This is a genomic window from Streptomyces sp. Isolate_45 (assembly GCF_024721315.2).
Taxonomy (GTDB): Bacteria; Actinomycetota; Actinomycetes; order Streptomycetales; family Streptomycetaceae; genus Streptomyces.
Genome location: NZ_JANFAK020000034.1, coordinates 1 through 54,267 on the forward strand (window position 1 = coordinate 1; position 54,267 = coordinate 54,267).

The 54,267-nt window shown below is 73.3% G+C and carries 56 protein-coding genes (1 of these 56 only partly in view); 29 read left to right on the plus strand and 27 right to left on the minus strand.

Annotation, left to right across the window (positions count from 1 at the left end):
• The first annotated feature begins 220 nt into the window (after positions 1-220).
• Positions 221-2,116, plus strand: coding sequence for an NAD(P)-binding protein (locus NOD94_RS13720; protein ID WP_281206231.1), 1,896 nt, complete (start codon positions 221-223; stop codon positions 2,114-2,116).
• A gap of 33 nt (positions 2,117-2,149) precedes the next feature.
• Here NOD94_RS13720 and NOD94_RS13725 read toward each other — a convergent pair whose 3' ends face one another.
• Together NOD94_RS13725 and NOD94_RS13730 are read right to left on the minus strand one after the other, a co-directional pair.
• Positions 2,150-3,457 carry a serine hydrolase domain-containing protein gene (locus NOD94_RS13725; RefSeq protein ID WP_281206167.1) on the minus strand — a complete coding sequence of 436 codons (1,308 nt, stop codon included), beginning with the start codon at positions 3,455-3,457 and terminating at the stop codon, positions 2,150-2,152.
• 169 nt (positions 3,458-3,626) lie between these two features.
• A complete protein-coding gene (locus NOD94_RS13730) occupies positions 3,627-3,908 on the minus strand; it encodes a hypothetical protein (RefSeq protein WP_281206168.1) in 282 nt (93 codons plus the stop codon).
• A gap of 257 nt (positions 3,909-4,165) precedes the next feature.
• Here NOD94_RS13730 and NOD94_RS13735 point away from each other — a divergent pair, with 257 nt between their 5' ends.
• Genes NOD94_RS13735 through NOD94_RS13745 form a run of 3 tightly spaced genes read left to right on the plus strand, consistent with a single transcriptional unit; the run spans position 4,166 to position 5,095 of the window.
• A complete protein-coding gene (locus NOD94_RS13735; RefSeq protein WP_281206169.1) occupies positions 4,166-4,414 on the plus strand; it encodes a hypothetical protein in 249 nt (82 codons plus the stop codon).
• Entirely contained in the window at positions 4,372-4,623 is a 252-nt protein-coding gene (locus NOD94_RS13740; protein ID WP_281206170.1) for a hypothetical protein, read from the plus strand. The genes NOD94_RS13735 and NOD94_RS13740 overlap by 43 nt, the downstream gene beginning before the upstream one ends.
• Before the next feature lie 46 nt (positions 4,624-4,669).
• Positions 4,670-5,095: a hypothetical protein gene (locus NOD94_RS13745; RefSeq protein WP_281206171.1), complete on the plus strand. Its 426-nt coding sequence runs from the start codon at positions 4,670-4,672 to the stop codon at positions 5,093-5,095.
• Positions 5,096-5,215: 120 nt separating this feature from the next.
• Here NOD94_RS13745 and NOD94_RS13750 read toward each other — a convergent pair whose 3' ends face one another.
• Positions 5,216-5,986: a DUF4328 domain-containing protein gene (locus NOD94_RS13750; protein ID WP_281206172.1), complete on the minus strand. Its 771-nt coding sequence runs from the start codon at positions 5,984-5,986 to the stop codon at positions 5,216-5,218.
• A gap of 183 nt (positions 5,987-6,169) precedes the next feature.
• Between NOD94_RS13750 and NOD94_RS13755 the strand changes: the two genes are divergently transcribed.
• Entirely contained in the window at positions 6,170-6,778 is a 609-nt protein-coding gene (locus NOD94_RS13755; protein WP_281206173.1) for a YbaK/EbsC family protein, read from the plus strand.
• A gap of 6 nt (positions 6,779-6,784) precedes the next feature.
• Here NOD94_RS13755 and NOD94_RS13760 read toward each other — a convergent pair whose 3' ends face one another.
• The 4 genes from NOD94_RS13760 to NOD94_RS13775 all read right to left on the minus strand — a co-directional run bounded on the left by NOD94_RS13760 (position 6,785) and on the right by NOD94_RS13775 (position 9,871).
• The gene (locus NOD94_RS13760; protein WP_281206235.1) at positions 6,785-6,949 is read right to left on the minus strand and encodes a hypothetical protein; all 165 of its coding nucleotides are present in this window, start codon (positions 6,947-6,949) and stop codon (positions 6,785-6,787) included.
• A 177-nt stretch (positions 6,950-7,126) separates the two neighbouring features.
• Complete coding sequence (locus NOD94_RS13765; RefSeq protein WP_281206174.1) at positions 7,127-7,711, minus strand: DUF4352 domain-containing protein; 585 nt, start codon at positions 7,709-7,711, stop codon at positions 7,127-7,129.
• Positions 7,712-7,848: 137 nt separating this feature from the next.
• On the minus strand, positions 7,849-8,619 hold the full coding sequence (locus NOD94_RS13770; protein WP_281206175.1) for a hypothetical protein: 771 nt from the start codon (positions 8,617-8,619) through the stop codon (positions 7,849-7,851).
• A 355-nt stretch (positions 8,620-8,974) separates the two neighbouring features.
• Positions 8,975-9,871, minus strand: a complete 897-nt coding sequence (locus NOD94_RS13775; protein WP_281206176.1) for a hypothetical protein — start codon at positions 9,869-9,871, stop codon at positions 8,975-8,977.
• A 249-nt stretch (positions 9,872-10,120) separates the two neighbouring features.
• Between NOD94_RS13775 and NOD94_RS13780 the strand changes: the two genes are divergently transcribed.
• On the plus strand, positions 10,121-10,381 hold the full coding sequence (locus NOD94_RS13780) for a hypothetical protein (protein WP_281206177.1): 261 nt from the start codon (positions 10,121-10,123) through the stop codon (positions 10,379-10,381).
• A 97-nt stretch (positions 10,382-10,478) separates the two neighbouring features.
• On the opposite strand, the gene NOD94_RS13785 is transcribed toward NOD94_RS13780, so the two are convergent.
• The 3 genes from NOD94_RS13785 to NOD94_RS13795 all read right to left on the minus strand — a co-directional run bounded on the left by NOD94_RS13785 (position 10,479) and on the right by NOD94_RS13795 (position 12,213).
• Positions 10,479-10,661, minus strand: a complete 183-nt coding sequence (locus NOD94_RS13785) for a hypothetical protein (protein WP_281206178.1) — start codon at positions 10,659-10,661, stop codon at positions 10,479-10,481.
• Between the two features lie 115 nt (positions 10,662-10,776).
• Complete coding sequence (locus NOD94_RS13790) at positions 10,777-11,646, minus strand: D-hexose-6-phosphate mutarotase (protein ID WP_281206179.1); 870 nt, start codon at positions 11,644-11,646, stop codon at positions 10,777-10,779.
• Positions 11,647-11,787: 141 nt separating this feature from the next.
• The gene (locus NOD94_RS13795; RefSeq protein ID WP_281206180.1) at positions 11,788-12,213 is read right to left on the minus strand and encodes a hypothetical protein; all 426 of its coding nucleotides are present in this window, start codon (positions 12,211-12,213) and stop codon (positions 11,788-11,790) included.
• Positions 12,214-12,479: 266 nt separating this feature from the next.
• On the opposite strand from NOD94_RS13795, the gene NOD94_RS13800 reads away from it, so the two are divergent.
• On the plus strand, positions 12,480-12,647 hold the full coding sequence (locus tag NOD94_RS13800) for a hypothetical protein (protein WP_281206181.1): 168 nt from the start codon (positions 12,480-12,482) through the stop codon (positions 12,645-12,647).
• Between the two features lie 144 nt (positions 12,648-12,791).
• Here NOD94_RS13800 and NOD94_RS13805 read toward each other — a convergent pair whose 3' ends face one another.
• Positions 12,792-13,772 (minus strand): hypothetical protein, encoded by a 981-nt coding sequence (locus NOD94_RS13805; protein ID WP_281206182.1) that lies wholly within the window; start codon positions 13,770-13,772, stop codon positions 12,792-12,794.
• Between the two features lie 400 nt (positions 13,773-14,172).
• Here NOD94_RS13805 and NOD94_RS13810 point away from each other — a divergent pair, with 400 nt between their 5' ends.
• The 3 genes from NOD94_RS13810 to NOD94_RS13820 all read left to right on the plus strand — a co-directional run bounded on the left by NOD94_RS13810 (position 14,173) and on the right by NOD94_RS13820 (position 16,294).
• Positions 14,173-14,433, plus strand: a complete 261-nt coding sequence (locus NOD94_RS13810; RefSeq protein WP_281206183.1) for a DUF6225 family protein — start codon at positions 14,173-14,175, stop codon at positions 14,431-14,433.
• 177 nt (positions 14,434-14,610) lie between these two features.
• On the plus strand, positions 14,611-15,255 hold the full coding sequence (locus tag NOD94_RS13815; protein ID WP_281206184.1) for a nucleoside/nucleotide kinase family protein: 645 nt from the start codon (positions 14,611-14,613) through the stop codon (positions 15,253-15,255).
• Between the two features lie 73 nt (positions 15,256-15,328).
• Positions 15,329-16,294 (plus strand): hypothetical protein, encoded by a 966-nt coding sequence (locus NOD94_RS13820; protein ID WP_281206185.1) that lies wholly within the window; start codon positions 15,329-15,331, stop codon positions 16,292-16,294.
• Here the strand turns inward: NOD94_RS13820 and NOD94_RS13825 are convergent.
• Positions 16,291-17,031 (minus strand): family 16 glycosylhydrolase, encoded by a 741-nt coding sequence (locus NOD94_RS13825; RefSeq protein WP_281206186.1) that lies wholly within the window; start codon positions 17,029-17,031, stop codon positions 16,291-16,293. The two genes, NOD94_RS13820 and NOD94_RS13825, sit on opposite strands and share 4 nt — an antisense overlap.
• 163 nt (positions 17,032-17,194) lie before the next feature.
• On the opposite strand from NOD94_RS13825, the gene NOD94_RS13830 reads away from it, so the two are divergent.
• The 5 genes from NOD94_RS13830 to NOD94_RS13850 all read left to right on the plus strand — a co-directional run bounded on the left by NOD94_RS13830 (position 17,195) and on the right by NOD94_RS13850 (position 22,093).
• The gene (locus tag NOD94_RS13830; protein ID WP_319188744.1) at positions 17,195-17,581 is read left to right on the plus strand and encodes a DUF4440 domain-containing protein; all 387 of its coding nucleotides are present in this window, start codon (positions 17,195-17,197) and stop codon (positions 17,579-17,581) included.
• Between the two features lie 218 nt (positions 17,582-17,799).
• Positions 17,800-19,329 carry an MFS transporter gene (locus NOD94_RS13835; protein ID WP_281206188.1) on the plus strand — a complete coding sequence of 510 codons (1,530 nt, stop codon included), beginning with the start codon at positions 17,800-17,802 and terminating at the stop codon, positions 19,327-19,329.
• A 62-nt stretch (positions 19,330-19,391) separates the two neighbouring features.
• A complete protein-coding gene (locus NOD94_RS13840; protein ID WP_281206189.1) occupies positions 19,392-19,835 on the plus strand; it encodes an SRPBCC family protein in 444 nt (147 codons plus the stop codon).
• Between the two features lie 95 nt (positions 19,836-19,930).
• On the plus strand, positions 19,931-21,292 hold the full coding sequence (locus tag NOD94_RS13845; RefSeq protein WP_281206232.1) for a carotenoid oxygenase family protein: 1,362 nt from the start codon (positions 19,931-19,933) through the stop codon (positions 21,290-21,292).
• 144 nt (positions 21,293-21,436) lie between these two features.
• Positions 21,437-22,093 (plus strand): ABC transporter permease, encoded by a 657-nt coding sequence (locus tag NOD94_RS13850; RefSeq protein WP_281206190.1) that lies wholly within the window; start codon positions 21,437-21,439, stop codon positions 22,091-22,093.
• A 13-nt stretch (positions 22,094-22,106) separates the two neighbouring features.
• Here NOD94_RS13850 and NOD94_RS13855 read toward each other — a convergent pair whose 3' ends face one another.
• On the minus strand, positions 22,107-22,712 hold the full coding sequence (locus tag NOD94_RS13855; RefSeq protein ID WP_281206191.1) for a hypothetical protein: 606 nt from the start codon (positions 22,710-22,712) through the stop codon (positions 22,107-22,109).
• A gap of 201 nt (positions 22,713-22,913) precedes the next feature.
• Complete coding sequence (locus NOD94_RS13860) at positions 22,914-23,342, minus strand: DUF2690 domain-containing protein (RefSeq protein ID WP_281206192.1); 429 nt, start codon at positions 23,340-23,342, stop codon at positions 22,914-22,916.
• 204 nt (positions 23,343-23,546) lie between these two features.
• Between NOD94_RS13860 and NOD94_RS13865 the strand changes: the two genes are divergently transcribed.
• Positions 23,547-24,791 (plus strand): sensor histidine kinase, encoded by a 1,245-nt coding sequence (locus NOD94_RS13865; RefSeq protein ID WP_281206193.1) that lies wholly within the window; start codon positions 23,547-23,549, stop codon positions 24,789-24,791.
• Positions 24,788-25,453 carry a response regulator transcription factor gene (locus NOD94_RS13870; RefSeq protein ID WP_281206194.1) on the plus strand — a complete coding sequence of 222 codons (666 nt, stop codon included), beginning with the start codon at positions 24,788-24,790 and terminating at the stop codon, positions 25,451-25,453. Before NOD94_RS13865 ends, NOD94_RS13870 begins: the two co-directional genes overlap by 4 nt.
• A 14-nt stretch (positions 25,454-25,467) precedes the next feature.
• Here the strand turns inward: NOD94_RS13870 and NOD94_RS13875 are convergent, their stop codons facing one another.
• Positions 25,468-25,833 (minus strand): hypothetical protein, encoded by a 366-nt coding sequence (locus NOD94_RS13875; protein ID WP_281206233.1) that lies wholly within the window; start codon positions 25,831-25,833, stop codon positions 25,468-25,470.
• 303 nt (positions 25,834-26,136) lie between these two features.
• Here NOD94_RS13875 and NOD94_RS13880 point away from each other — a divergent pair, with 303 nt between their 5' ends.
• The 3 genes from NOD94_RS13880 to NOD94_RS13890 all read left to right on the plus strand — a co-directional run bounded on the left by NOD94_RS13880 (position 26,137) and on the right by NOD94_RS13890 (position 29,252).
• Positions 26,137-26,727, plus strand: coding sequence for a hypothetical protein (locus NOD94_RS13880; RefSeq protein WP_281206195.1), 591 nt, complete (start codon positions 26,137-26,139; stop codon positions 26,725-26,727).
• A gap of 160 nt (positions 26,728-26,887) precedes the next feature.
• Entirely contained in the window at positions 26,888-27,445 is a 558-nt protein-coding gene (locus NOD94_RS13885; RefSeq protein WP_281206196.1) for a PadR family transcriptional regulator, read from the plus strand.
• 82 nt (positions 27,446-27,527) lie between these two features.
• Positions 27,528-29,252 (plus strand): acyl-CoA dehydrogenase family protein, encoded by a 1,725-nt coding sequence (locus tag NOD94_RS13890; protein ID WP_281206197.1) that lies wholly within the window; start codon positions 27,528-27,530, stop codon positions 29,250-29,252.
• Between the two features lie 80 nt (positions 29,253-29,332).
• Here NOD94_RS13890 and NOD94_RS13895 read toward each other — a convergent pair whose 3' ends face one another.
• From NOD94_RS13895 to NOD94_RS13905, 3 genes are all read right to left on the minus strand, one after another.
• Positions 29,333-30,688, minus strand: coding sequence for a radical SAM protein (locus NOD94_RS13895; RefSeq protein WP_281206198.1), 1,356 nt, complete (start codon positions 30,686-30,688; stop codon positions 29,333-29,335).
• A gap of 71 nt (positions 30,689-30,759) precedes the next feature.
• On the minus strand, positions 30,760-31,362 hold the full coding sequence (locus NOD94_RS13900; protein WP_281206234.1) for a TetR family transcriptional regulator: 603 nt from the start codon (positions 31,360-31,362) through the stop codon (positions 30,760-30,762).
• A 208-nt stretch (positions 31,363-31,570) separates the two neighbouring features.
• On the minus strand, positions 31,571-32,311 hold the full coding sequence (locus NOD94_RS13905; RefSeq protein WP_281206199.1) for a VanZ family protein: 741 nt from the start codon (positions 32,309-32,311) through the stop codon (positions 31,571-31,573).
• A 129-nt stretch (positions 32,312-32,440) separates the two neighbouring features.
• Between NOD94_RS13905 and NOD94_RS13910 the strand changes: the two genes are divergently transcribed.
• Positions 32,441-33,127, plus strand: coding sequence for a DUF4230 domain-containing protein (locus tag NOD94_RS13910; RefSeq protein ID WP_281206200.1), 687 nt, complete (start codon positions 32,441-32,443; stop codon positions 33,125-33,127).
• Here the strand turns inward: NOD94_RS13910 and NOD94_RS13915 are convergent.
• Complete coding sequence (locus NOD94_RS13915) at positions 33,118-34,587, minus strand: amidase (protein ID WP_281206201.1); 1,470 nt, start codon at positions 34,585-34,587, stop codon at positions 33,118-33,120. The two genes, NOD94_RS13910 and NOD94_RS13915, sit on opposite strands and share 10 nt — an antisense overlap.
• A 248-nt stretch (positions 34,588-34,835) precedes the next feature.
• Here NOD94_RS13915 and NOD94_RS13920 point away from each other — a divergent pair, with 248 nt between their 5' ends.
• The 3 genes from NOD94_RS13920 (at position 34,836) to NOD94_RS13930 (ending at position 38,791) form a co-directional block, all read left to right on the plus strand.
• Positions 34,836-36,674, plus strand: coding sequence for a glycoside hydrolase family 15 protein (locus tag NOD94_RS13920; protein WP_281206202.1), 1,839 nt, complete (start codon positions 34,836-34,838; stop codon positions 36,672-36,674).
• Positions 36,675-37,005: 331 nt separating this feature from the next.
• Positions 37,006-37,599, plus strand: a complete 594-nt coding sequence (locus tag NOD94_RS13925) for a toxin-antitoxin system, toxin component (RefSeq protein ID WP_281206203.1) — start codon at positions 37,006-37,008, stop codon at positions 37,597-37,599.
• A 1-nt stretch (position 37,600) separates the two neighbouring features.
• The gene (locus tag NOD94_RS13930; protein ID WP_281206204.1) at positions 37,601-38,791 is read left to right on the plus strand and encodes a DUF6545 domain-containing protein; all 1,191 of its coding nucleotides are present in this window, start codon (positions 37,601-37,603) and stop codon (positions 38,789-38,791) included.
• 72 nt (positions 38,792-38,863) lie between these two features.
• On the opposite strand, the gene NOD94_RS13935 is transcribed toward NOD94_RS13930, so the two are convergent.
• From NOD94_RS13935 to NOD94_RS13945, 3 genes are all read right to left on the minus strand, one after another.
• Positions 38,864-39,700, minus strand: a complete 837-nt coding sequence (locus NOD94_RS13935; protein ID WP_281206205.1) for a class I SAM-dependent methyltransferase — start codon at positions 39,698-39,700, stop codon at positions 38,864-38,866.
• Positions 39,701-39,895: 195 nt separating this feature from the next.
• The gene (locus NOD94_RS13940) at positions 39,896-41,536 is read right to left on the minus strand and encodes a D-alanyl-D-alanine carboxypeptidase (RefSeq protein WP_281206206.1); all 1,641 of its coding nucleotides are present in this window, start codon (positions 41,534-41,536) and stop codon (positions 39,896-39,898) included.
• A gap of 148 nt (positions 41,537-41,684) precedes the next feature.
• Positions 41,685-42,725: a helix-turn-helix domain-containing protein gene (locus NOD94_RS13945; protein WP_281206207.1), complete on the minus strand. Its 1,041-nt coding sequence runs from the start codon at positions 42,723-42,725 to the stop codon at positions 41,685-41,687.
• A 135-nt stretch (positions 42,726-42,860) separates the two neighbouring features.
• Here NOD94_RS13945 and NOD94_RS13950 point away from each other — a divergent pair, with 135 nt between their 5' ends.
• On the plus strand, positions 42,861-44,141 hold the full coding sequence (locus NOD94_RS13950; RefSeq protein ID WP_281206208.1) for an MFS transporter: 1,281 nt from the start codon (positions 42,861-42,863) through the stop codon (positions 44,139-44,141).
• Positions 44,142-44,252: 111 nt separating this feature from the next.
• Here NOD94_RS13950 and NOD94_RS13955 read toward each other — a convergent pair whose 3' ends face one another.
• Positions 44,253-44,468 (minus strand): hypothetical protein, encoded by a 216-nt coding sequence (locus NOD94_RS13955; RefSeq protein WP_281206209.1) that lies wholly within the window; start codon positions 44,466-44,468, stop codon positions 44,253-44,255.
• Positions 44,469-44,661: 193 nt separating this feature from the next.
• Between NOD94_RS13955 and NOD94_RS13960 the strand changes: the two genes are divergently transcribed.
• The gene (locus tag NOD94_RS13960) at positions 44,662-45,321 is read left to right on the plus strand and encodes a lysophospholipid acyltransferase family protein (RefSeq protein WP_281206210.1); all 660 of its coding nucleotides are present in this window, start codon (positions 44,662-44,664) and stop codon (positions 45,319-45,321) included.
• Positions 45,322-45,436: 115 nt separating this feature from the next.
• Here the strand turns inward: NOD94_RS13960 and NOD94_RS13965 are convergent, their stop codons facing one another.
• Complete coding sequence (locus NOD94_RS13965; protein WP_281206211.1) at positions 45,437-45,670, minus strand: hypothetical protein; 234 nt, start codon at positions 45,668-45,670, stop codon at positions 45,437-45,439.
• A gap of 554 nt (positions 45,671-46,224) precedes the next feature.
• On the opposite strand from NOD94_RS13965, the gene NOD94_RS13970 reads away from it, so the two are divergent.
• Positions 46,225-47,196 carry a zinc-binding dehydrogenase gene (locus NOD94_RS13970; RefSeq protein WP_281206212.1) on the plus strand — a complete coding sequence of 324 codons (972 nt, stop codon included), beginning with the start codon at positions 46,225-46,227 and terminating at the stop codon, positions 47,194-47,196.
• Positions 47,197-47,355: 159 nt separating this feature from the next.
• Here the strand turns inward: NOD94_RS13970 and NOD94_RS13975 are convergent, their stop codons facing one another.
• Together NOD94_RS13975 and NOD94_RS13980 are read right to left on the minus strand one after the other, a co-directional pair.
• On the minus strand, positions 47,356-49,566 hold the full coding sequence (locus NOD94_RS13975) for an FUSC family protein (protein WP_281206213.1): 2,211 nt from the start codon (positions 49,564-49,566) through the stop codon (positions 47,356-47,358).
• Positions 49,567-49,848: 282 nt separating this feature from the next.
• Entirely contained in the window at positions 49,849-50,682 is an 834-nt protein-coding gene (locus NOD94_RS13980) for a class I SAM-dependent methyltransferase (RefSeq protein ID WP_281206214.1), read from the minus strand.
• A 244-nt stretch (positions 50,683-50,926) separates the two neighbouring features.
• Here NOD94_RS13980 and NOD94_RS13985 point away from each other — a divergent pair, with 244 nt between their 5' ends.
• A complete protein-coding gene (locus NOD94_RS13985; protein WP_281206215.1) occupies positions 50,927-51,877 on the plus strand; it encodes an EamA family transporter in 951 nt (316 codons plus the stop codon).
• Here NOD94_RS13985 and NOD94_RS13990 read toward each other — a convergent pair.
• Entirely contained in the window at positions 51,874-53,271 is a 1,398-nt protein-coding gene (locus NOD94_RS13990) for an STM4012 family radical SAM protein (protein WP_281206216.1), read from the minus strand. The two genes, NOD94_RS13985 and NOD94_RS13990, sit on opposite strands and share 4 nt — an antisense overlap.
• Positions 53,272-53,502: 231 nt before the next feature.
• Between NOD94_RS13990 and NOD94_RS13995 the strand changes: the two genes are divergently transcribed.
• Positions 53,503-54,267 carry the 5' portion of a DUF1152 domain-containing protein gene (locus tag NOD94_RS13995; protein WP_281206217.1) on the plus strand. It continues 408 nt past the right edge of the window, so 765 of the gene's 1,173 nt are visible here — the first part of the coding sequence; it begins with the start codon at positions 53,503-53,505; the stop codon falls past the right edge of the window.

Consider the following 54,267-nt stretch of genomic DNA (forward strand, 5'->3'; position numbering starts at 1 on the left):
CCGCGCCTCGCCCCGGGAGACAACCCGGGCCGGCCGGGGGGGGCGTGGGCGGGGGCGCGCGGGGGGGCCGGGGGGCGGGCGGGGGGGGGGGGGCGCCCGGTCCGCGCGGACCGGCGCGACCGGCACAGGGCATCCTGTGCTGATGCAGACCCCGCCGCAGCAGACCCCGCCGCAGCAGATTCCGCCGCAGCAGACCCAAGTCCCGCACACCACGGGCCGGATGGTGGTGTGCGGTGACGACGGCCTGGCCCGCAGGCTCGCCGCGGAGCTGGGAGAGGTGTACGCGGAACAGGTGACGCTCGTCGTCCCGCCCACCGCCGAACGCCCCCTCGCGGTGGGTCGCCCGCCGTGGTGGGGGCTCTTCGGGCGCGTCCCGCCCGCCCGGCCCTTCCGCACACCCGCCGGGGAACGGACCCCGGACGGACCGCGGATCGTGGAGGCGGCCGAACCGGACGAGGCAGTCCTGGCCGCCGTGGGGACGGCCGAGGCCTCCGCGCTGGCGCTCGTCTACGAGGACGACGACCGCAACGTCCGGGCCGCCCTCGTGGCCCGGCGCCTCAACCCCAGGCTGCGACTGGTCATCCGGCTGTACAACCGCAAGCTCGGCCAACACCTGGAAGAGCTCCTCGACCAGGCCGCGATCGTCGCCGGGCCCGCCGCCGGACCCCGCGATCCCGACTCCGCGACGACCGTCCTGTCCGACGCGGACACCGCCGCCCCCGCCCTGGCCGCCAGCGCCGTCGCGGGGACCAGCAAGGTGATCCAGGCGGACGGGCTGCTGCTGCGCGCGGTGGAACGCACACCCCCGGGACGGGGCGAGGTGGCCGACCCCGGGCTGTGCACACTGGCCCTGCTGTCCGCGACCACCACCGACCCGGCGGGCAGCGAAAGCTCCGTACTCGGCGGCGAACGCGGACTCCAACTCCTGCCCGACGACCGAGCCGTGGCCGCCGCCACCGGCCGCGGCACCGTCGCACTGGAAGCCGTTTCCCACACCGGTCCCATCCGTCCGGCACGCCGGCTGAGCACCGCCGCGCTCCCGGTCGGCTCCCTCTTCTCCCGCAGGCTGCGCTGGTCCCTCGCCGGCATCACGGCGGCGGTGGCGGCCCTCGCCGTCGGCTCCTGGATCACCACCGGGGACCACCCGCTGCACGCCGCCTACATCACCCTGCTCGACATCTTCGCGATCAACGACCCTGCGGTGGGCGCTCCGACCGTCCGTCAGGTCCTTCAGATCCTCTCCGGGTTCGTCGGCCTGCTCCTGCTCCCCGTCCTGGTCGCCGCCGCCATCGAGGCCCTCGGCGCGTTCCGTACGGCCACCGCCCTACGACGGCCCCCGCGCGGGCTGTCCGGGCACGTGGTGCTCCTCGGACTGGGCAAGATCGGCACCCGGGTGCTGGCCCGGCTGCGGGAACTGGGGATCCCCGTGGTGTGCGTCGAGTCCGACCCGCAGGCCCGCGGGCTGGCCCTGGCCCGCCGGCTGCGCGTACCGGTCGTCCTCGGCGACGTCACCGACGAGGGCGTCCTGGAGGCCGCCCGCATCCACCGGGCCCACGCCCTGCTGGCCCTGACCAGCTCCGACACCACCAACCTGGAAGCCGCCCTCCACGCCCGCGGCGTCAAACCCGACCTGCGGGCCGTGCTGCGCCTGTACGAGGACGACTTCGCCACCGCCGTCTACCGCACCTTGCGCGCCGCGCACCCGGACGCCCTGACCCGCAGCCGCAGCGTCACCCACCTCGCCGCACCCGCCTTCGCGGGGGCGATGATGGGCCGTCAAATCCTCGGCGCGATACCGGTCGAGCGCCGGGTACTGCTCTTCGCCGCCGTGGACGTGGCCGGCACCCCGCAGCTCGAAGGCCTGACGGTCGCCGAGTCCTTCCGCCCCGGCGCCTGGCGGGTGATCGCCCTCGACACCGCCTCCCCGCACGAACGCCGCCCCGACCTGGGCTCCACCCCGCGCGAGGGCTCCGTCGCCGGTCCGGGACTGGTGTGGGACCTGCACCCCGGCTACGTCCTGCGGCCCGAGGACCGCGTGGTCCTGGCGGCGACCCGACGAGGGCTGGCCGAACTCCTCGGCCGCGTCGGCGCTCCCGGGCCGACGGGGCCGCCGTGACCGTGACGCGCACGGCCACGACGGCCCCCGGGATCAGCGGGCGTTGCGCTCCGGCAGGTCCACCTCGGCCGGCGCGGACGTCACGGCCGAGCGGGCCGGGGCGAACGAGTCGTTCTGCGCGGAGGAGAAGCCGCGCGCGGTGGCCTTCACCGGCTTCTTGCCGCAGAACGCCGCTTCGAGCGTTCCGCCGAGCGCCGTGTTCGCGACGCCGCGGTTCGAGGTGTTGGCCATCGCGGTGAGGCTGCGCTTGCCGTCGCGCGTGGCGAAGGCGTACGTGTAGAAGCCCTGCACGGTACCGGTGTGCCCGTACACGGAGGTGCCGCAGGAGAGGTCGTAGCGGCGCAGCCCGAGCCCGTAGAAGCGGGTGTTCGTCGTGTCGGTGGGGGTCACGGTGAGCATCGCGTCCAGCGTCCGGGGAGACAGGAGCTTGCCGGTCATCAGCGCGGACATGAAGGTGCTGAGGTCGGCGGGGTTCGAGATCATCGCGCCGGCCGACTGCGCCCAGGAAGCGGTCTGTTCGGTCGAGTCGACCAGCGGCGCGCCGGCCTCGTCAGGGGTGAGGTAACCGCGGGTGTGCAGGCCCTTGATCTCCGCGCGCGGGTGCACGTACGAGGTGTCGCGGAGCTTCAGCGGCTTGATGATCCGGCGCTCGTACTCCTTCGCGACCGGGCGTCCCGTGGCCTTCTCGATCAGCATGCCGACGACCACGAAGTTGGCGTTCGAGTACTTGTACGACACGCCGGGCTCGGTGGTGCGCGGCTCGCTCAGCGAGAGCGTCACCAGGTCCTGGTAGCTGAACTGCTTGTTCCGGACGGCTTCGAAGCCGGGGACGGTCTTCTCGAACATGGCGTTCGTGTAGTCCGCCAGCCCACTGCGGTGCGTCAGCAGATGACGCACCGTGATCCGGTCGTCCGGCAGCAGCCCGGGCAGGTAGTGGTTGACCGCCGTGTCCAGGTCGATCTTCCTCTCGTCGACCAGTTGGAGCAGCACGACGCTGGAGAAGGTCTTGGTGACGCTGCCGATCCGGAACCGGGCCCGGGTGTCCATGGCCGCGCCCGAGCTCGTGTCGCGCACGCCGACCGTCTTGCTCTGCACGCCGTCGACCCCGCCGATGCGGGCCAGCGCACCCGGCGCGCCCTGGGCGGTCGTGTTCTGCAGCGCCTGGAGCAGGCCCTCCAGATCGGGCGCGGGGAGCCCGGACCCGGAGGTCTGCGTGACCTCGCCGGCCGAAGCCGGGACCGGGGCCGGGGCGGCCTGGGCGGCGGTGGCCGGGGCGACACCGGCCACCACGGCGAGTAGGGCGGCGCTGACGGCCAGACGTCGGTTCCTGGGCAGGTGCACGTTGTTCCTCGACTCGGTCGAAATCTGTGGGGAGGTCCCGGGGCCGCCGGACCGCGTGCCGGAAGGCTCGATCGGCGGACGGGCCGATCATGAGCTTACGGAAGATCACCGGCGCGGGGGAACGGCGGCCCCGGGGGACCGGATCGGGCCGAGTCACCCGACGCCGGCGCTACTTGGGGTTGGTGACCTCCACCCAGGACTCCCACTTCCCGCTGACGGTGTGGTGCACCACGTACGGGCCACCGGAGACGGCCGTGGACTTGTGCAACTCGGCGAGCACGTGCACGTCGAAGGACACCCCGTTGATGTGGTCGATGTCGTTCGCGAGCACCTTCCGCACGTACCCCTCGGGGTCGGCGCGCATCTCCGCCAGCCCCGCCTCGTCCGTGACGAGTTCGAAGACTTCGATCTCACGCTTCTCGATGTCGACGATGCGTCGCACGTTTGCCATGGGACAGGTCCTTTCGTGGGTTGCCCCAGCTTGCAGCGGTGGAACCCCCCGCCGGCCCAACCCGGTCGGCCGCCCGGCCGAGGAGCCCTCGTTCGGCGCACAACCACCCCTCACGCTGCGGGCCCTTCGAACCGGGCGGCTCGGCAAACCGCGCAAGGTCCGCGACCGCTCAAGGTCCGCGACCGTTCGACGCCCGCAACCGTTCCAGGTCGGCGAACCGTTCGACGCCGGCGTGGGCCGCGACCCAGCCTCGGGCCGTGCACCAACTCACCCTCGTCAAGGTCTCCTTGATCGTCCTCCTGATCCCCTGTGCGGGGATCGGGTTGCTGTGGGTGGGGCGCCGACTGGCCAACCGCAGGGCGTACGCACGCTTCGCCGCCGCCGACTTCGATCCGTACTGGGCCCACAGCTCCTGGTGGGCTCCGGCTTGTACCGGACGTACGAGGAAACGCTTCCTCGCGGGGTGTCGCGGCGGGAACGGGGTCGGGAGCCGGCGTCCTGCCTGACCGCGCTGCCCAGGACCTGGCGGGCGATCCGTCCGCGGCCCGACCGCACCGACAGGCTCCGCGCGTACTGCCGTTCGTCGACGCCGCACCCCGAGCTCGCCGCGCTGGACGAGCGGCGCACCGAACTCCTGGACCGCGGCCTCGCCGACCGGGAGCACCCCGGTCCCGAGGACGCGCCCCGGGTCGTCCAGTGGCCCGCGGCGTACTGACTGCCGGCAGTCCCCCGGAGCCCGCGCCGACCGGTACCCTGACGCGATGGTGAACGACGAGGACCGGATATTCGCGGACGCGCTGGGCGCGGCAGGCGCCGTCGGCGGCGGATCCGGCGGGCGGTTCGGGGCCAGGCTCGCGGCACGGTACCTGCGCAAGGACGTCCACGAAACGGTTCTGACCCTGGAGTTGCCCGCTGACCGGGCGGCGAGCCACGTGGCCGCGACGCTGGCCCGTGTCGGCCGCCTCCTGGACGCCCCCGGCCCGGACGACTCCTGCGGGTCCGTGGTCAGGGCGCTCGTGGGGGGCGGGTTCGGGGGGATGAACCCGGTGGTGGTCACCGTGACCCTGACCCCCGCCGACCCCGGCACCACCACGGCGTCCGTCCGCGGCGCGGCGAAGGAGGGCCTGATCAAGCAGCACGCGGGCCTCAAGACCACGCGCCTGGTCACCGACCTGTTGACCTCCTAGGGGCTGTCGTCGAACTCCCGTCGTCGCCCGGACGCCGCGAGGCGGACGTGAGTCTGACGACACGCCCCAGGGAACCCGCTGACCGACCCCGGTCCCCGGCGCGGCCTCGCGAGAGGGGCGTCAGACGTGGGCGACCGGTCCCTGCGTGGCCTTGGCGTGCTGCATCGCGGTGAGCTTGCGGACGAAGAGGAGGGCCAGCACGGCGGCCACCACCGTGGTCAGGTCGCTCACCGCACCGACGGCGGAGACGGCGCGGAGCTCCTCGGGCGTTTCGGCCTTCAGGTACTGCGCCGCGAAGACGTGGTCGATGAGCAGGCTGGCGAGGAACACGATCCACCACGCCGTGACCGGGGCGTTGGAGGTGTTCCGGTAGGTTCCGTCGGGCGCCGACCGGGTGCTGGCCTCCCACGTCTCCCGCGCCGTCCGGTACGGGAAGTAGAGGTTCGCGAGCGGGACGAACCAGCCGCCGATGGCCCAACCGGTGGACTGGGTGAAACCGTCGGGGCGGAAGACCTGGCCGTTGCAGCGGACCCGGTGGAACCAGACGAGGAAGACGACGACCGTGGCCAGGCGCAGGGTGAACTGCGCCAGTCCGGCGAGCCCGGTGAGCGTGTCGGCCAGGTCGAGGCTGTCGTCGTCCACGGACAGGGGGTCGCCGATGAGGTCCTTCATCAGCTTCCAGGTGTACATGTTGACGCCCGACGAGAACACGTCGACCGCGGCTCCCACCGACAGCAGCGCGGTCAGGGCCGTCGCCAACCCCTGCGGCGACCGCAGCACACCGGCGGCGGGCGGCAGCGGGGCCGGAGCCGGATGCGGACCCACCGGCGGGGGCCCGAAGCCGGGCTGCGGAGAGGCCGACGGAGCCGGATCGGGCGTGCTGAAGGACATGACGGAGTACCCCCACGGGACGGTGCGACGCGTGACATGGAAAGGGGCCACCTGACAGGCGGCCCGAGTCGACCGAAGGTATGTCATGCCCCTGCCGCCAGTCCACCGGGTTCGGATGCGGGACCGGGTTCATGACGGCGTTCGGGATCAGGACCCCCGCGGGCCCGCTGTTAACGTACGGGCATGCGCGCTCCGATCGGCCCCTTCGACCATGCCCGGCCCGCCCCCGACTGCCTCGACGAGCTCACGTTCCCCGTCGCCGAAGCCGTGCGCGGCCGTGCCGGGGACCTGCCGGTCGAGGAGATCGTCTACGTCGACACCGACCCGACCGTCGCCGACACCGCGGCCTTCGTCGCCCACTACGGGCAGGAACTGCTCGACACGTCGGCGAACTGCGTCGTCGTCGCGGCCAAGCGGGGAGGCGGGACGACCCTGGCCGCCTGCCTGGTGCCCTCCGGCAGCCGCCTGGACGTCAACGGCGCGGTCCGGCGCCATTTGGGGGCCCGCAAGGTGTCCTTCGCCGCCATGGCGACCGCCGTGGAGCGGACCGGCATGGAACACGGCGGGATCACCCCGCTGGGCCTGCCGGCGGACTGGCCGATCCTGGTGGATCCGGCCGTCGCCGAACTTCCGTACGTGCTCGTCGGCAGCGGCAGCCGCCGCGGCAAGCTCATCGTCCCGGGACGGTTCTTCGCACGGCTGCCCGGCGCCGAACTGGTCGACGGTCTCGCCGTCGCCATCGCCACGGGTCCCGACGGCCCGGAAGCCCGCCCGGGGCCCGACGCCCGGTGACGTGACCTAGGACGTCCGCCAGGTCGGCATGCCCGCCGGAGGGCGCCGGTTCATCACCTGGGCGAGGGCCCGGTGGATCTCCTCGGCCTCCCGCCGGACTTGGCCCGGTACATCGCCCCGCTCCCGTATGAGCTGGTCGTAGATCGGCGCGTCGCTGCTGATGCTGCTCACTTCGGACTTCGCTCCCCTGAAGCCGGCGCCTTCGGCCGGGCGGCACAAGTGTAGGGGTGCGTCCTCCCGGCGGCGGAACGAAAACCACCTCAGGTGGACCCCGAAGTGCTTCCGGCCGGCCGGACGGGCGACCTCACGGCCGTGCAACGGCGCCGTCGGGGGGTCGATCTCCCCGGTTCAGGGCACCCTCCACTGACCGGTGTTCGGCGAGAAGCCGCTGTTCATCGCGAACTGGACCATGGTGACGCGCGACGCCTTCGGCACCTCGAAGGTGATGAACCCCAGCCCGGTGTCGCCGGGCGCGACCGTGATGCTGCCCGGGAAGCCGGGACCGGCCGTGGTGTCCTGGTACGCGGAGCCGAACTGTTGGCCCTGTTCGTCCACCACCTTCGCCCCGTTGGAGGGGGAATCCTGGTAGACGGCGGTGCCGGTGTTCTTCAGCCGGAACTGCACCGCCACGAGCCGGGAGCCCGCGTCAGGAGCGGAGTACGGGTTCCCCGTGCGGGCCGGGTCGACGACCTTCACCAGGGTGACCGCGAGCCCCTCCCCGTCGGTGAGGCCCCTGATGTCGAGGGTGGCGCCCACCGCGGCGGACGCGACGGGCGACGGCTTGACGGAGCGGGGGGCCGCGACGGCGGGCGTCGCGGCCCCCAGGGCCGGCAAGCCACCGGTCGCTGCGGTGGTGACCGTCGCCTCCCCGCTGCAGGCCACCGCGGCGGAGGCGAGCAGTCCGGAGAGGACCAGGGCGAGCACTCGGCGCATCGAACCTCCCGGGAACCGCAGGAACCGGCCCGACCGCCCGAACCGGTGGGACCGGGGGAACACGCGATCGGAAAGGCTGGCTCCACCATCGCCCCGGCTCCCCGATCCCGCACGCGGAAGCCGTACCGGCCCCGCCCTCAGGGCCGCAGGGCGCGGCGCAGGGACAGGCCGTGGTGGCGGCGCAGGCGGTACGCCTCCCAGACGGACAGGGCCGTCACCGTCACCGGCGCGCCCAGGACGAAGACCAGGCGGGCGGCGGGGGGTACCTGGTCGTAGGTGCCGTTGATCAGGTCCAGGACCGCCATCTCCCACACGAGCAGGGTGGCGAGGACCGGCGGCACCAACTCGTGGATGTCCGCGGTGCGGAAGACGTGGACGAGCGAGAGCCCCGTGCCGTAGAGGGCGAAGCCGAGCGCCCACAGGAACATCAGCCCCATGGCGATCTTGCCCGGGAGGCCGACCGCGTCGCGCAGCCCCTGCGAACCCGGTGCCGCCACGAGGGCGAAGCTGCCCATGGCGGCCATCAGCGCCAGCACGGCCCCGAGCGAGCGCAGGGCGCGCCGCAGGTAGAGGCGGCGTACGGGGCCCCGGGCGGCGGCCGCGAAGGAGCCGACCACGACAGGGAAGGTGCAGGCCAGCACGAGCACGCTGTCCCAGCTCTGCCCGAAGCGGTCACTGGCGACGGCCCCGACGTCCTCGGCACTGCTGATCGCGGTGTACGTGTACGTGAGCGCGAGCCACGCCGCGGCGCCGAGCAAGGTCCGCCACAACTGGAGCTTGCGCACCAGGGGGTCCGAGACGAGGCCGGGGCGGGAGGGCCGGAACACGCGTTGGGCGGCGTACAGCGGATTGAAGACGAACCGGACCACCTTCTGGCGCCGCGTCAGCACCACCGGGGACGGCGGCACGGGAGCGTACGGGTACCCCGGGTACGGGCCACCCGCGTACGGGTATCCCGGCGGTGGGGCCGGCGGGTACGGGTATCCCGGCGGTGGGACCGGCGGGTACGGGTATCCCTGTGGCGGCACCGCCGCGACGGCGGGTGCCGGGGTGTACCCGGGCCACGGGGGCGGGCCCCCGCCCCGGCCCTCCGGGGGACCGTGGTGTCCGCCGCCCGTGTACATGCTCATGTTCTGTTCTCCACCCCTGGCGTACCGTCCTGTCGAGCATCCGCATGCTACTCGCGGGCGTGCCCGCCCCCCGGACCGAAAACCGGCCGGAAGGCGGGCACACGCGGGCGGTACTGCCCGAACGGGTCGGGAACTACCAGTAGATGACGACGTAGCCGCCGCCGCCGGGCTGACCCGGCGTGCCGGTGACCCCGACGGTTCCGGCCGCTCCGCCGGGTCCACCGTCCCCGCCCACCGCGGCACCCGGGGGAAGCTCGACGATGCCGTCGGCGGTACCGCCACCGGTGCCGTCGGCGTTGCCGGAGCCGCCGAGCCGGTTCACGCCGCCCGTGGAGCACGAGCCGTTGCCGCCCGTTCCGGGCGTGCCGGCTGCGCCGGCGACGGTCGTACCGCCGCCACCGCCGCCGCCACCGCCGCCGCCCGTGGAGTTGAGCAGCACGGTGTTGTCGGCGGACCGGGTCAGCGTCGAGGCCGATCCGTCGCCGCCGTCCGTACCGGTCGAACCGGGGCCGCCCATGGTTCCGCCGGCGCCGCCGGCACCACTGGTACCGGCCTCGCCGACGTCCACGCCGTAGTCGGCCAGCGGCTTGACCTGGACGACGCACCAGGTGAAGCCGCCACCCCCGCCGCCGCCACCGGTCCCGCCGACGCCGGCGTTGCGCGGCGTGCTGCCGCCACCGCCGCCACCGCCGCCGCCACCGCCGGCACCCCACGCCTGGACGAACACCGAGGTGACGCCGGCCGGCGGGGTGAAGGTGTTGTCGGAGGTGAACTGCCGCAGGCCGTGGAGGGCCTTGGCCGGCTTCTTGTCCTTCCCCTGGTCCTTCTCCTTGCTGGTGGGCGGGTCCTGCTTGTCCGGTGCGGACGGCGCCGTGTTCTGGCCCGTCGGACCGGGCCCGTCGGCCGAAGCGACCGGGGCGAACGCGACGAGCTGGCCGGTGAGCGCCGCTGCCGCGGCCAGGGAGGCGAGCAGGACCCGGGAGCGCACTCGGGGCCGCTCCGTCGTCGCCTTCAGATGGTTCAGGTTCATGACTTCCTTCCCCGCGGCGGCCTTGGGCCGTTGCGGGTGTGTGAGGGACGGGTGCGTGGGGACGTGCCCTGGAAACGGGTACGCCCCACGCGCCGCTCATCGGACCGCCCCGCACACCGCCCTCGGCGGCGGCGCGGCCGAAGCGCTGGACCGGTCAGGTGAGAAGTTCGACTGACCGGCTCATCCGGAAAGGGTGGAATGCCGTGACGGGCCGGGATCATGAGCCGTTGTCTCTCCATGGACGATTTCATGGTGAAGATCCCGGCCGATTGGCTCTCCCGGGTGTTCCTCTCGCTGCGCCGCGGTACCTCGGACGACGCCCAGGCGCTGGCGGCCGAGCTCCAGCCGTTCACCGAGAAGCCCGGACAACGCGTGCCGGTGCCCCGGAGCACGGTGCTGCGTACCGAACTGGCACTCCAGGGGGAACTGCGGCTGGTGGCGGAGGACGCGCGGCGGAAGGAGCTGTCCGAGCAGGCCCGGTACCTGGTCAACACCCGCCTCAACCCGTAGCGGGCACCCGCCGGGCGGCGGGCCGGCGGAGTGGAGCGCCGGGACGGACGGAGGGACCGGCCCCCGGGGGCCGGTCCCTCCGTCTTTCCGTCCGACCTCAGGCCAGACGGGACACCAGGCGGGAGCGCATCTCTCCCGCCGCTCTGCGGACCTCCTCGGTCTGCCGGTCGTCCTCCAGCACGCAGAGGAGCACCATCAGGGCCCGGGCCTCGTCCCCGCTGATCAGTTTCAGGCGCGGCTCGGTCACACCGTCGAGCAGCACGTCCAGCAATTCGTCCATGCCCCGAACAACGGCGCACGGCCCTCACACGTCACACCGGACCCGGACCACCCGGACCCCGCCGAGCGGACAGCACCTGGGTGATCCTGGGACGTGTCCGATCCGGCCACAGCCCCTAGCGTGCCCGCGCCCGCAGGGTGACCGCCAGCCGGGCCGGGTCGTCGGGAGTGCTGATCAGGGGGCGGGACAGGCGGGCCGTCTCCACGCAGACGAACTGCCGGTAGCCGTCGTCGGTGAGGTCCGCCATCGTGTGCGAGAGCTCGGGGCCGGGGTTCCAGACCACGACGTCGCTCTGGTGCCGGTGGTGCACCTCGATCGTGCGGCCCAGTCCCTCGTCGTGGACCAGGGAGAGGTCGACCGGCTCCGTGTACACCCGCTCGACGCGGCCGACGGGCCGCAGCTCCTTCTCCGCCTCGCCCCGCGCGTCGAGGAGGTTGTCGGTGTACCGCTCGCCCAGGTCGGTGAGGGTCACCGCGTCGATGTCACCGATCCGGAGGTAGGTGTGCAGGGCGGCGGTGGTCTCGTAGTCGCCGTGAGCCTCCAGTTCGATGTCACAGGTCGCGCCGAGCGCGATGCGGGCGACCAGAGTGAACGGGTGCGGCCACAGTGCGCGGGTCTCCTCGGAGTCCCGGAGGGTGAGGGTCAGCCGCACGCCCTCGGTGGACTCCTCGTGCGCGCCGAGTTCCCACGTGGTGATCCGCGCGAACCCGTGCGAGGGGCTGCCGGCCGGTCCGAACCACGGCCAGCAGAGCGGAACCCCACCCCGGACCGCCCGCCCCGCGGACCACTGCGTCTTCTCGCTGAGCCACAGCCCCGGCTCCGCCCCGGTGGGCTGCCAGCCGACGACCTGCGCACCCTGGAGGGTGACGGCGGCGCGCACCCCGGGGTGGTCGACGACGACCAGGGGCAGCTCTCCGATCCGGCGCAGGCTGACGGACGGGGAGAGCTGTTCGGCCACGGGGAGGGAGAGGAGGTTCTCGTTCATACGGTGACTCTTCAGAACGGACGCCCACCCGGTCAAACCGCCGCCCCGCACGGCCCGGCGCCGGCTGTGCCCGCCCTTGACGAGCGCGGATTCCGCCCATGCGGACGGTCCCGGCACGCGGGGCCGGGACCGTCGACCCCGCTACGCGCTGCCGCGCGGACGCTTCAACGACTCCAGGGCCTCACGGAAACCGAGCCCGAGGGACCTCATCTCGGCGTCCAGGACTTCGAGTTCCGCGTCCCGGCCCATCAGGGCCAACTGCTCGCGGTGGCCGGCGAGCGCCGCGGCGAGGAGTTCCTCCCATCCCGCTTCCAGGGCGCACATCCGGCGTGCGGCGGACAGGCCCTCCGCGCGGAGGGCGAGGGCTATCGCGGGTCGGTCCGAGAACTCCTGACGGCTGTAGACGTACAACGCCTCCACCAGCCGGGGCAGGTACGCGAGCGGGCTCACCTGGACGAGCACGCGATAGGCGGCGACCTGTCGGCGTACCGGCAGGGTCCCCGATTCGAGGAGGGCCACCCGGGCCCGGAGGACTGCGTCGTGATTGATCTGCACCGTGTGATCCATAACGGTGATTTTGAAAGCCGCACAGGCACCCAAACAAGGGCAATCACCTGTGCCGTTCGTCCTACGAAAATGCCGTCTGACCTGTCATGATGGAAACGTCTTCACCCCTGTGGCCCCTCGATGGCCCGTCAGGCCCCCCCGATCGGCCTCGAATCGCGATGTGACGAGATGTCATTGGGGGCGTTCGGGTGGAAGGGAGCCCCTTGCGCAACCGCGCGCGGAGAGTGATGAGTCATGACATTCAGTGACGATCCTCGGGAGGTTCGATGACCACCGCACCGACGTACGCACTCTCGTCCCGAACGCCGAAGTGGGCGCTCGACCCCTACCGTTTCCCCGGCCTGCAGGGCTTGGACGCGGACGACGACTCCGGCCGCCCCGACGACCGACCGGCCCCGGCCCGCACCGACGAACCGCGCGGGTCGGCGCGCTGAGGGAACCCCTCGGCGATCCGCACACCGCCGAGAACCTCGCACGCCCGAAAAACCGACCGCCCGCCCGTGCGGCCGTCGGAGCGGCGGGCACGGTGCGGGCGGTCGGGGTGGTGCGGTTGGTGCGGTGTGGTGATCGTCGGGCGATCAGGCCTCGGATGCCACCGTCGTCGCCGCGGTTGCGGCGGCGGGCTTCGCCTCGGCCGGCGCCACGGGCGTCGGACCGTCCACCGCGGGCCGGGGAGCGGTGTACATCACCGAACCCTGCTTGTTGTCCTTCTCGATGAGCCCCTTCTTGGCGAGGCCCTCCAGGGTGTTGCGCACCACCTGGGTGGAGGTGGACCGGCTGGGGTGGGCGGCCGTCAGCTCGGTGGACACCTCACTGACCATGCGGGGCTCCGCCGCACCGGCCAGCAGGGCCAGGACGAGCTCGCGCAGCGGCGGCTCGGCGACCTTGCCGGGCGTCACCGACGGCGCCTTCCTCGCGGCCGGGGTGGACTTCTCGGCCTTGACGGGGGTGACCTCCTCCGCCTTGGCGGAGGAGGTCTTCACGGCCTTGACGGCCTTGACCGGGGCGGTCTTCGCGGGCGCGGCAGGGGCGGCCGCCTCCGTGGCGGCCTTCGCGGGGGTGGCCTTGGTGGAGGCCGCTGCCGCGTCAGCGGTCGCCTTCGCCGGTGCGGCCTCGACCGGTGCGGCCTTCGCCGTCGTTGCCGGCGCCGCCTTGGTCCTGGTCGCCGTGGCGGTCCGGGTCTTGGTGGCGGTGGCGCCGCCCGGGGACTTCCTGGTCGGGGCGGCCTTCCTGGCGCGGGGCGCGGTTCCCGACGCCTTCTTCGCCTGCCGGGGCTTGGGAACGGCCCGGGACGACGGGGACGGCGCCTCCTCGGTGGCGGGGAGCGGGGCCGGCGCGAGCGCCCCCGGGGAACCTCCCACGAGGACCCCCGCCGGAGGGACCGCACCCTGCACGCCGCAGAGCCAGTCCTCGTCCGCCTTCAGTTGCTTCAGCCGCGCGTCGAGCTCCGTGATCCGCGAGGAAAGATCCTCCTGCTCCTTGCGGTTGGTCTCCAGATCGGCGGCGAAACGCTCCGCGTACAGGCTGTGGATGGGCGTGGTGTCCAGCTCGTCTGCCATGTCGGCTCGCTCTCCTGTGAGACCTGGTGTGTTGCTGCCGGATGGTACTCACCTCAGGGCGGCTGTAGTTGGCTCCCGGCGAGATCCGCACCGATCGGGGTGCAGGAAAGCGACATCCCGGCAACGCGCGGCGCTGAAACGCTCCTTCCGCACCGGCCTCAACACGGACGAAGGCCATGGGAGAGATGGTGCTCCCATGGCCTTCGTCCGTCGCACACGCCGCGGGGGGTTTGCGGGGCATACACCTGGCGCGACATGAAGAGAAACGATCCGGCGGAGTGGAGGTCACGGGGGCGCCGCAACCGGTTTCCGGCAGGGTGTGCGCCGGGTGGGGCCCGGGCCCCCGGACCACGGCGCGGCGTACCGGCAACACGGGGGCAGGTGGTTCTAACCTCGGCGCATGGCTGAGACGTTCGATCACACTCCGCAGGTATGGACCGCAGGACGCCTGCGTGACGCCCTCGCGAACCTGCCCGACGAGACCCCGATCCACATCGGCGTCGCGGACGGGCCCGGAGATTTCGAAGGATACGGCGAGTACGTCCTGGTGGACGCCGAGCCGGTCGAGATGGACGCCGACGGCACGGAGGGGGCACCACCGGTGCAGTTCACCCTCTTCGCCGACGCGCGGGCAGGCGCGTACTACCTGGACGTCGACTGAACACACCGACCACCGACCACGGACCACCGACCGCCAACCACGGACCGCCGACCGCCGACCACCGTCCGCCGACCACCGGCCGCCGGACCCACTCCGTCAACCGACCCCACGTAAACCCACCCCGCGACCCACCCGTTCGGGTCCGTCCGCCGGGCCGGATCCGGCAGGATGCGGCGTGTGGACACGACGGAGTCGCGCGAACCGACGGAACGGGCCGAGCTGACGGAACGGGCCCGGGCGCTGGCCGCCCGGGGCGGCCGGCGGATCCTCGGGATCGCCGGTCCTCCGGGCGCCGGCAAGTCGACCCTGGCGGAGCGGTTGGCCGCCGACCTCGGGCCGTCCCTCGCGGTGGTCGTGCCGATGGACGGCTTCCACCTCGCCGGCGCCGAACTGGTCCGGCTGGGGCGGGCCGACCGCAAGGGGGCGCCGGACACCTTCGACGCCGCCGGGTACGCCGCCCTGCTGAGCCGCCTGCGCGAAGCCGACGGCAGTACGGTCTACGCCCCGGCCTTCGACCGCACGATCGAGGAACCCGTCGCCGGGAGCATTCCCGTCGCCCCGGCCGTGCCGCTGGTGATCACCGAGGGGAACTACCTGTTGCACGACGAGGGGGAGTGGGCTCGGGTCCGGCCCCTCCTCGACGAGGTGTGGTACCTCGCACCCGATGACGTGCGGCGCGTCGCCCGCCTGGTCGACCGGCACGTGCGCCACGGCAAGGACCCCTCGCACGCCAGGGCCTGGGTCGCCCGCTCGGACGAGGCCAACGCGCGGCTCGTCGCCGGCGGCCGCGAGCGCGCCGACCTGGTGCTCGACATCGGCTGAGTCCCCGCGCGACCGTGGATGCGATCATGGACACGATCCCCTCGGACGACGAAGGAACGGGACGGCCGACACCGTGGACAGCAACGCCGAAACCGTGCGCGACAACGCCGGCACCGCCGACGACGCACAGGCCCGCCCCCTGCCCGCGGCCGCCCCACGGGTCGGGCCGCGGGTCGCCCTGGCCACCGACGCGTCGGGCATCGCGCACGACGGCGAACTGCCGTTGCTGGTCGCCGCCCTGCGCGCGCGGGGCGTCGACGCGACGACGGCGCGCTGGGACGACGCCGACTTCGACTGGGCCGCCCAGGACCTCGTGGTCATCCGCTCCACCTGGGAGTACACGGGCCGGCTGCCCGAGTTCCTGGCCTGGGTCGACCGGGTCGACGCGGTGACCTCGCTGCACAGCCCCGCCCGGGTGGTGCGCTGGAACAGCGACAAGAGGTACCTCGCGGAACTGGCCGCCCTCGCGGTGCCGACCGTCCCGACGCGCTTCATCGCACCCGGCGAGGACGTCGCGCTGCCGGAGCACGGGGACATCGTCGTCAAACCCTCGGTGTCCGCGGGCGCCCGCAACAGCGCCCGCTACACCCCGACCCAGCGCGCCGCCGCCGAGGCCCACGTACGCCTCCTCCAGGAGGCCGGCGAGACGGCGATGGTCCAGCCGTACATGGACCGGATCGCCGACGGCGAACGGGCCCTGGTGTACCTGGGCGGCCGGTTCAGCCACGCCCTGCGCAAGGGGCCCGTGCTCACCGACACCGGCCGCATCGACAACGGGCGCACCCCGCACCCCGACCTGACCGCGCACGTACCCGACGAGGCCGAACGGGACCTCGCCGCGGCAGCCCTGGCCGCCGCGGCCACGGCGGTCGGCGCCGTCGGCGTCTACGCCCGGGTCGACCTCGTGCGGGGCGCCGACGGGGCGCCGGTGGTGATGGAGCTGGAGCTCATCGAGCCCAACCTCTTCCTGACGGCCTCCCCGGGCGGCGTCGACCGCTTCGTCGAAGCCGTCGCCCGGCTGGTGGCGGACAACCCCTAGCGCCGGTACACCCTCAGCTGGGAGACCTCGTAGGACATCTCGGTGGCCGAGGGGTCCGGGGCCGGGTGGTACCGGCCGGCGCACACCGACAGGTTGACGATGAGGTAGGCGCGCCAGGTGCGGCCCACCCCCCTGCCGTCGCTGAAGACGCGGGCGCCGTTGACCCACCAGACGACCGAGTTGCGGCCGAACTCGACCTTCAGGTCCACCCAGCCGCCGGGCCGCACGGACGGGTCCCGGTGGTAGCGGTGGCCCTCCCGGACGTGGTTGGACAGCTCCAGCAGATCCGGGTTGTCGGGGTGGTACTCGAAGACGTCGATCTCCTGGCCGCCGTCCCGCCAGGTCCAGATCGCGGGCCACGCCCCCCGCTCGACGGGCAGTTTCACGCGGGCTTCCAACACGTCGCCCGTGCGCACCATGAAGCCCTCGTCGCTGCCCTCGGTGGTGAGCAGGCCGCTGTCCCAGTTCCCGTCGGGGCGCAGGGTCGCCCGGAAGACGCCGGTGCGGCTGTAGGCGGGGTCGGCCGTCAGGTGGTCGAGTTTGTTGTCGCGCGGGTTGACCGGGCCGCCGCCGGGATACGCCCACGAGCGGCCGGCGATCCACTGGGTGGGGGAGGCGAAGTCGGCGGTGAAGGCGGGGGCGCGACGCGGCGCGAAGACCGCCGCCGCGCCGCCGCCCCCCGTGGGAGTGAGGCGGCGCGTGAGGCGCCGCAGCCATCCGGGTGTGTCCGTGTCCATGGACCAGTTCTGCCCACGGCGAGTGGAATCCATCCTCCGTTTCTCACGGAAAGTGATGGAGCGGATGCGTTGGGCTACTGGTTCGTTGGGGTCGTTGCCGGGCTCGGGGCGGGTGCGCGAGGATGGGCCCGTGTCCGATGTGAAGAGCGAACTCGACCGATTGATGCGGACGTTCCTCGGTGCGTTCACCAACACCGGAGGAAGTCGCCCGAGGTTGGAGGCGGTCAGGGAGGTGTTCATCCCCCAGGGGATGATCATCAAGAACGTCGGGGGCGAGCCCGTCGTGTACGACCTCGACGGGTTCATCGAGCCCCGGGAGAAGATCCTCACCGACGGCACCCTCACGGAGTTCCGCGAATGGGAGGTCGACGAGCGCACCGAGATCTTCCGATCGGTCGCGCACCGGTTCAGCGAGTACCGCAAGTCCGGCTTCCTCGAAGGGGAGCCGTTCGAGGGTTCGGGCCGCAAGACCACCCAGTTCGTCCGGACGCCCGCCGGCTGGAGGATGAGCTCGATGGCCTGGGACGACTTCCCGGCCGACCCCGCTTGAAGCCGGCGGTCGAAGGAACCCGGCGGGTACGTCCCGGGGCCGATCCGGTGACGTCCGCGGCGCTCTCGGCGCCGCCTTAGGAGACCCCGCGGCGGGTGCGCCCACGGGCCGTGCGCGGTCGTGGCATCGCCCGGGTGGACAGGTGCGGACAGGACTGGACAGGCAACGCCGCCGGCGGGCATGGAAAGTGGACACCGCCCGACAAGAGGCTGTGCGTCATGAACCTTGGACGCACGAACGGCGAGCCCGCCGTCCCACCCCACCGGGGAGCCGCGCTCGCGGCGCTGGCGGCCGCGCAGTTCACCGTGATGCTGGCGACCTCGATCGTGAACGTGGCACTGCCGCAGATCCGTTCCGGGGTGGGGTTGTCGGACGGCGGCACCACGTGGGTGGTCAACGCCTACGGCCTGGCGTTCGGTGCGCTGCTCCTGGCCGGGGGCCGGGCGGGAGACCTGCTCGGTCGCCGCCGGCTGCTGATCGCCGGTCTCGCGGTGTTCGCGGGGGCCTCACTGGCGGCGGGGCTGGCCGACTCTCCCGGCCCGCTCATCGCCGCCCGTGTGGTGCAGGGCGCCGGCGCCGCCGCCGTCGCTCCCGCCGCGCTGGCCCTGACGATGGACCTGTTCCCGCCCGGCCCCGGGCGGGGCCGGGCCCTGGGGGTGTGGGGCGCCGTCTCCGGCGCGGGGGGAGCGAGCGGCGTCCTGTTGGGCGGGGTGCTCACCCAGGCGTGGGGCTGGCCCCGGGTCTTCCACGCCGTCGCGCTCGGGGCGCTGCTGGTGCTCGTCGCGGTGGCGGCGCTCGTGCCCCGGCCGGCGGGCCGGGGGGCCGGGCGGTTCGACCTGTTGGGGACGGCGTCCGTCACGCTCGCCCTGACCTGTCTGGTCTGGGCGCTGACCAGCGCGCGGGCCGTGGGTTGGACGGACACCGGGGTACTGGCCGCCCTCCTGGGCGCCGTCGTACTGCTCGTGCTCTTCGTCCTCGTCGAACGCCGGCGGCCGGACGCACTGATCCCGCCCCGGATGTTCACGACCGGCCGCATCGCCGCGGGCAACGTCCTGATGGCGCTGCTGGGATCCGTATGGATAGCGCTGTTCTTCTTCCTACCGCTCTACCAGCAACAGGTCCTCGGCATGAGCCCCCTGGCCACCGGTGCGGGACAACTACCCCTCGCCGCGGCCAACATGCTCGGGGCGCTCCTGGCACCCCGGCTCTCCGGGAGGATCGGCGCCAGGGCGACCCTGACGGGCGGCCTGCTCGTCGAGGCGGCCGGTCTGTTGTGGCTGTCCCGGATGAGCGCGGACGGGAGCTACCTCCTCGACGTCCTCGGTCCGAGCATCCTGGTCGGCCTCGGCCTGAGCATCGGCTTCGTCCAGCTCACCGCGCTCGCCGTGGACGGCGTTCCCCGCGAGGACGCGGGCCTCGCCGGGGGACTGGTGAACACCACCCGTCAGGTCGGCGGTGTGATCGGCCTGGCCGCCCTCGCCACCCTGGCCGGATCCGTCACCACCCACGCGGCAGCCCACCAGAGCCCACCGGAGGCCCTCACCTCGGGCTACCGCGCGGCCTTCGCGGTCTCCGCCGCGATCCTGGCCGCCACCGCGCTCCTCGCCCTGCCGCTCACCCGCCCCGCCCGCCGCCCCCGCGGCGCGCTCCCGGCGGAGGCGCCCCCGTCCGGGGCGCCGGTCGAGACGCCTTCGCAGGCGGGGCGGGCCACCGACCGGACGCCCGCCGCCCGACCCGGAACCGCGTGACCCGAAACCGTACGACCCGAGCCGCACCGCCCCATCCGTACCGAGCACCGACAAGGACAAGCATGCACACCACCATCGACACGACCGCCCCCGTCGTCGTGAGCCTCACGACGACGATCGACGCCGCTCCCGCCACCGTCTGGGAACTGCACACCGACGTCGACAACTGGCCCGTCTGGAACACCGGCATCGACCGGGCCCGGCTCGACGGCCCGTTGGCCGTCGGGACCCGCTTCGGCTGGCTCACCCACGGGCTGGACATCACCTCCACGGTCCACGAAATCGTTCCGGGACGGCGGATCGTCTGGGGCGGGACCGTCCAGGGCATCGTCGGCATCCACGCATGGACGTTCGAGCCGTCCGGGGCCGGCGTCGTCGTCCGCACCGAGGAGTCCTGGAGCGGCGACCCCGTGGACGCCGCGGTCGACGAACTCGCCACCGCCCTGAGGACCTCCCTGCGGGACTGGCTCGACTGCCTCAAGGCGCGCGCCGAGCAGCCCGCTTGAGCCCCGCGCCCGCCACGGCGACCACCGCAGCCGCAGCCGCCGCCGCGAAGAAGACCACGGCCACCACCGAAGCCGACGAGACACGAGGACCCGAAATGACCACCGCGCCCTACCTGACCGGCCACTACACGCCCGTCGCCGACGAGGTCTCCGCCGCCGGACTCACCGTCGAAGGCACCCTGCCCCCCGAACTGACCGGCCGGCTGATCCGCAACAGCCACAACCCCAAGCCCGGCGTCACCCCCAGCCACTGGTTCAAGGGCAGCGGCATGGTCCACGGGATCCGCCTGCGCGACGGTCGCGCCGAGTGGTACCGCAACCGTTGGGTCCGCACCCCCGCCCTCGACGGCGCCCCGTACATGACCGCCACGGGCCCCGACCTCACCGCCAGCACCGCCGGCACCCACGTCATCGAACACGCCGGACGCCTCCTCGCCCTCTGCGAGGCCAACCTCCCCTTCGAGCTCACCCCGGACCTCGACACCGTCGGCCCGTACGACTTCAACGGCACCCTGCGCACCGCCATGACCGCCCACCCCAAGGAGGACCCGCGCACCGGCGAGCTGCACTTCTTCGGCTCCGCGCCGTTCCCGCCCTTCCTCACCCACCACGTCGCCGACGCCAGGGGCGCGCTCATCCGGAGCACCGAGATCCCGGGAGCGACCGCCTCCCTCAAACACGACTTCGCCATCACCCGCCGGCACGTCGTCTTCGTCGAGGGCAACGTCACCTTCGAGCCCACGGAACACTCCGGCATCCCCTACGCCTGGAGCGACGACCAGCCCGCCCGCATCGGCGTCATGCCCCGCGGGGAGGACGGGCACCGGCACATCCGCTGGTTCTCCATAGAGCCCGGCAACATGCTGCACGTCGGCAACGCCTACGAGGACGGCCAGGGCAACATCGTCCTGGAAGGCCCCACCGTCGACCGCGAGGGCTTCCGGCTCTCCTGGAACTGGTGGGTCGGCGCGCCCGGCCGCGGCACCGAGCCCAACACCCGCTCCTACACGCGCCGCTGGGTGATCGACATGGAGGCCGGCACCGTCGACGAACAGATCATCGACGACCTCGCGGTGGAGTTCCCGACGCTCAACGAGAACTACCTGGGTGCCGAACACCGCTACCAGTACGCCGTGTCCTTCCCCGACCACGAGGGCTACGGCGGCTACGGAGTCGTCAAGTACGACCGCACCACGGGAGCCCGCCGCATCCATCGGATCGGTGACGCCCGACTGCCCGGCGAGGCCGTCTTCGTCCCCGCCGCCGGTGCCACCCTCGAGGACGACGGCTACCTGCTCACCGTGGTGTCCGACCTCAAGCAGGACGCCTCCCAACTGCTCGTCCTGGACGCGTCCGGCCTCGACCGGATCGCCACCGTCCACCTGCCGCGCCGCGTCACCGCGGGCATCCACGGCTCCTGGATCCCCGACGGAGACCTGGACGGCGTCAACGACTGACGCACCGCACCGCACCGCCCCGGGGCGCGGCATGGACCGCTTCCCCGGCAGGACCGCACCCACGACGGCGCCGGACCACGGGTCCGGCGCCGGCCGCCCCGTGCGGCGCCCCACCACCCCGCCGTCCCCGATGGAGGTCCCACCATGTCCGGCCGCGCGATCGCCCCGCCGCCCGTCGCCCACGCCCGAACCCCGTCCCCGCCACGGGACCACGCCGCCGCCCGGCCCGAAACCGAGGCGGCCCGGGGTCCGCGGGAGGTCGACAACCGCGCCGCCTACCTCGGCTTCGGACTCGCCCACGTACTCGGACACGGCGCCGCCGCGCTCTCCGAGGGCCCCGCGCCCCTGCTCGACCTGCCCGGTTGGCTGCCCTCGACGCTCCTCGTGGGCGGTCTCGTGGCGGGCATCGCCCTGGCCACGATCGCCGCCGCGCGGGCCCAACACGGGGCCCCCGCCGCGGAGGTCCTCTCCGGCAGGCTGCTCGGCGCGGCCTGGATCGCCGCCTTCACCGTCCTGTTCCTCGCCATCACCGGCCTCACGTCGCTGGTCGACGAACCGCGGCTCCAGTCCGTCCTGTGGCCCGCCGGCTCCGGGCTCGTCGTCGGCCTGCTCTACCTCGCCGAAGGCGCCGTACGCCGCGACGTGCCGCACTACTGCCTCGGGCTCTGGCTCGCCCTGATCTCCACCGCGGCGCTCCCGCTCGGCGCTCCCGGCCCCTACTGGGTGCTCGCCGTCGGGGGAGGCGGCGCGTACGTCCTCGCCGCGGCCCTCGAACACCGGCGCCGCGGCGCCACCGCTTGAGCGGGCTCCGCCCTCAGGATCGAAGTCCGGCCCGCCTGAGGGCGACCTCGGCCAGCTCACCGATGACCTGTCGGTCCCCACGGCGCCAGGCGTCGGCCAGACCGCCCTCGGGCACGCGGAGCCCGGCGAGGTCGCGCGGTGGCCCGGTGAGGGCGCGCAGGGCGAGCAGGTCGGTGCCTCCGGGCGCGTCGACGAGGCGCCGCACGGCGTGGCCGCGCAGGATCCAGCGCAGTCGGGCGGGGAGCCACAGCAACAGGACGACGGTCACGGGGACGATGATCAGGGCCGCCGTGGTCAGGGTGGCCACCTGGCCGACGGCGTCCTGGAGCGACTGTCCCGCGTCGGCGAGTCCGGTACTGGCGTCGGCCGCGGACCGGAGCGGTTTGCGCAGCAGCCCGCCGACGAGCGGCACGTTCGAGGCCGCGTCGCCGGCGTTGCCGAGCTCGGTGGCGAGGCCGGTGCCCGCGCTCTCGACCCTCCGCCCCGGCTCGGCCAGCTTCATGATCGCGTCGTGGACGGCCAGTGCGAACCACACCGCGGCGGCCACCAGGGCCACGGCGATGACGTCCGCGAGTACCTGGCGGCTCCGACGGGCTGGGGTCTGTGCGTAGAGGCGCATCGGCGGACTCCGAGTCAGGACGTCGAGGAGGACCGGCCCCGCCGTCGAGGGCCCGGCCGGTCGGTCGACCGTACGCCGGACTCGCCCCTTCCGGTGGTCTCCGTGGACGAACGTCCCTGGCGCGGCGCCGCCGCGCCGCTGCCCGGGGCCGGCCACGCGGTCGCTCGCCCCCCGTGAACGGGCGACCGCGCGGCCGGAGTCTCAGTACCAGCCGGTACAGCGCGTGGTGCCGCTGGTGTCGTTCCAGGCGCAGGCCCGCATCACGTAGCCCGCGTCGTCGTAGGCGGGGGTGTGCGTGTCGGTGCCGGAGTTGACCGTGGTCATGCCCATGGGGCCGGTCCAGCTGCCCCCTCCGTCGGAGGAGCGGTCCACCCACACCTTGTCGCCCGGGTCGGCGTTGTATATCCGGCCCCAGGCGCAGCGGCTGGAGGTGCTGTAGCGCAGCTCGATCCGGATGGAGTCGACACTGCCCGTCCTCTTCGTGACCGCGTTCGACGTCGAGCAGGCCATCGCCGAGGCCCCGCCCGCCGCCGAACCGGGCGCGGCCTGGGCCGCCGTCCCCGTGAGCCCGAGGCCCGCCACCATGGCGACGCCCGCCGTCAGGACTCCCGCCCTCTGCTTGATCCGCATGTGATCCCCCTGTGATCGACCGGGAAGTGATCCGCACGCCGGGCGGCGTGCGTTCGGACCCCCGTACGGTCCCCCGGATGTCCGCTTCCGGGCGTCAACCTCGAAGTTGACACCCGCGGTAAACCTCTGCGTCAGTACCGCACCCCGGTCCGCTCCACCCCTGGTATGACGACCGCTTCCGGCGCAGCCGCGTAAAGTGCGCCGATGCGCTTCAGGGTCTGGCCGGCGGACCGGCTCCGCTCCGTCGATCCGCGGCTGGCCGACGCCGCGTTGGCCTTGGGCGTGACCGCCGCCGCGGCCGTCGCCGGCCGGCAGTACCACCCGGCGGGGTGGCCGCCCTTCGACACCACCGCCTACGTACTGACGGCCTGGGTCGCGCTGCCGCTCGCCGCCCGCAGGTCCGCGCCGGTGTTCGCACTGGTCGCCTCCTGCCTCGGCTACGCCTGCTACCTCGCGGCCGGTTATCAGCCCTCCCTGAACTTCTGGGCTCCCGCCGTCGCCCTGTACGGGGTCGCCGCCCGGCGACCGCCCCGCACGGCCGCGGCCTGCGCCGCGCTGTGCGCGGCCGTCGTCTTCGGCAGCGGGCTGGCCGCCCCCGAAATCGGCCTGATCATCACGGTGGTGCAGGCCCTGGGCGTTCCGGCCGTGGTGTGGATGTTCGGCAACGGCGCCCGCGTCCTCGACGAGCGCAACGGCCAACTCGCCGCACTCACCGCCCGCTTGCGCCGGGAACAGGAGTGGCGCGAGCGCCTGGCGGTCTCCGAGGAGCAGCGGCGCATCGCCCGCGAGCTGCACGACGTCGTCGCGCACCACATGGCCGTGATCAACGTCCAGGCGGGAATGGCCGGTTACGTCTTCCCCTCCGCTCCGGAGCAGGCCCGCGCGGCCCTGGGGACGATATCCGAGACCAGCCAGGAGGCCCTGCGCGAACTGCGCCGCATCCTGACCCTGCTGCGCTCCGCCGCGGACATCGAGGACGGCGAGGCCGGCCGCGCCCCGTACGCCCCGATCCCCGGGCTGGCCGGTCTGCGGGAAGTGGCCGAGCGCGTGCGGGCCGCGGGAGTCGCCGTCGACCTGCGGACCGACGGTGCGCCCCGGCCGTTGCCGCCCGGCGTGGAACTGTGCGCGTACCGGGTGGTGCAGGAGGCCCTGACCAATGTGATCAAGCACGCGCGGCACGCGGCCGTCGTCGTCCTCGTCCGCTACCGGCCCCACGAACTGCTGGTGACGATCACCGACGACGGCGCGGGAGACGCCGACGACCGTCCGGATCCGGCCAACGTTGCCCGCGGGCCCGGTCACGGCTTGATCGGCATGCGCGAACGGGCCAAGCTCTACGGCGGAACGGTCGACGCCGGTCCACGAACCGAGGGGGGATTTCGCGTGCGCCTCACCCTCCCGGTCCCGGCCGGGCCTTCCCCCGGACCGCGGAACCGGCCACAGGCATGATCCGGACCCTCGTGGTCGACGACCAGATCCTGATCCGCGCGGGCCTCGTGGCGCTGCTCCGGGCCGCGCCCGGCATCGAAGTGGTCGGCGAGGCCGAGGACGGCGACGGGGCGGTCGAAGTCGCCGCCCGCACCCGGCCGGACGTCATCCTGATGGACATCCGCATGCCCGGCCTGGACGGCACCGCCGCGACCGAACGCATCCTCGCCCAGGCCGTGGACCCGCTGCCCCGGGTACTGATCCTGACCACCTTCGACCTCGACGAGTACGTGTACGCCGCCCTGCGCGCCGGCGCCTCCGGCTTCCTCCTCAAGGACACCGGGCCGGAGCGGCTGATCGAGGCGGTCTCGGCCGTGGCCCAGGGCGACATGCTCTTCGCGCCGAGCGTCACCCGCCGCCTGATCGAGTCCTACGTGAACCGCGCCGACGCGGTGCCGGACACCCCGGCGGGCCTGGACGTCCTCACGGCCCGCGAGCGCGAGGTGCTGCGCCTGGCCGCGAAGGGGTTGTCCAACACCGAGATCGCCGGGCGGCTCCACATCGGCGAGGCCACCGTCAAGACCCACCTCAACCGGACCATGACCAAGCTGGACCTGGACAGCCGCGCCCAGGCCGTGGTCGTGGCGTACGAGACGGGCCTGGTCGTTCCGGGTACCCCGTAGGAGACCCGGAGGGGTCAGACGCCGGCGGACCGGGCGCGGCCGCCGTCGTTGCACAGGGCCCAGATGATGAAGCAGCTGATGGCGATGGAGATGACGGCCCAGATCGGCGTGTAGGGCAGCCACATGAAGTTGAGGATGATGCTGATCGCCGCCAGCACCACGCCCGTCGCCCGGGCCCACAGTGCCGCGCCCTTGAGGAGTCCGGCGCCGACGACGCCGAGGACGATGCCGAGGACCAGGTGGATCCAACCCCAGGCCGCCACGTCGAACTTGAAGACGTAGTCGCCCACCTGGGAGTAGACGTCGTTGCGGGCGATGCCGGTGATGCCCTTGATGATGCCGAGGACACCCTCGATCAGGAGGAGGACGCCGGCGAACATGGTTCCGCCCGCTGCCCACGCGTTGCGACTGTCGTACACGTCCCGGTCCCGGTGGGCGCCGGTGGGGGAGGTGGAAGGCGATTGCTGTGCCACGAGAGGCTCCTTCTTGGGGCTGAGCGCCCGAAGGGGACGCAGGTCCAGCCTCCAAGGAGGGCCGTGCCCCTGACACCCGGACGCGTCCGTTCGGGTGACGGGCCGTCGCCGTCGCCTGGGCCGCGTCTCACTCCCTGAGTACGGGATGGCACGCATTGACATTTTGTTTAAGCTGAGCGCCGCTCGTCGTCACGTCCCCAGGAGTCACTCATGTCCACGCCCCCGCAGCCCGGTTACGGCGCACCCCAGCCGCCCTACGGTCAGCAGTTCCCGCCCCCGCCGAAGCAGGGCATGAGCACGGGCAAGAAGGTCGCCCTGGGCTGCGGCATCCCCACCGCACTGGGTCTGCTCCTCCTCGGCGGCTGCGCCGTACTGGTGGGCGAGGCGGCGAACGAGGTGGGCAAGGAGCTGGAGAAGAACTACGACACCGCCTCCGTCGCCCCCGACGCCCAGGGAAAGCCCGGCGACGCCGCCAAGCCCGGCAAGGACCCGGACATCACCCAGGACGTGAAGGTCACCGCCTGCAAGGTGGAGAAGGGCGACTTCGACCTGAAGGAACTCCTCGTCACCGTCGACTACGTCAACAGCGGTGACCGCCGGTTCACGTACCTGGTGGAGGGCGAGATCCTCGTCAACGGCCAGAAGAAGGCCGACCTGACCTCGCTCGGCCAGAACCTGGCGCCGGGCCAGAAGTACACCGACGACAACGCCGGCGCGCTCGGCTACGAGATCGCCCAGTCCGCCAAGGCGGGCGACAAGATCGAGTGCAAGATCCTGAAGGTGTCCCGCAACTCCTACTGAGGCACTGCCGCCGACCGCTGACCGGTCGGCGCGGTTTTCCTCCGACTCCCCCTTCGAGGCCCCCGCCGGCGTACCGGCGGGGGCCTCGTCGTCGTGAGTCGTGTCTCACCCGGGCGCCGACGCTTGTATGTGCAACGAGTTGCATAGAAAGATTCGGGGCATGGCCCTTGAGCACGCGATCCTCGTCTCCCTGCTGGAGCAGCCGGGCTCCGGCTACGAGCTGGCCCGCCGCTTCGACCGGTCCATCGGATACTTCTGGACCGCGACGCACCAGCAGATCTACCGCGTGCTCAAGCGCATGGAGGCCGACGGCTGGATCGACGTCCGGGAGGTGCCCCAGCAGGGCCGTCCGGACAAGAAGGAGCACTCCGTCGCCGAGGCCGGCCGCGCCGCCCTCTCCGCCTGGCTCTGCGAGCCGATCCAGCCCGACAGCGTCCGGCACGAACTCGCCGTCAAGATCCGCGGGGCGGCCTTCGACGACGACCCCGCCACCCTGATCCGCGAGGTCGAACGGCACCACCTCGCGCACGCCGACCGGCTCACGCACTACCTCGCCGGTGAACGGCGCGACTTCACCGGCCCGGACGCCCCCGCCGGATCCGACGCGGGCCGCGAGCTCCAGCACGTGGTGCTCCGCGGCGGCATCGCCTACGAGCGGATGCAGCTCGCCTGGCTGGAGGACGTACTGGCCACGCTCCACCGGCTCGCCGAGCACTGAACCCCGCCCGGCCCCGGAGGCCGCCGGGAGCGGCCGCCGGCCCCGCCCCGACACCATCCCCCGACCCGAAAGGCGCACACCGATGACCGACCCGCTGCTGTTCAACCCGCGGACCTACGACCCCGCGCACTTCGACCCCGAGACCCGCCGGCTGTTGCGCGCCACCGTCGACTGGTTCGAGGACCGCGGCAAGCGCCGGCTGATCGAGGACTACCGCACCCGTGCCTGGCTGGGCGACTTCCTGGCCTTCTCCGCGAAGGAGGGCCTCTTCGCGACCTTCCTGACGCCGGCGTCCGCCGCCGGCCCGCAGGAGGGCGACAAGCGCTGGGACACCGCGCGGATCGCCGCCCTCAACGAGATCTTCGGTTTCTACGGCCTCGACTACTGGTACGCGTGGCAGGTGACCATCCTCGGTCTCGGCCCGGTCTGGCAGAGCGACAACGCCGCCGCCCACGAGCGTGCCGCCGAACTCCTCTCCGAGGGCGAGGTGTTCGCCTTCGGCCTGTCCGAGAAGACCCACGGCGCCGACATCTACTCCACCGACATGCTGCTGACGCCGCAGGGCGACGGAGGCTTCCTGGCCACCGGGTCCAAGTACTACATCGGCAACGGCAACGCCGCCGGTCTCGTCTCCGTCTTCGGCCGCCGCACCGACGTGGAGGGCCCCGACGGTTACGTGTTCTTCGCCGCCGACAGCCGCCACCCGGCGTACCGGCTCGTGAAGAACGTCGTCGACTCCTCCAAGTACGTCAGCGAGTTCCGGCTGGAGGACTACCCGGTCACCGCCGCCGACGTCCTGCACACCGGCCGCGCCGCCTTCGACGCCGCCCTGAACACCGTCAACGTCGGCAAGTTCAACCTCTGCACGGCTTCGATCGGCATCTGCGAGCACGCGATGTACGAGGCCGTCACCCACGCGCAGAACCGCGTCCTCTACGGCCGTCCCGTCACCGCCTTCCCGCACGTGCGCAGGGAGCTGGCCGACGCCTACGTCCGCCTCGTCGGCATGAAGCTGTTCAGCGACCGCGCCGTCGACTACTTCCGCTCCGCCGGCCCCGACGACCGCCGCTACCTCCTCTTCAACCCGATGACGAAGATGAAGGTGACCACGGAGGGCGAGAAGGTCATCGACCTGATGTGGGACGTCATCGCGGCCAAGGGCTTCGAGAAGGACACCTACTTCGCACAGGCCGCCGTCGAGATCCGCGGCCTGCCGAAGCTGGAGGGCACGGTCCACGTCAACCTCGCCCTGATCCTGAAGTTCATGCGCAACCACCTGCTGGAGCCGGCCGAGTACGCGCCCGTCCCGACCCGCCTCGACGCGGCCGACGACGACTTCCTCTTCCGTCAGGGCCCGGCCCGCGGCCTCGGCTCCGTACGCTTCCACGACTGGCGTCCCGCCTTCGACGCGTACGCCGCCCTGCCGAACGTCGGCCGCTTCCGCGAGCAGGCCGACGCCCTGTGCGCGTTCGTCACGACCGCCGCGCCCGACGAGGCGCAGAGCCGTGACCTCGACCTCCTCCTGGCCGTGGGCCAGCTGTTCGCCCTGGTCGTCCACGGCCAGCTGATCCTGGAGCAGGCCCGCCTGACGGGCCTGGACGAGGACGTGCTCGACGAGCTGTTCGCCGTACTCGTGCGGGACTTCTCCGCGCACGCCGTCGAACTGCACGGCAAGGACTCCGCCACCCCGGAACAGCAGGCCTGGGCACTCGGAGCGGTCCGCCGCCCCGTCGTCGACGCCGACCGCTCGGGCCGCGTCTGGGCGCGGGTCGAGGCGCTGGCCGGTGCGTACGAGATGAAGCCGTAGCGGGCCCCGGGTCCGGCCCGGCGGCCGGACCCGATCCCGGCCCGGCCCCGTCGTCACGCGCGACGGGGCCGGACCGGCCGTCAGGCCTGGTCGCCCTCCAGCCCCTCCAGGCTGTCCATGAACGAGCTGACGGAGAACACCGCGCGGCCGGGGCCGGCCGGGCCGTAGCCGGGAGGGGAGCTCAGGCCGAACTCCTCCAGCGTCGCCCGGTAGGTCTCCAGCAGCCGGATGTGGTATTCGAGCGGCGCGCCGAGCGGGTTGGCCTTGCCGAGCGGCGTCGTCGGCTCCGGGCACCAGGTGGTGAAGCGCGGCACGACGCCGTGCGACATGAAGTACCGCAGGCCCTCACGGGTCGACTCGATCGCCTCGCCGACCTTGGTGAAGCCGAACGGCTCGGCCATCTCGATGCCCGCGACGAAGTTGGGGATCACGTTGCGCGGCCCGAACACCTCGGTGGACTCCAGGATCCGGCGGTGCCATTCGTCGCGGCCGACGTAGCGCTCCTTGCCCGGGCAGTGCAGCTCGAACAGCCGTCGGTCCCACACCTCGAAGTTGGGGTGGTAGATGCGGATGCCGTAGTCGTGGAAGCGCTGCACGTCGTCGCGGGGCAGGGCCTGGGCGACGACCTTGCCGGTCCACCGCCCGGGGAAGCGCTCCTCGATGGCCTTCGCGTAGTGGCCGTAGAAGTCGGCCTCGTCACGGCCGGCGACCTTGGAGGTGATCGAGCCTCCCGTGAGGGTGTAGGCCTTGGACGCGCCGGTCGTGTCGTACCGGTCGATGATCTCCAGGGCCTCCAGCACCTCCTCGACCGGCTTCACACCGGTGTACGGGCGACCCGCCGCCTTGTGCTGGCGCCAGTTGTGGTTGATGTCGCAGAACTGGCACTCCTCCTTGGCGCCGAAGTACTGGCACACCCGGAACACCGTCAGGTAGATGAGGTAGCCCCACTGGATGGTCGGCGCGACCTCCATCACCGACTTGCCGTTCGACAGCTTGTGCCGGTAGTACTCCGGCATCGGGGGCAGGCCGACGTCCGCGATCCGCGCGCCGTCCAGGTACAGGCCCAGCGTGCCGTCGTCGCCGCCGCGCACCACGTACGGGGAGTCCGGGTTGACCCGTACGGAGACGACGGTGCGGCGCAGTTCGTACGGCCCGCCGGTGAGGACGATCTCCTCGGGCGGGCGGTTGAGCGCGGCGGCCCCCAGCTCGGGCAGCGTGCGGTGGTCGAAGGAGAAGATGAAGTACGACTTCGGTTTGACGTCGCCGCTGCCCCCGTCGGCGGTGCCGCTGAGCGCGGACTCGTCGAAGGCCATGCCGCCGCGCAGCAGGTCTTCCTTGATCACGGCTTCCCGGGGCACGTGGGGGAAACGGCCCATCAGGTCCTCGACCAGTGCGGTGCGGCGAGTGCCGTCCGTGCCGTCTGCGTGCTGCTTCATTTCCGACTCCTCCAAGATCGCGCGCCGGGGCGCACGGGTGTGACGGCGGGCGCCGTGCCCGTCGGCACGGTTCAGTTCGTCCGGACGTCCAGTGCCTGGGCCATCATCGCGAAGGCGCGCTCGGCCACTGCGGCCGGGTCCTGCCGAGACTCGTCGCCGTCGCCGGCGCCGGCGCTCCACCGGTGCAGTGCCGTGTCGAAGGCGGTCATCGCCATGCCGGCGGCCAGCCGCGGGTAGAGGTCGGTCTCGACGTCGAGCTCCAGGCGGCGCGCCAGCTCCGCGGCCAGGTTGTCGCGCCAATCGGCCTGCCGCTCCAGGAAGCGGGCGCGCAGGGCCGGGGTGCGCAGGATGAGCCGCACCACCGGCAGCGCGCGGTCGGGGTGGTCGCCGCAGGCGCCCAGGGGGACCGAGACGGCCTGCCACAGCGCCACCGAGGGCCGCTCCCCGGGCGGGCGGGCCGCGAGCTCGGCTGCGATGCCCGTGCCCATGTCGGCCAGGAACTGGACGACCACGTCCTCCTTGGACGCGAAGTAGCGGAAGAACGTCCGCTTCGAGACGCCGGCCGTGGTCGCGATCTCGTCGATGGTGACCACGTCGAACCCCTTCAACGCCAGCAACCGGAGCGCCGCTTCGGTCAGCTCGTTCGACACGAGCCGACGTTTGCGCTGAGCCATCGAGAGGGCGGGGTGGGCGATCACCGGCCCATCGTAACGCGATGCCTCGGGGGGCACTCGGGCGCGTCCTGGCATCGAGTGTCAATGTCAGCAGCTCGTGCCGCATGGCATCCCGGCAGCGCTGGACCGCTGAACAGATCCCGGACACGAACTCCACCGGCGGCCGACCGGGAGGCCGGCCGCCGCCTGCGGGAGCTGTCGGAAGGGCTCACGGACGTGCGGTTCGCGTGCGCGGCTTCCGCTTGGTCCACCGGTCGACCAGACTTCGCGCACCGGTGCGGGTGTCGACCGGCGCCGAGCGGGTGTCGGTACGGGGGAGCGTCTTGGTGTCGACGTCGACGGCCGCGGCCGGCCGGTCGGGGGTCGGCCGCCGCTCCGCGACCGGGCGCGGCCCCCGCTGCCACCAGTGGTGACGGCGAGGGTGGACGGCGCGGCCCATGCGGCGACCGAGGAAGAGGTAACCGAGCAGGGCTCCCGTGGTGTTGAGGATGACGTCGTCCACGTCGAAGGCCCGCCCCGTGACGAGCGCCCCCTGGATCAGCTCGACGAGCGTCATCACCACGGCGGTCGTCAGCGCGACCCGGAGCAGCCCCCGGGCCTGCGGCAGCAGCACGGGCAGCAGCACGCCGAACGGGACGCCCAGCAGGATGTTGCCGCCGAGCTGCTTCGCGGCGTCCTTGACGGACGCCCCCTCCAGATAGGCCTCGATCGACGCACCCGGGTGGACGTTGCTGTGCACGAGGGCCGCGGAGGCCGCCGACGGCTCCAGGGTGACGCGGGCCAGGGCGATGCTGAAGAGGACCGTCCCCACGAAGGCGCCCAGCATCGCCAGGACGCGCACCGCCGGATGGGCGGGCGGTCGCCGCGGCTCCGTCGGGACCGGCGTCGGCGGCCGTCTGCGCTGCCAGGCCCGGCGACGGGGCTCGGCGGAGTTCTCGGACTCGTGCATGGTCACTCCTCGGGAACCGTTCGGTTGCTGGCGGGCCGTGTACCCCGCCGCGGGGCGTCCACGCCGCTCCGCGCCGAGCGGTGCCATCGTGATGTGGATGACCATGAACTGACGGGGCATCCGGTCCGCATGGAGACCAAAGCGAACGATCCCGCGCCGTCCGCCGGACCGGACGCGCGACGCAGACGCCGCCGCCGGGCGGTGCGGGCCGCGGTAGCCCTGGCGGCCGTCGCCGTCCTGCTCCTGGTCGCCGGGCGGCTCCTCCAGCTGCCCGGCCTCGGTGACCTCTTCGGAACCCGGACCCATGACCGGACCGGTCCGGCCGTACTCACCTCCCTGCGCGACATGAGCCGGCTGGAGGGGGCGGCGGGCGACTACCAGGTCGTGGTGGACCTGGAGCGCGACGCGCCCTTCCTCCCCGACGCGGTCCGCGGCACGCGCACCCTGTACGTCGGCGCCGGCTCCGTCTCCGCCTACGTGGAACTGGGCGGGCTCGACGAACGGGCCGTCACCGTCGACGCGGACCGGACGGGCGTCACGCTGAAACTGCCCCACGCCGCCCTAGGGACCCCGGCGCTGGACCCGAACCGTTCGTACGCCGTGTCCAAACAGCGGGGGTTGCTGGACCGGCTCGGCGACCTGTTCTCGGACAACCCGTCGGGAGAGCAGGCCGTTCAGAAGCTCGCGGTCCAGCGCATCGACGAGGCGGCCCGCGCCGGTGGCCTCACCCAACGGGCCGAACGGAACACCACGGCGATACTGGAGGGCCTGCTGCGCTCGCTCGGCTTCGAAAGGATCTCCGTCTCCTACGCGTGAGCGCCGCCGGCCGGGGCCCCGCCCGGAGTTCGACGGCCCCTGCCGGGGCCGATCGGGTCGATCGGGGTGAGGACGCCGAGGCGGTCCTCGACCGCCTGCGCCGCCTCCAGGCACAGGTCCTCCCGGAAGGCGCGCCCCACGATCTGAACGCCGCAGGGCAGCCCGTCCGTGACACCGGTCGGCACGGCCACGGCCGGGACCCCCACGAAGCTGGTCACGGTGCACAACCGCATCCCCGCCGCGACCCGGTCCCGGCCCGCCACGTCGCGGGACTCCAGGCCCGGCTCGACGGGCGGCTCGGTGAACGAGGGCCCCAGCAGCAGGGGGTGGGCGTCGAGGAACTCCGCCCAGGAGCGCCGGATGTTCATCCAGGTACCCATCAGCCGCACGAGTTCCTCGGCGTTCGCGGGCGGGGTCCGTTCCATGGCCATCGCGATGTACCGGTCCCCGCCCTCGCCGAGCAGCGTGCGCACCCCCGGCCAGGACGGGGCGAACTCCGTCATGGTGATCCGGCCGTAGGCGTCGAGGGCCTCCTCCAGTCGCGGTACGTCGGCCACCTCGCGCACGTCGTACCCGGCGTCCCGGAGCGCGCCGGCGGCGGCCTCCACGGCGGACCGGACCGCCGGATGCACGCCGAGCCCACCGGGATCCGTCACCACGGCCACCTTCACCGGGCCCGGCAGGGCGCCGCCGCGCAGCGGTACCGGTACGGCCCGGGGGTCGCGCGGATCGGTGCCGGCCAGCACCTCGAACGCCAGCCGCAGGTCGGCCACCCTCCGGGCCAGCGGGCCGTCGGTGACCAGCATCTGGGAGGCCGGTCCGGGGTCGTCGGTGCCGAGGACGCGATGGTCCGCCGGGAACCGCCCCGCGGTCGGCTTCAGCCCCGCCACACCGCAGAACTGGGCCGGAACGCGGATCGAGCCGCCGGAGTCGTTGCCGAGGCCGAGGGCGGCCATGCCCGTGGCGACGGCGACGGCGTCGCCCCCGCTGCTGCCGCCCGGGGTCACGGAGGCGTCCCACGGGTTGACGGTGTCGCCGAACAGCTCGCTGCGGGTGTGCATCCCGGCCAGGATCAGGGTGGGTACGTTCGAGTGCCCGATCGGGACGGCCCCGGCGGCCCGCAGCCGGGCCACGGGCGGGGCGTCGGCGGCCGCCACCAGCCCGCGGAAGCGGGGGACGCCGAAGGTGGTGGGCACCCCTTCGACCGGGGTGCTCTCCTTGACCGTGAAGGGCACCCCCGCGAGCGGCCCGAGCACCTCACCGGCGGCCCGCGCGCGGTCGGTGCGCGCCGCGGCGGCACGGGCCCGATCGGCGATGAGCCGGGTGACCGCGTTCACCGCGGGGTTGACCGCGGCGATGCGCTCCAGGTGGCTCTCGACGAGCTCGACGGCCGATACCTCCCCCCTCCGCACGGCCGCCGACTGCCTGCCGGCCGACATCTTCCACAGGGCGTCACCCATGACCCGTACCCGTCTTCCCGTACTCGTTCCGATGCGGTTGCATCGGTACTGTATCCCGCGGACCGATGCGAGCGCATCGGAATAAGGGGGGCGCGCGGCGCCCCGCGCCCCTCCCGCGCGGCCCGGTGCCGCTTCTCACCCGGAGGGCCCACCCTGATGGACCGGCCGGAGGGCGCGCAGCAGGGTGGAGGTGGGCCACCTCCCGCCCCTGCCGGGCCGGGCGGCTTCCACAGCCGAGGAGACTGCCGATGCGCCGCTACCCGCCGATCGCCGAACACGGCCTGATCGGAGACCTCCAGACCTGCGCGCTCGTCTCCTCCGACGGCGTACTGGACTGGTTCTGCTCGCCGCGCTTCGACTCGCCCAGCATCTTCGCCGGTCTCCTGGACCACGACCGGGGCGGCTACTTCGCGATCACCGCCGACGCCCCCGACATCACCACCCGCCAGCTCTACCTGGCCGACACCGCGATCCTCATCACCCGGTTCCTCACCGCCGACGGCGTCGGCGAGGTCATCGACTTCATGCCCGTCACCGGGGAGCACACCGTCACCGACCACCACCAGGTGGTCCGCGTCATGCGGGTGGTGCGCGGCGCCGTGCGCTTCGCCCTGGAGTGCCGCCCCCGCTTCGACTACGGCCGTTCCGCCCACACCCTGGACCTGGACCTGGACGGCGCCCCCGCCGCCCGGTTCATGGGCCCGGACGTCACCGCGTACCTCCAGGCCGTCGGCCCGGTACCGCTGGAGGCCGACGGGAACGACGTGCGCGCGTACGTCACCCTGGCCGCGGGCGAACGGGCCGCGGTCGTCCTGACGGTCCGCGACGCCGGCGGCGACGCCCCCGCGCAACCGACCGTGGAAGGCGCGACCGAGGCGTTCACCGCGGTGCACGCCTTCTGGCACGACTGGATCGGCCGGTGCACCTACCGCGGCCGCTGGCAGCAGATCGTCAACCGCTCCGCCATCACCCTCAAACTCCTCACCTACGCCCCCACCGGAGCCCCCATCGCCGCCGCCACCATGGGCCTGCCCGAGCAGGAGGGCGGCGAGCGCAACTGGGACTACCGCTACACCTGGGTCCGCGACGCCTCCCTGTCGGTGCGGGCCATGCGCGACCTCGGCTTCACGGAGGAGGCCGACGCGTTCCGGAACTGGCTCGGACAGCGGTTCTACGACGGAGGGACACCCAACGGAGAACCGCTCCAGATCATGTATCGCGTCGACGGCGACCCCCACCTCGGCGAGGAGATCCTCGGTCACCTGGAGGGCTGGCGCGGCTCGGCCCCGGTGCGGGTGGGAAACGGCGCGGCCACCCAACTCCAACTGGACATCTACGGCGAGGCGGTCTACGCCATCGCCCAGGTCGACCAGGTCACCCACGCGATCGGCTACGAGGGCTGGAAGCGCTTCGCGGACCTGCTGGACTGGCTGTGCGAGAACTGGGACCGGGCCGACGAGGGCATTTGGGAGACCCGCGGTGGTCGGCAGCACTTCACCTACAGCCGCCTCATGTGCTGGGTCGCCTTCGACCGGGGCATCCGCCAGGCCATGGCCAACGCCCGCCCGGCCGACCTGCCCCGCTGGACCGCCGCCCGCGACGCCATCCTGGAGCAGATCATGACCCGCGGCTGGAGCGCGGAGCGCGGGGCGTTCGTCCAGCACTACGACACCACCGTCCTGGACGCGTCCCTGCTGCTGATGCCCCTGGTCGGTTTCATCGCCCCCACGGACCCCCGCTGGATCGCCACCCTGGAGGCCATGGACGCCGAACTCGTCGCCGACAGCCTCGTCTACCGCTACAACCCGGAGGCTTCCCCCGACGGCCTGCGCGGCACCGAGGGCACCTTCTCCCTGTGCAGCTTCCTGTACGTGTACGCCCTCGCCCGGTCCGGCCGCCCGGAGCAGGCCCGTTACGCCTTCGACAAGATGCTCACCTACGCCAACCACGTCGGTCTCTTCGCCGAGGAGATCGGCCCCACGGGCGAGCAACTCGGCAACTTCCCGCAGGCCTTCACCCACCTCGCTCTGATCACCGCCGCCCTCGCCCTCGACGTCGAGCTCGACGAGGCGGCCGGACGCGGCTGAGGGCCGCTCGGCGGGATAACCGGAAGGACAGGCGATTTCCTGCCATCGTGCGGCGGTCCCGGCCGGACAATCGTGGATCTCCCGCCCCGTCTGTGGCACTCTCGGGAAGCCGCAGGGTGCGAGCCGTGTTTCGTCGTCCCATCACGCCGGGGCGCCTTCGGCGCCGACCGTCGCCGGGCCGGGGACCGGTGGCCGAAGGCCCCTCCACAACAGCCGGGGCGACCGCACGGATGGCCGTAACCCGCCCCACGTCGAGGGGCTCGCGGAGTGCGCTGTCCGTGCCGGTCGGGGAGCGTCACAGGTTCGTGGAACAGCGTCACAGGGGGAACTGGTGTTCAAGCAACGGGAGATGCGGCAGTCGATCGGTGCCATGGTCAAGGCGATCGACCACTTGGAAGCCCCCGCGGAGGGCGAGGCGATCTGCCGCGCGCTCTGCGAGGCCATGGGCGACCGCCGCGGCCGCAAGATCGAATTCCGGACGACCTCCTTCCCGCCCGGCACGGCGAGCGGACTCGCGCTCGACCTCGGGACGAGGGACCTCATCGTCGTCGAGGAGCGGACCGTACCCGAGCACCGGCTCATCATCACCGGACACGAACTCCGTCACCTGGAACTGGGCCACTGCCACCAGCACGTCACCGAGGGCGCCGTGGCCGCCCGCCTGCTACACCACGACACCGAGCTCCAGGGCGTCGTCTCGTCGGTCCTGGCCATCGCGGGGCGCCAGAGCCCCGCCCTCCTCGGACAGGACGGCACGGCGGCGAGGAAGCACGAGCGGGAGGAGCAGGCCGCGGAGCGGTACGGGCTCGAACTGGCCCACGCCGTACGGCACCTGCTGCGCGAACCCCTGCCCCATCGTCTCGACCGGGGCACGACCTCCGGCAGGATCGAGGCCGCCCTAGGTCACCACGTCGAACGGGGCTGATGTGTCGGACCTGGGCTTCCAGCTGCCCGCGGTCATCGGCTTCCTCGCGGCCCTGGGCAGGCTTCCCGGCCTGCTGCGCAACCCGCACGACCCCCTGCTCCGGGCCGTCGTCGCGTTCCTGCTGACCACCAGCGGCGCCTTCTTCCTCGGCGCGGTCCCGATGCTCGCGAAGGTCAACGCGGCCACGGGCGTACCCAACTTCGCGGTCCCCCTCGGCCACGCCATGCTGATGGCGTCCTCCGGGACCGGCATCGTGCTGATCATCAACTGGCGCGGTGGGCCACCCGAGTCGATCCGGCGGGCCACGCACAGGGCCCTCGGCTGCTACGGCGCGGTCGGACTCGCCCTGGTCGGGCTCTTCCTACTGGGGGAGGCCCCCGTCGAACGGCTGCGGGACTTCGACACCCACTACGCGACCACCCCGTACCTCCGCGAGATGACCCTGCTCCTCCTCGCCGCCCACACCGCGGCCGCGCTGGTCATGTACTCCCTGTGCCGGCGCTGGCTGCGCGAGGTCACCGGGGAACTCCGCGTGGGCCTCGCCCTCATGGTCACCGGCCACTGGTGCACCGTCGGTCACGCCGTGTGCACGTTCGCCGCCGTGGCCGCCCGGTGGGCGGGAACGGACTGCGACTTCCTGAGCACCCACGCGGCCCGCCCGCTGGGCCGGGCCGCCTCCTCCCTCGTCATCTGCGGGTTCGTCCTGCCGCTCCTCGTACAGCGCTTCGCGGGGCCCTGGCGGGACTGGTCGGGCTACCGCCGTCTGGGCCCCCTCGCCCGGTTGCTCACCGGACTGACATCCGCCACCACCACGGTCAGGATGCCCCTGTTCTCCTGCCTCGGAGTGCGCCGCCTCCAGCGCGAATCGAACATCCACGACGGATTGCTCACCCTCAACCCCTACTTCGACCTCGCGCTGCGGGCCGCCGCGCTCGACGCGGCCCTCGCCGGGGGAGCCGACGCCGGGGACGCGGCGGCGGTCGCGGACGCGGCCATGGTGACCGCCGCGGTACGGGCGCTAAGGGCCGACCCCGAGCGCTGCGTCATCGCCCACACCCGGGCCCTCCAGGACGATCCGGGAGGCTGCCGCGACCTCGTCCGGACCTCCCGGGCACTGTCCCGCCTCCCCGCCGCCGCGCGCCCGGGCCTGCGCGTCGGGGGCGGGCCCGCGGTCGACGGGTGCACGCCCTGAGACGGGTGCACCCCCTTGGGAACGGTGCACCCCCTTGGGAACGGTGCACCCCCTGACCGGTCGGCCCGCCGGTCAGCCCGGCCGGTGGCCCCAGGCCGTGATCAGCCCGGGGGAGAGGTCCGCGCAGTCGGGGGAGTCGAGGTACCGGACCGCCGCCTCGATCGCCGCGTCGTCCACCAGCCCCGTCGCGGTCATCGCCGCCCTGGCCCGGTCCCAGGTATCGGCCCAGAACCCGCTGATCGGGCTGCCGGGAACCAGCGGCGGTACGTGGACCTCCGCGGCCACCCCGGTCAGCCCGGCGGTGCGCAGCAACTCCGGATAGCGCGGGGTCCAGGAGACATCGGTGCCGATGCTCTCCCGCAGCCCCTGCCACATGGCCCGCATGGCCCGCGTGTACGGGGTCGTGGGCGCGTCCGCGCTCGTCAGGTCGACGGCGTCCCCGAGGACCAGGACCCCGCCCGGGACGAGCAGGTGCCCGAGACGGTCGATCAGGCGCTCCCGCTCGGTGAGGTGCATCAGCACGAAGCGGGCGTGGACCAGCCGGAACCGACCGGGGTCGAACCCCGGGTCGAGGACGTCCGCCTCCAGGAGGTCGAGTCCGGGCTCGGGGCGGGCGGCCAGGAAACGGACGTCACGGTCGACGGCCAGCACGCGCGTGACACCGGCCTCCCGTAGGAGCCGCCGGGCCACGCTGCCGGTCCCCGCGCCCAGTTCGAGGCAGTTCCAGCCGGGCCCCGCACCCAGCGCACGGAGCCGGGCGAGGGTGACGTCGTCGTAGGTGAGGGCGCCGAGGTCGATGCGCTCGTCCTCGCCGGCCCGCCCCGGCGGGAACGCCTCCGTACCGTAGCGGCCGGGCGCGCCCCGGCCGGTCGCCGCTCCGTCACCGGACCGGCCGGCATGTGTGGACACGGACGGATCACCGCCTCCCGGGGGTCGCGCGGGCCGTGCGGCGGGCCCGGTGCGCGGGGCGCCGCGCTCGCGGGAACCGCTCGCGGGACCAGCCCTCCCAGTATCGCCGGATCGGCGCGCGGAGGCCCGCCGCCGACCGCCGCGGGCAGGGGCGGGCCGCGCGGGCAGGCGCGGGCTCCGGGGCCCGGAGCCGGGTCACCCCTCCTGGAGGTAGGCGGCGATCATCGCGATGTCGTTGGCGACGCTCAGGATCCCGCTCGGGTCGGGCGTCGGCGTCGCGCCCCCGGTGACACCCGCGTAGAACACGTCGAAGCGGCCGTCACCCCGATCCAGGTACCCGGCGATGGTCATCGCACCCACGCCCAGCCGGTCGTTGAGGGCGTCGTACCCGACGGCGGCCCCGGTCTTGGCGAACACCTTGCCGCGGGCCGGGCAGTCCCGGCAGTTGGTCGCGAGCAGCCCGTCGACGCCGAGGATCGGCAGCGCCTCCCGGAAGCGCCGCGCGTCCGGCGTACCCATCCAGTACGTCAACATCTGGATCTCCGCCCGCGGCGTCGCCCGGTCCACGGGGTTCCCGCCCCGGCCGTCGAGGAGCTGCACCTGCTCGCGGTCCACGCCCGCCCCGTCGAGGAACCGGGCCAGGACCGGGAAGCCGTCCATGCAGGCGTGGCTGCCGGTCTCGACCGCCATCAAACAGATCCCGAGGTTGGCGCCCAGGTTGTGGCTGACCTTCAGGATGAGCTCGGCGTAGTCCGCGTAGGGCGGCGAGGTGTACACGGCCACCCGCGGGCTTCCCTCGTAGGTCCGGGGCAGCTCGGCCACCGGGTTGGGCCCGGCCGGATCCGCCGTGACCAGTACCCCCGCCCGCCCGAGCGCCTCGATCAGCGCGCCGCGCCCGAACGCCGCCGGGTCGGTGACGGGCGACACCCGCAGCACCGGGGCGGCGCCCACCGCGATCGTGCCGGTCAACCGGATCCGGGTGCCGTTCTCGGAGGCCGTCACGTTGATGGAGCCCGTCTCGCCCGCCGCGATCGTCTTCACCGTCGACGTCACCCGGTACGGGGCGACCTTCGGCCGCCAGTCCAGTCGGGCGGGCGCGTCCGGGCGGTCCCCCGGGGTGGTCAGCAGGTCGATCAGGTTGTCGTTGATGATCATCGGGGTCGGCGTGGGGTCGAGGGTCGGATCCGGTGCGAAGAGCCGACTGTCGACGACGACGTCGCCGTCGACCCGGGTGATGCCCGAAGCCCGCACCTGCCGGGCCAGCCGGTCGATCCCGGCGAGGGGGTCCTCCGGGGTGAGGGTCGCGCCGGGGACGTCGTTGGCGTAGGTGTGGTCGAGGTCGGTGAACGCCACCGTGCCGTCCGGGCGGGTCCTGCCGCCCATCGTCAGGTCGCCCTGGGCGACCAGGGCCAGGTTCCCGTCCAGCGTGGAGCCGTCGCGCTCACCGACCGCGTGGACGGGCGTCTCGAAGCGGTGCCCGGCCCCCAGGGTCTTCCACGGCCCGGACACGCTGAACAGCTTGGCCGTGGAGCCCGGGATGAAGACCTGCTCCGGGAACATGCTGCGCACCACGCGGCCGCTGTCCGGTTCGACCTGGAGGAGACCCCACTGCGCGTTGCGGTACTCCGGCTTGCGCATGATCTCCGTGATCCGCGGGTCGAGCGGCTCCTGGCCGGCCGTCGCGGACGGCGAAGGGGTCGGGCCCGGTGGGGTCGGTCCCGACGCCACACCCGAGGTCAGGGCGGCGAGCAGCAGCGCCGAGCAGCCGGCGCCCACCCGCCACCGCAGGGACCGGGGGCCCGTACCCCGGGGTCGGGAGTCTTTTCCTCGCACCACGGCACGCCCCGTTCGTCTCGACGGACTCCGGCAGCACCTCCCGGCCGCACCGACCCCCGGGATCAGACCAGCGTGGCACGCCCACCCGCGACGCGCACGCCGCCCGGCGGGGCAAGGGCGTCATGGCCGCCGGGGCGGGCGGCCCGCCCTATGCGGCGTGACCCGTCAGCCGGTCACCGAGCGGGCTCCGGCGGTACAGGACGTGCCGTCCGTCGCGCGCCCGGGTGACGAGCCCGGTCGCGTGCAGTACGCGCAGGTGCTGGGACACCGCGCTCGGGGTGACCTTGAGGCGCCGGGCGATCTCGACGGTCGGCAGTGGCTCCTCGAGGAGGCCGAGCAACCGCGCGCGGGGCGCCCCCAACAGGGCGGCCAGGGCCGGTGCGGTGACGACCGGCGCGGATCCCCACAGCGTCGCCACCCCACGGCTCGGGTACGCCAGCGTCGGCGCCTCGCCCTGACCGACCGGCGGCACCGGCTTGTGGGCGAACACGGACGGTACGAGCAACAGCCCGCGGCCCGAGGCCTTGACGTGATGCCGGCTGATCATCTTGTCCACGTGCAGGACGCCGTCCTGCCAGCGCAGGTTCGGATGCATGTCGGCGAACAGCAACCGGGCCCCACCCAGGGCCAGTTGCCGGGCCCGGTAGGTCATGTCGGCCTCCAGGACCAACCGCATCCGCGGCCACACCGGTTCGACGGCGGCCTTCCAGTACCGGAGCAGCAGCTCGCAGAGCGCGTCGCGCAGCCGCACCACCGGGGCGTCGTCGGCGGCGAGGGCGTCGCGCAGCGCTCCGGGCAGCGGATCCGGCGCGTGCGCGGCCAGCAGATCGCGACGCACCGCGGCCGGGGAGGTGCGGCGCACGACGGCCAGTTCGTCCTCGAACGACGCGTCGAAACGCGCGGGCCGCGGCGTGAGGAAATCGGGCAGGGTGCGCCGCACCGGCATCAGCGACATCAACGTCCCGACGTCGGTCGCGGCCAACCCGCCGGACCCGCCGCCGAGACCGCCGGCACCGACGACACCGCCCGGGTCGCCCGGTCCGCCGAGGACGGACCTGCGCCAGGGCAGGTGCAGCGCGGACAGGCCCGGTTCCCGCAGGACCCGCAGACTCAGCACGGTCTCGTACAGCGGGGAAAGCGCGAAACGGGTGTCCGCGAGGTCCTCCACACCGAGCTCAAAAGTGATCATTAAGCGCCAGGCTACATTCATTGGCGCTCGTCCGAGGGTGCCGTGAACTCTTCCGCATGACACCCACAGCACCCGTGCGCTGCCCCTCCACCGCCGCACGGCCCCGCGCCGCAGGCCCCGGGGCGGTGCGCTGACATGGACCGCCGGACGCTCCTGCTGCTCTCCCTCACCTGTGCCGTCGGCGTGGGCAACGTGTACTTCCCCCAGGCGATCGGCCCCCTCGTCGCCGCCGGACTCGGGGCGTCATCCGAATCCGCCGCCGCGATCGTGACGGCCACCCAGATCGGCTACACCGTCGGGATCTTCCTCCTGGTGCCCCTGGGCGACCGCATCCCCTACCGTCCCCTCCTCGTCACCCTGTTCGGCCTCACCGGAGCGGGCCTCCTCGCCGCCGGCTGCGCGCCGGCCCTGCCACCGCTGATCGCCGCGAGCGCCCTCGTCGGCGTCACCACCGTGGCCGCCCAGCTCGTCGCCCCGCTGGCCGCCGGCCTGGTGGGCGAGGAGCGCCGCGGGGCGGTGCTGGGCACGCTGCTCAGCGGCTCGCTGGCCGGGATGCTGCTCGCCCGCACCTTCAGCGGGACGCTCGGCGAACGGCTGGGCTGGCGGGCCCCCTACCTGGTCGCCGCCGCGGTGGTACTGCTCCTGGCGGTCGTCCTCGCCCGCACCCTGCCGGCCACCGCCCCGCCCGCGCGCCGCCCGTACCGGACGCTCCTGGCCGAGCCCCTCCGACTGCTCCGCACCGAACCCGAACTGCGCCGTTCCTGCCTCTACCAGGCCACCGTCTTCGCCGGTTTCTCGGCCGTGTGGACCTGCGTGGCGCTCCTCCTGACCGGCCCCGCGCACGGACTGGACGTCCGGGCCGTGGGACTGCTGGCCCTGGTCAACGCCGTGACGGTCCTCTGCACCCCGTACGCCGGACGACAGGTCGACCGAAGGGGGGCCGACGCGATCAACCTCGTCTGCCTGTTGGCGGTCCTCGGCTCGGCCGCGCTCCTCGCGGCGGGTTCCGGTGGCGGAGCGGCGGGCCTGACCGCACTGGTCGCCGGAACCCTGCTGCTCGACGTCGCCATGCAGTCCGGCATGATCGCGAACCAGGCGCGCGTCTTCGCACTGCGCCCCGATGCCGGCGCCCGGCTCAACACCGCCTACATGACCTGCGCCTACCTGGGCGGCAGCGCGGGCTCCTGGCTCGGCGTACGGGCCTACGGCCTGGCCGGCTGGGGCGGGGTGTGCGCGCTGGTCGCGGCCCTGGCGGGGATCGCGCTCGCCCGCCACCTGGTGGCGATCCGCCACCGGAAGGCACCCCCCGCCGCGCCGGCCACGTCGGACGGACGGCCCGTGAGGGCCCCCGTAGGACCGGCCGCGGCCGGCCCTGTCGCCGCTGGTCCGGTCACCCCGCCACGACGGAAGGGGTGAGGTCGCCACGACGGGTCCGATGACCCGCCACGAGGTCCGATGACCCCGCCACGACGGGACGGATGACCCCGCCATGGGCGGACGCCACGAGAGCGGGCCGTGCGCGGCGGTTCAGTCGCCGCCACCACCACCTCCGCAGCCGCCCCCGCCGCCGCAGGAGGAGCCGCAGCCGCCCCCGCCACCGTCCCCCCACGAGCGGGAACGCCGCTTGCGCGACGACCCTCCGCCCCGGCGGCCCCCGCGCGTCACCGCGAAGAGGACCACGAAGAACCCGACCACGAAGATCAGCAGGATCTCCACCACGACCACCCCCCGTACTTGTTCCATCCGGATTGTATGAGCGGTATCCCCGGCCCGGCCGATCGCTACATCGGACTTGAGGAACTCCAGAGCTTCGCCGCGCGGAGGGTGCCCGGGTGATGCGCACGCGGGTCGTGAGTAGGCGTACTCACGACAACCGGCGGGACCGGTCCCGATGATGGGCAGCGACCCGTCCGCACCACCGCACCAGCGAGGTCCCGTGCTCACCCGTATCGCCGACGCCCTCTTCCCCGCCTTCGGCACGCTCTCCGTAACCGCCGATCCGGACGGCATGCCGCCGCGGGGCGCCTGCGTCCTCGTCGCGAACCACACGTCCCTCTGCGACCCCGTCGTCGTCGCGGCCGCGCTGCGCAGGCTCGGCACGGAACCCGTGATCATGGCCGCCGCCGGGCTCTGGCGGATCCCCGTCCTCGGCGCGGCCCTGGCCCGGGACGGCCACATCCCCGTCCACCGCGGCACGGACCGCGCCGCCGAGGCACTCGAACGGGCAGCGCGGGTACTCGCAGGCGGACGCTCCGTCCTGCTGTACGGCGAGGGTCGCCTGCCGACCCGTCGCGACCCGGGCGAGGCCGCGCCGGGCCCCTTCCGCAGCGGCGCGGCCCGCCTTGCCCTCGCCTCCGGCGTGCCCCTCGTGCCGGTGGGGCAGGCGGGCGCGCGCCGCCTGTGTTCCGGGGGCGCCTTCAAGCAGCTCGCCGGCGCGCTCACGGCGCCCGCCCGCCGCCCGCGTCTCCACGTCCACGTCGGAGCGGCCCTGCGGCTGCCCGGTCAGGTGCCCGAGGCGAGCGCCCACGCCCATCGGGCCGTCACGGAGGCCTGGCGCACCGCGGTCGACGCGCTGGCCGCGCCCACCGTGCGCTGACGCCGGCCGGCACCGCCGCCGAACGGCCGGGCGCCCGCCTCCGGGGTGTGGGCCGGGCGGCGGGCGCGTCGATTGGTCCGGGGAGAGGGGCGGGTCGGGGTCGTGCGGACCTGGTTCAGGTGATGTCGGCCGAGACGGACCGCTCGGTGTGGCCCTGTACGGCCGCACGGAAGACTTCCATGCAGGGGGTGCAGTAGCGCTCGCCTGCCGTCTCCCCGGCCGTGCTCCGGGTGGTGGTCGAGGGAGGTGCGTGCCGGCCGCAGAGGGTTCCGGAAGGGGACTCCTTGGAGAGGACGTGCCACAGGAGTTCGCCGTGGCCGTCGGGTGAGTCCGCGCGCATTTCGTACATGAGGATGCCCTTCGCGCTCGCTGGGCGGGCGAGAGGTCGCCCGTCGTCCATGAGAGCCCGGTTCCGCCGCAAGGGCCACTCGGCTCGGCCGCCCGGGGGAAACCGGGGCGGAGGAGGTTTGAACCCCGCTCCGGGCCGGGGCGGGTTCCCGGTGCGCCCGGTACCGGCCGGCCGCGCGGGCGGAGCGGTACGGGCCGCGAGCGGGCACCCGCTCCCCGGGCGGCGCCGGACCTTCGGTGGTGGGCAGGTGTCCCGCATTCGGATGAAAGGCGGGCGGCGGGGCCTGGTCGGCCGGCGGCCGTGGTGGCGGACCGGCCGGTGGGGACGAAGAGGGGCGGGCTGCCGAACGGGACCGTTGCCCGGTCCGCCACCGGCCGCACCTTCGAACGCCCCTCGGTCCCGGCCCCAGCCCCCCGGCCCTTCCGACGCCCCATCGCTGACGGTCCGGTCGCGGTCCTGCGGCGAAGGCTTGACCTCAAGCACGGTTGATGTTGGACGGTTGCTCCAACGGCGGCCTCCGGAGAGTCCGGAGGCCCGAATGGAGGGGGAGCGCCATGCGCGTGACGGAGGTACGGGAGTTCGGTGGTCCGGAGGTACTGGTCGCGGGGGAGGCGCCCGAGCCGGTGGCGGGACCGGGCCAGGTGCTGATCGCCGTGGCCGCCGTGGACACGATCTTCGTGGAGACGCAGGTGCGCGGCGGCTGGGGCCGGGAGTACTTCCCGCTCACCCTGCCGTACGTCCCGGGCGGAGGCATCGCCGGAACCGTCCGCGCGACCGGTGAGGGCGTGGACCCGGCGTGGGCCGGCCGCAGGGTCGCGGTGTCGATCGGTCACACCGGTGGGTGCGCGGAGTTGGCCGTGGCGGCCGCCGACGCGCTGGTGACCGTACCGGATTCGGTTTCCCTCACCGACGCGGCGGCCCTGGTCCACGACGGGGTGACGGCGGCCAAGTTGCTCGACAACACGACCCTGCGGGCCGGCGAACAGGTGCTGATCGTGGGTGCCTCGGGTGGCATGGGTACCGTCCTCGTCCAGTTGGCGAAGGCGGCGGGCGCACGTGTCGTCGGGGTGGTGCGCGGGGACCGAAAGGCTTCCCTGGTACGGGAGTTGGGGGCGGACTCGGTCGTCGACGCGGCCCGCCCCGACTGGGTGGAGGCGGCCCGTGTCGCGCTCGGCGGCGGGGGCGCCGACGTCGTCCTCGACGGGGTGGGCGGTGAAGTGGGTCTCACCGCCTTCGAACTGGTCGCCGACGGAGGTCGGTTCTCCGCCCACGGCGCCCCCACGGGAGGCTTCGCCCCAGTGGACCCGGACGCGGCCGCCGCCCGAGGGGTGCGTCTGCTCGGCATCCAGGACGTACAGATGTCGGCCGCGGAGCACACCGATCTGGTGGAACTGGCCCTCAGGGCGGCGGCCGAGGGGACGCTGCGCCCGGTCATCGGCGCCACCTTCCCCCTGGAGCACGCGGCGGCGGCACACGAGGCGATCGAGTCCCGCGCGCTCGTGGGGAAGGTCGTGATCACCGTGTGAACGGACACGGACACGGACACGGACACGGACACGGACACGGACACGGACGCGGGGTTCGACCGGTCCCGCGCGAACCGGCGGCCGGGTGTTCCTCGCGGCGGGATCGTCGTCGTGCGCCGACACGTGGCGGTGCCCGCCCGGGGACCGGTCCGCGCGGCTTCACGCCACGTTCGGGCCGTTCGGAGCCTCGGGAGCCCCGGGGGCATCGGGGGCGGCTCCTGGTGCCGGTCGCGTGCCGTCGGAGGTGGCTGCGATCCGCTCCAGGTCCGTCATGAGGGAGTCCAGCCACGAAGCCGCCGCGTAGTACAGGCGGGGTGCGCCCGGGGGCTCCGCGGTGAAACCGGCGAAGGTCGGATCGCGCAGCGGGATCGGGGCGTACGGGGTGTCGCCGCCCGGGTCGAGGCGGGCCGACACGAGCAGCATCCGTCCCGCGACCCGGTCGCCGAGCGCGGTGACCGCCGCGGCCGGTTCCCGCCCCATGGGAGGGGCGACGATCCGCTCGGCCGGCACGAGCAGTCTGTCGGCCCCCCACAGCGTGTGGTGGCCGACCATCAGCGTGGCCTGCCAGTCCCGCCCGCCCGAAGCCGTCCGCCCCTTGGGTTCGCTCTGGTACTGCGCGTACGCGGACTCCGCCAGGATCAGCGCGGTGCGCAACGAGCGGTGCCCCGGCGCGCTGAGGACGGGTACCCGTACCCCGCCCGCGGCGATCTGCGTGGTCGTGGCCACCACGATCTCCGCCGCGCCCCGCAGCAGCACCGCCACCGACCGCCGCAGTTCGGCCTGTGCGCCACGTGGCCAGGCCAACAGGCCGAACACGGCGCCGATGGCGCTGCCGGTCAGTACGTCCAGCAGTCGGAACTCGGCGAGCTGCCAGGTGGCGGGGGCCAACTGCGCGAACACCAGGGCGACCACCAGCGTGAACATCGCCTGGGCCCAGCCCACGCCCTTGACCGGCCCCAGCGTGAACGCGACCAGCATCAGCGGGGGCAGCGCCGCCGCGTACACCGCGATGTCCGTGCCCACCACCGCCAGCAGCGTCGCCGCGACGAGGGCGCCCGCCAGGGTGCCGATGAGGGCCACCCGTACCGTCGAACGGGTCTCCTCCACCGTCGTACGCGTCAGGGTCAAGGTCGCCAGCAGCACCCAGAACCCGTGGGGCAACGTGTCCTCCCCGGCGATCAGCCGTGCGGCCGCCAGCGCCAGGCTGAGCCGCACCGCGTTCTGGAAGAGCACCGACCGCCGCGCGGCGTGCCCCGACAGCCGGAACCACCACAGCCGGGGGGCGCGCATTCGGGCGTACCAGAACCGGCCCGGCGCCGCCTGGGCCGCGCCCGCCCGGCCCGCCACCGCGATCCCGGCCGCCGTCGACATCGCCAGCGCGGCGTCGGCGGCTTCCAGGACCGCCGCGTGCCGGCGCAGCAGTGCCGGGGAGGGGTCCGCGACCGGGCCCACCGCCAGAGCCGTGCGGGCGTGCCGCAACTCGGTGTGCGCGGCGACGGACGCCGTCCGGCCGCGAAGCCGGTCGGCCGTCTCGCGTGCGGCGTCCCGCACCGCCCGCAGCACGTCCAGGTCGGCCTGCCCCGGCTCCGGGCCGGGGACCGGCGGCAGCAGGGTGAGCCGGTTCAGCAAGGTGCGGGTGGTGAGGCCCGTGTGGGACAGGGCCCGGTCCCGTACGCCCGGCCCGGCCGGCCGCTCGGCCTCAGGTACCTGCGAGGGCCGCAGGCGGGTCCCCGCCTCCCCGGCCGCCCGCACCAGCGGGCCGTCCACCGCGTACGGGGCCGCGGTCAGCGCTTCGGCGCAGCCCCGCGCGGTGTCGGCGGCCCGCGCGGCCAGCTCCCGGTACGGCACCGTCGGCGGGTCGGGCAACAGGAACGTCTCCGCCAGGAACAGCAGGACGATGCCGACGGCCGCGCCCACCAGGCGCTCGTCCAGGGTGTCCGGCGCGTAGGGCGGGAAGGACGGCAGGATGTACATCAACTGGAGTCCGGGTGCGGCGCCCGCCGGCCGCGGGCCGCCCACGGCGCTGAACGCCAGCGCGAAGCCGACGATCAGCATGCCCAGTACCGCGCTCCAAGTCCGTACGGACAGGTAGGTGCCGATGGTGATCAGGATCCAGCAGACGGGCAGGAGCGGCAGCACAACCGCCGCGCGCTGCCGGCCCGTGCCGGGGATGTGGGACAGCCCGGCGAGGGCCACCGCCGCGAACAGCGCGTACGTCGCGGCGACGGCCGAGCCGAATCCGTAGAGGAGCAGGTAGAAACCGGCGCCGGCGGCCACGGTCACCCGGAACGACCGCCGGGCCGCCGCCGCGTAGGCGACGGGCAGTCGCCTCCCGCGGACGCCGCCAGTGCCCTGCGGATCACCACCCATGTCCCCAGGATCACCCCGCGCCGGCCGACCGGCACGCGGCGGAGCCCGTGGCCGGGGCGCGTCGGGGAAGGCCGGCGTGCGGTTGTGCCGCGGGCCGCCGCGTGCGCTACAGTGATCTTGTTCTCGCGGCCGCGATCGGCGACAGCGGGACCTGCGTTGGTGGTCCAAGGAAAGACGCCCCGCTTCCCGCGGGGAAATGTAGGTGCAAGGCCTGCCCAGCGCTCCATGTGGCCCCGGTCTCCTCACGGAGACCGGGGCTTTCCACTGCCCCCGTTCCGACCGCTACGGCCGGCCGGCGGTGACCACGTAGTAGTCCAGTACCCGCTCCTCCCAGGCGGCCAGGAAGTTCCTGGGCCAGGTGCCGGGATCCCAGAGGCGGGCGAGCCAGCGGTCCCAGCCGGGCCAGACGTGCGGGCCGATCGAGCGGGTCCGTACGTCGACGAACCCGGAGCCGGTCAGGGCGTCGGCGAGTTGGGACACGGGCCGGGCGATGTCCAGGCCGTTGGCGTACGAGTCGAGCAGGCCGGCGAGCCGGTCGGCCTGTGCGCGGGTGCCGTCGACGGTGAAGAAACTGGCGACCGCCACCCGGCCGCCGGGGCGCAGGACGCGGGCCGCCTCCCGGGCGAACGCGAGGAGGTCCGGGAAGTGCTGGGCGGCCTCGACGCTGTAGAGGCAGTCGAACTCCTCGTCGCCGAACGGCAGGCTCTCGGCGGCGCCCAGGGCGAAACGCAGCCGGTCCGGCCGGGCCTCCAGCAGCGGGGCGTTGACGTCCCGGGCCCGCCGGAGCTGCTGCGGGTGGATGTCGACCCCGGTGATCCGGGCCGGCCGGTACTCCTCCAGGGCGAGCGCGCAGCCGACGCCGAGTCCGCAGCCGACCTCCACGACATGGCCGTCGTGCGGGCCGGCGGCGTCCAGGACGTGCCGGTAGAGGTCCTGCTCGCTGCGGATCCGGTCACCCTCCGACAGGGGGCGTTCGAGATCGACTCCCTCCCAGTAGCCGAAGTTGATGAACCCTCCGGAGAACACGGGCACGGCACTGAGGTCGGCCGGTCCGTACGTCTCCCACACCGGGGGCCGCACGACCGGATCGGACTGCTGCCGGGATTCACCTGCCAACGTCCCGTCACCTCCACGGACTCGGGGGACGCCTCGGTCCCCGGGCTGCTCAGTGTGGCCCGCGGGACCCCCGCCCCGACAGACCGCCCCGTCCGGCGCGGCCGGGCTCGCGGGGCGGGCAGCGTGCGGGAGGCCCGGTGGTCGGCGAACTCGTGCGAATCCACCGACGGGGCCGCTGACGGGTCCGGAATCTCGTGGAATTCCCCAGTGGGTCCGGTCCGCCCGGCCCGGATACGTTCGTGCGATGCGTGATCAAGGTGGTGGCGGTGTGGCGGGCGCGGTGGTGTCCGTACTGGTGGCGGCGGTGCTCTGGGGCACCGTGGGGCCCGCTCAGATCTGGGCCGACACGGGCGCCCACCCGGTGTCCCTGGGGGCGGCCCGGATGCTGCTCGGCGGGATCGTGCTCAGCCTGCTGACCGTACGCCCGGCCGGACTGCGGACCCTGCGCCGACCCGGAGCGGGCCGGTGGCTGGTGCTGAGCGTGCTGGTGACGGCCGCCTTCCAGGTCTGCTTCCTCCAGGCGGTGGAGCGTACGGGCGCGGCGCTCGCGACCGCCGTCGCCTTCGGGACGGTGCCGGTGGTCAGCGGCGTGTGCGCGCGCCTGCTCTCCGGCGGGCGGCCGACCCGGCGGTGGCTGTGGGGGACCGGCTGCGCCGTGGCCGGGATGGGCCTGTTGCTGCTGCCCGGCAGCGGGGCGCGCGCGGAGACGGTGGGCGTGGTCTGCGGCATGGTGGCCGGAGCGAGCTTCGGCGTGTACATCGCCGCGACGAAGGAACTGGGCTCCCGGGGCGTCGATCTCGGGGCCGCGGCGCCGGTGAGCGTGCTGTGCGCGGGGCTGCTGGTCTCCCCCTACCTGCTGGTGGCCCCGGAAGGGCTGGCCGCCCCGCGGGCGGTCGCACTGATCGGCTGGTTGGGCCTGGGTACGACCGCCCTCGGCTACCTGCTGTTCACCCGTGGGGTCGGGCGCCTCGACGCGGCCACGACGGGCACGTTGAGCCTGACCGAACCGCTGGTCGCCACCGTGCTGGGAGTGGTGTTCCTCGGCGAGCGGCCCGGACCGCTCGCCGCGGCCGGCGGCGCCCTGCTGCTGGCCGGACTCGTCATCGTCTCCCTGCCGGAGCGCCGACGGGCGGCGGCCGCTCCTGACCCGGTGGCCGCCCGGGAGGTGCCGTCGGCCGGCTCCGGTATGCCCTAACGGTCCTGATAGGACGTCATGTTGTCGCGCACCCGGGACGAGAAGAACATCGGTCCGACCGCGTCGGCCCAGGCCATCCCCTCCAGGGTCAGCCCGAACGTCCCGTCCGTCTCCCGCACCCACCTCTTCTCCACCAGGGCGCCGAGCTGCGGCGCGAAGTCGTCCTCGAAGCGGGTGGCGAACTGCCGCTCGTAGCCGGCGGCGTGCAGGCCGGTCGACTCCAGGAGCTGCTGGAGGACGTACATGCGGCGCCGTTCGCCCTCGTCCATCCGGAACGCCCACTGCGCGCGCCGGAACTGCTCGGTGGGGGTGGCGATGTAGTCGTCGATGATGCGCCGCACCTCGGGCACGGCCACCGCGTAGTCGGTGGTGTAGTGCAGGTCGGTGGTGAACGAACGGGCGCCGACGCCGAGTCCGACCATGCCGGCCTGCTGGTTGTACTCACTGATGCTGCTGCCGTCGGTGTCCTCCACGGCCGCGGTCCCGAGCCGCCGGAAGACCCGCATCGACGTCTGCTCGTACCCCGCGGACAGGAGGTGGTCGCGGCCGAAGCGGTAGAGCCGCAGCCGCTGGTCGTTCCAGTCCCGCAGGGTCTTGGCGTGTCGGCTGCTGAGTCCGGTCAACGGGCGCACGTACAGCGGGTAGAGGTAGACCTCCTCGGGCTCCCAGGCGAGCGCGGCGTCCAGCGACACCTTGAAGGTGCGCTCGGTCTGGCCGTCGATGCCGTAGATGAGGTCGATGTTGAGGATCGGGAACCGTGCCTCCTTCAGGACTGCGAGCGCGCTCTCGACCTCCTCGCGCTTCTGCGGGCGTACGGCGGCCCGCGCCTCCTCGTCGATGAAGGACTGCACGCCGATGCTCAGCCGGGTCGCGCCCCGCTCGGACAGGACGGCGATCCGGTCGGCGGTCGCCGTCGCCGGCGAGGTCTCCACCGACCAGGAAGCGGCCTTCAGGTCGGCGCCCATGATGTTCTCGCTGATGTCGCACAGCCGCGTCAACTCGTCCGCCGTGAGGTACGTGGGCGTCCCGCCGCCGAACGCCGCCAGCGAGAACCGGATCGGCGCCCCCTGGGCCTCCAGGGCCTCACGGGTCACCCGGGCCTGCCGCTCCAAGGTGTCCAGGAACGCGCTCGTGACCTCCTCGGGGGCCCCGGTGCGGGTGAACAGGTTGCAGAAGCCGCAGCGCATTTCGCAGAAGGGTATGTGCGCGTAGAGCGACAGCGTGTCGAGTCTCTCCTTGCTCCACAGCTCGCTCAACAGCGGGCCGTCGTCCAACAGGCGGTACGCCTTCTGGTGCGGGTAGGCGTACACGTACTGCTCGTAAGGGGTTTCGGGCTCGGTGAGCGGAAGGGAGCCCCGGAGGGCCGGCATCGGGAGCGGAACGGTCTTCTGCATCACGGGAATTGACCTGCTTTCAGATCGAACGGGCTCACTGTTCGTGACAGGGCGTCACTTTAGGTCGCCCTCCGCGCCGATCTCTGTAGTGGAATTCCCATGAGATGGCTTTCGCCGTATGGAGGTTCATATGTTCTTTCCGGAAGTAGGTCGCCTTCCTCCGTGAATGTCATCGTGTGAGGGGTCCGGGAGGGTGGCGGTGCGCCGCTCGCCGGGATATTCGTGTCCGCCATGACCACCAAGCGACTTCTCATCGCGGCGGGCGGCGGCGGCGACGCCATCACGGCGGCGATGGTCCACGCCGCCCTGCACGGGGCCGCCGCCCCCGCCCTCGTCCTGACCTACGCCTGGGAGCGCCTCGTCGTCGACCCGGTCCCGGGGCCGCGCCGCGCCGCGGACTTCACGGGGACGGAGCCCGTCGCGCCCGGTCTCGTCCTGGTCACCCCCGACACCAGGCCCGTTGCGCCGGCCGGCTCGCTCCTGCCGCTCCTGGCCGCCGGATTGCGACCCCGGCTGGGGCTGCTGGACCCGTACGAGGGTGCGGTCGGCCTGGCCCGGCAGATCGCAGCGGCCGCCCGCTGGTGCGCGGCGGACCGGATCGACCTCGTCGATGTCGGCGGCGACATCGTGGCCCGCGGCGACGAGCCCACCTTGCGCAGCCCCCTCGGCGACGCCCTCGCCGTCGCCGCCTGCGCGACCACCGGTATTCCCACCACCGTGTACGTCGCCGGGCCCGGCCTCGACAACGAAGTGCCGCTGCCCGCGCTCGTGCCCCGGCTCGGCCAACCGGCCTTCGCCCTCACCGCCGAGCACACCGAAGGCGTGCTCGGGGTGTTCGACTGGCACCCGTCCGAGGCGAGCGCGATGCTCGTTGCCGCGGCCCGCGGGATACGCGGCGTCTGCGGAACCCGCGACGCCCCCGCTCCTCTCGTCCTGGACGAGGCCTCCCGCGGCGTGCACCGCCTCAGCCTGCGACGCGCACTCGAACTCAGCGCC

Excerpts from the sequence above, each read along its gene's own strand:
- NOD94_RS13720 (WP_281206231.1), top strand. The coding sequence starts at position 221 with ATGGTGGTGTGCGGTGACGACGGCCTGGCCCGCAGGCTCGCCGCGGAG.
- NOD94_RS13730 (WP_281206168.1), bottom strand. The coding sequence starts at position 3,908 with ATGGCAAACGTGCGACGCATCGTCGACATCGAGAAGCGTGAGATCGAA.
- NOD94_RS13745 (WP_281206171.1), top strand. The coding sequence starts at position 4,670 with ATGGTGAACGACGAGGACCGGATATTCGCGGACGCGCTGGGCGCGGCA.
- NOD94_RS13750 (WP_281206172.1), bottom strand. The coding sequence starts at position 5,986 with ATGTCCTTCAGCACGCCCGATCCGGCTCCGTCGGCCTCTCCGCAGCCC.
- NOD94_RS13755 (WP_281206173.1), top strand. The coding sequence starts at position 6,170 with ATGCGCGCTCCGATCGGCCCCTTCGACCATGCCCGGCCCGCCCCCGAC.
- NOD94_RS13765 (WP_281206174.1), bottom strand. The coding sequence starts at position 7,711 with ATGCGCCGAGTGCTCGCCCTGGTCCTCTCCGGACTGCTCGCCTCCGCC.
- NOD94_RS13775 (WP_281206176.1), bottom strand. The coding sequence starts at position 9,871 with ATGAACCTGAACCATCTGAAGGCGACGACGGAGCGGCCCCGAGTGCGC.
- NOD94_RS13780 (WP_281206177.1), top strand. The coding sequence starts at position 10,121 with ATGGTGAAGATCCCGGCCGATTGGCTCTCCCGGGTGTTCCTCTCGCTG.
- NOD94_RS13785 (WP_281206178.1), bottom strand. The coding sequence starts at position 10,661 with ATGGACGAATTGCTGGACGTGCTGCTCGACGGTGTGACCGAGCCGCGC.
- NOD94_RS13790 (WP_281206179.1), bottom strand. The coding sequence starts at position 11,646 with ATGAACGAGAACCTCCTCTCCCTCCCCGTGGCCGAACAGCTCTCCCCG.
- NOD94_RS13795 (WP_281206180.1), bottom strand. The coding sequence starts at position 12,213 with ATGGATCACACGGTGCAGATCAATCACGACGCAGTCCTCCGGGCCCGG.
- NOD94_RS13800 (WP_281206181.1), top strand. The coding sequence starts at position 12,480 with ATGACCACCGCACCGACGTACGCACTCTCGTCCCGAACGCCGAAGTGG.
- NOD94_RS13805 (WP_281206182.1), bottom strand. The coding sequence starts at position 13,772 with ATGGCAGACGAGCTGGACACCACGCCCATCCACAGCCTGTACGCGGAG.
- NOD94_RS13810 (WP_281206183.1), top strand. The coding sequence starts at position 14,173 with ATGGCTGAGACGTTCGATCACACTCCGCAGGTATGGACCGCAGGACGC.
- NOD94_RS13825 (WP_281206186.1), bottom strand. The coding sequence starts at position 17,031 with ATGGACACGGACACACCCGGATGGCTGCGGCGCCTCACGCGCCGCCTC.
- NOD94_RS13830 (WP_319188744.1), top strand. The coding sequence starts at position 17,195 with ATGCGGACGTTCCTCGGTGCGTTCACCAACACCGGAGGAAGTCGCCCG.
- NOD94_RS13835 (WP_281206188.1), top strand. The coding sequence starts at position 17,800 with ATGAACCTTGGACGCACGAACGGCGAGCCCGCCGTCCCACCCCACCGG.
- NOD94_RS13840 (WP_281206189.1), top strand. The coding sequence starts at position 19,392 with ATGCACACCACCATCGACACGACCGCCCCCGTCGTCGTGAGCCTCACG.
- NOD94_RS13845 (WP_281206232.1), top strand. The coding sequence starts at position 19,931 with ATGACCACCGCGCCCTACCTGACCGGCCACTACACGCCCGTCGCCGAC.
- NOD94_RS13850 (WP_281206190.1), top strand. The coding sequence starts at position 21,437 with ATGTCCGGCCGCGCGATCGCCCCGCCGCCCGTCGCCCACGCCCGAACC.
- NOD94_RS13855 (WP_281206191.1), bottom strand. The coding sequence starts at position 22,712 with ATGCGCCTCTACGCACAGACCCCAGCCCGTCGGAGCCGCCAGGTACTC.
- NOD94_RS13860 (WP_281206192.1), bottom strand. The coding sequence starts at position 23,342 with ATGCGGATCAAGCAGAGGGCGGGAGTCCTGACGGCGGGCGTCGCCATG.
- NOD94_RS13865 (WP_281206193.1), top strand. The coding sequence starts at position 23,547 with ATGCGCTTCAGGGTCTGGCCGGCGGACCGGCTCCGCTCCGTCGATCCG.
- NOD94_RS13870 (WP_281206194.1), top strand. The coding sequence starts at position 24,788 with ATGATCCGGACCCTCGTGGTCGACGACCAGATCCTGATCCGCGCGGGC.
- NOD94_RS13875 (WP_281206233.1), bottom strand. The coding sequence starts at position 25,833 with ATGTTCGCCGGCGTCCTCCTCCTGATCGAGGGTGTCCTCGGCATCATC.
- NOD94_RS13880 (WP_281206195.1), top strand. The coding sequence starts at position 26,137 with ATGTCCACGCCCCCGCAGCCCGGTTACGGCGCACCCCAGCCGCCCTAC.
- NOD94_RS13885 (WP_281206196.1), top strand. The coding sequence starts at position 26,888 with ATGGCCCTTGAGCACGCGATCCTCGTCTCCCTGCTGGAGCAGCCGGGC.
- NOD94_RS13890 (WP_281206197.1), top strand. The coding sequence starts at position 27,528 with ATGACCGACCCGCTGCTGTTCAACCCGCGGACCTACGACCCCGCGCAC.
- NOD94_RS13895 (WP_281206198.1), bottom strand. The coding sequence starts at position 30,688 with ATGAAGCAGCACGCAGACGGCACGGACGGCACTCGCCGCACCGCACTG.
- NOD94_RS13900 (WP_281206234.1), bottom strand. The coding sequence starts at position 31,362 with ATGGCTCAGCGCAAACGTCGGCTCGTGTCGAACGAGCTGACCGAAGCG.
- NOD94_RS13905 (WP_281206199.1), bottom strand. The coding sequence starts at position 32,311 with ATGCACGAGTCCGAGAACTCCGCCGAGCCCCGTCGCCGGGCCTGGCAG.
- NOD94_RS13910 (WP_281206200.1), top strand. The coding sequence starts at position 32,441 with ATGGAGACCAAAGCGAACGATCCCGCGCCGTCCGCCGGACCGGACGCG.
- NOD94_RS13915 (WP_281206201.1), bottom strand. The coding sequence starts at position 34,587 with ATGGGTGACGCCCTGTGGAAGATGTCGGCCGGCAGGCAGTCGGCGGCC.
- NOD94_RS13920 (WP_281206202.1), top strand. The coding sequence starts at position 34,836 with ATGCGCCGCTACCCGCCGATCGCCGAACACGGCCTGATCGGAGACCTC.
- NOD94_RS13945 (WP_281206207.1), bottom strand. The coding sequence starts at position 42,725 with ATGATCACTTTTGAGCTCGGTGTGGAGGACCTCGCGGACACCCGTTTC.
- NOD94_RS13950 (WP_281206208.1), top strand. The coding sequence starts at position 42,861 with ATGGACCGCCGGACGCTCCTGCTGCTCTCCCTCACCTGTGCCGTCGGC.
- NOD94_RS13955 (WP_281206209.1), bottom strand. The coding sequence starts at position 44,468 with ATGGAACAAGTACGGGGGGTGGTCGTGGTGGAGATCCTGCTGATCTTC.
- NOD94_RS13965 (WP_281206211.1), bottom strand. The coding sequence starts at position 45,670 with ATGTACGAAATGCGCGCGGACTCACCCGACGGCCACGGCGAACTCCTG.
- NOD94_RS13970 (WP_281206212.1), top strand. The coding sequence starts at position 46,225 with ATGCGCGTGACGGAGGTACGGGAGTTCGGTGGTCCGGAGGTACTGGTC.
- NOD94_RS13975 (WP_281206213.1), bottom strand. The coding sequence starts at position 49,566 with ATGGGTGGTGATCCGCAGGGCACTGGCGGCGTCCGCGGGAGGCGACTG.
- NOD94_RS13985 (WP_281206215.1), top strand. The coding sequence starts at position 50,927 with ATGCGTGATCAAGGTGGTGGCGGTGTGGCGGGCGCGGTGGTGTCCGTA.
- NOD94_RS13990 (WP_281206216.1), bottom strand. The coding sequence starts at position 53,271 with ATGCAGAAGACCGTTCCGCTCCCGATGCCGGCCCTCCGGGGCTCCCTT.